Below are 57,671 nucleotides of genomic sequence, written 5' to 3' on the forward strand. Positions count from 1 at the left end.
ACAGCGGAAGCCCTAAGCGGAGAACAGCGACTGACAAACACCACCGGCACAGTGCTCGATCCAATATTCTCGCTGCGCTATTGTCTCAAGATCGCTCCCGGAAACGTCGCTCATATCGCTTTCTGGACCGTCGTGGCAGCATCGCGTGAGGCGTTGCTGGACCTGATCGACAAGCATCACGACAGCAGCGCCTATGATCGGGCCAAGACACTGGCCTGGACCCAAGCGCAGGTTCAACTTCGCTACTTGAGCGTAACACCCGAGGAAGCAGCAGACTTCCAGCGCCTAGCCGCCCCCATTCTGTATGCCGATCCCCGCTTCAGAGCCTCGCGGGATACCATCGCGCGCGGCGCGGGCCCTCAGTCGGCACTATGGCCACACACCCTCTCCGGCGACCTTCCGATCGTTTTGCTGCGTATCGGCTCGACCGAGGACATGGCTCAAGTGCGCCAGTTGCTACGCGCCCATGAATACTGGCATATGAAGCGTCTCGGCGTCGATCTGGTGATTCTCAACGAACATGCCTCTTCCTATATACAGGATCTCCAGCAGGCGATTGATACCGCGGTGCACAGCAGTCAGTCCCGGCCACGCATTCACGAAGGACTTACCCAGGGCTCGGTCATTACCCTGCGGGCAGATCTATTGAGCCTTGAGGTTCGTCTCTTATTGCAGTCCGTGGCCCGAGTGGTATTGATGGCTCAGCGCGGGTCAATTGCCGAGCAACTCGCGCTGATACCGCCCTCGGTTCATTACCCGCCACCAGCACCACTTCCAGAACAGGTGGCACAACACGATTCGGTAACAGAGGCACGAGGCGATGAGGTTCCGCCGACTCTCGAATTCTTCAATGGGCTGGGAGGCTTCGACAAGCAGGGGAAGGAATACGTAACCATACTCAAGGCCGGGCGCTCTACACCGGCCCCATGGATCAACGTGATTGCCAACGCAGGGTTCGGTTTTCAAGTGTCAGCAGAGGGCTCCGGTTATCTATGGGCCGATAACAGCCGTGAAAACCCACTCACTCCTTGGTCTAACGACCCCGTCATGGACCCCAGCAGCGACGCAATCTACGTGCGCGACGAAGAAACCTTGGCAGTCTGGACGGCGACCGCACTGCCAATCCGTGACAAGGGACGCTATGTGGCGCGGCACGGCTTCGGTTATAGCCGCTTCGAGCACGAGGCTCACGGCATCGCACTTGACTTGCTGCACTTCGTGCCGCTCGACGCCCCTATCCGTATCTCGCGCCTGACCCTCAGAAATCGTTCAGGTCGCCCTCGCCGTCTATCCATCACCGCCTATGTGGAGTGGTCGCTAGGCCTGTCACGAAGCGCATCTGGCCCATTCATTATCTCGCACAAGGATGAAACCTGTGGGGCTATTCTGGTAAGCAACCCTTGGAACATTGATTTCCCCGGGCGCGTTGCCTTCGCCGACCTAGGCGGCCTGCAGACAGCTTGGACAGCGAATCGAAGTGAATTCCTTGGTCACGGCGGCAACCATGTCACTCCTGCGAGCCTTGCTGGTCGCGCCCCCCTTTCCGGAGCCACCGGTGCCGGGTGGGACCCCTGTACGGCCCTGCAGTGCACTCTTGAGTTGGCAGTGGGTGAGACAGTCGAGATTGCTGCTTTCATTGGCCAGGGCCAATCCCCTGAGGACGCCAGAGAGCTTATCGCTCGCTATCGGCAGGCCGACCTCGACGCCGAGCTTACCGCGGTCACTGCCTACTGGCAGCAACGACTTGGTGCAGTGCAGGTCTGCACGCCCGACCGCGCCATGGACATCATGCTCAATGGCTGGCTGCTCTACCAGACCTTAGCCTGCCGGATCACGGCCCGTTCCGCCTTCTATCAGGCCAGCGGTGCCTACGGTTTCCGCGACCAACTGCAGGATGGCATGGCCCTGACCTTTGCCAGTCCCGAGACAACCCGACATCACCTTCTGCGTGCCGCGTCGCGTCAGTTCGTCGAAGGCGATGTGCAGCACTGGTGGCTGCCCCATTCCGGCCAAGGCGTGCGAACTCGCATTTCCGACGACCGAGTCTGGCTGGCCTATGCCAGCGCCCTGTATGTCCTCACCTCGGGAGACGCCAGCATTCTGGACGAGCCGGTGAAATTTCTGGAAGGCCCACTGCTAGGCGACGATGAACATGATGCCTTCTTCCAACCCGTGATTGCCGATGAAATCGCCTCACTGTACGAACACTGTGCCCGCGGCCTCGACCAGTGCCTTGCGTTGACCGGCGAACATGGTCTTCCATTGATCGGCGGCGGTGATTGGAACGACGGCATGAACCGGGTCGGTGAATCCGGGAAAGGAGAAAGCGTGTGGCTGGGCTGGCTGCTGATACGCACCCTGAATCTGTTCATACCGTTCGCCGAACAGCGGAGCTCCGAAAGTGCCCGCGCAAGACACTGGAGCAGTCATGCAATCTCGCTACGCGAGTCACTTGAACAACACGCTTGGGATGGCCAGTGGTACCGGCGAGCGACCTTCGATGATGGAAGCTGGCTCGGTACCCAGGTTAGCGAAGAGTGTCGTATCGACTCGATTGCTCAATCCTGGGCGGTATTATCCGGTGCAGCAAATCCACAGCGAGCCACCCTCGCCATGCGCTCGCTAGAGCGGGAATTGATCCGCAAGGATCCCGGTTTGGCCTTGCTGTTCTGGCCTCCCTTTGACAAGCCCACGCGCGATGCTGGCTATATTGCCGGCTATCCCCCTGGGCTTCGAGAAAACGGTGGCCAGTATAGTCATGCGGCAATGTGGTGCATCCTCGCGTATACACAACTGGGCGAGGGGAAAAAAGCCACCGACCTGTTCTCGCTGCTCAATCCCATCAACCATGCCCGCACTCAGGAAGAGACATCGCGCTATAAAGTCGAGCCCTATGTCGTGGCTGCCGATGTGTACTCCGTCGCCCCACACGCCGGCCGAGGCGGCTGGACCTGGTATACGGGATCTTCTGGCTGGATGTATCGGGCAGGTCTCGAAGGTATTCTTGGTATTCGCCGCGAGGGGGCTTTCCTCGTCATCGCCCCTTGCCTGCCCCCCGCCTGGGCAGGTTTCGAGGCGACAGTGGCGGTGGCCTCATCCCATTACACCATTCAGGTGGACCACTCTCCCGCACCTCACCTGGTCACCTTGCAAGCCCACCTGGATGGAAAAGCCATCGCTTGCGACGCAGGAAATGTCCGTGTGCCGCTGGATGGCGCCAAGCACCGCCTGACACTTGCAATACCCACTCCTCATTCCTCGACGATAGAGCAGGCGTATCCGTAAGTACTGGGTTGCGAATGACGGAACTGCTGCACTCAGCATATGCACTCTTGGATGGCGGCGGCGAAGACATCGCTCGCCAGGCAGAACCCCCAGAATGGCTCATGCCAGTTCAAGCCAGGGCAATCGATTGCAACACCGATGACATGGCCGGTAACAGCGCTCTGGTGATCCACAGAGCGCTACCTCATCAACGCCCGGCGTAGCCAACGCCTCAGGGTACGATACCTGCCATGTCTTTATGCGTTATCTGATTCAAAACATGGTGTTGTCATTGGCGGCATTTTCGGGCACTGACTGGATAACGTCCCAGTGCTCGACGATCTTTCCCTGTTTGACACGAAAGATATCCACCACTGCCTCGCCCCGATCGTCATCACCGTTGGTGGAGTGGACATGCAGCCAGACCAGGTCACCATCGGCAGCGCTACGCACTATCTCGCTTTTGTAGTTCGGGTTTTCCTTGAAGTAGCCTTCAAAGTAATCCACGAAGGGAGCCTTGCCGTCAGGCACTTCGGGGTTATGCTGAATATAATCCTGTGCCAACACGCGCGAGCTTTGTTCGGTCTCATGCTCGTTGAAGAACTGATCATAGAACTCGGTGACCAGTGCCCGATTGGCTTCTTCGGTCTCGACATCGCGCTCAGGCTGAGCCAAGGATACGACAGGCACAGCCAGCAGCAATGCCACCGAGGCACCACCCAGGGATTTTAGAATCGACATGCAGGAACTCCGGTAACAAGTTGATTGGTCAATAGCCCACAGTAGATAAACTTATGGAAGTTCTCGTGACGGCACAAGAAGTCACCTTCACCTGACATGGTCACGGCAGTGTGACCACTGAACAACTATTCATGGAGAGATAATGGCTACGCCTCCTGGCAGTGAAGAAGTGGTTTTCGAACAACCCTGCCCCATTCGCGACGTGCTCAACCGCATTGGTGATCAGTGGAGCCTGCTGATTCTGGAAGCTCTTGCCCCAGGCACCTTGCGCTTCAATGCCCTGATGCGCGAGATCGGTGATATCTCGAAGCAAATGCTCTCACGCACTCTCAAGCAGCTGGAGCAGGATGGTTTCATCACGCGAACGCTGTACCCAGAGATCCCCCGCGAGTGGAATATTCCCTGACGCCGTTGGGTCAGTCCTTTCTAGAGCCGATGCAGCAGCTTGTGGCCTGGGCAGATGCGCATCACCATACTATTGTGGCTGCTCGCAACCGATATCAGGCCATGCAGGAGCAGCCTTGATACCAGGAGCAGCTGCCTAAGCAAAGACACTGGACGTATAGCCTCTGAGCGTTAACCCAGCGGCTTAATGTCTACCAAGTCAGACGGTAAATCAGGAAGGCTCGCTGGTTCCAGGCGCTGCCAAATCGTTACTGCCCTCCTCCCAGTTCCACTCACTGCGAGCGACCGCATCATGGGCATGCAGACTTTCGGCGTGCACCACACGCAGTTGGAAGCCGCGTACCTCCGCCTGCTCACGCAGGGAATGGTGCAAGCGCCGCGCCGCATCCTCACAAAACATCAGATTCTGCCCATTGGCCAAGGCAAAGGCCTGCTCGTCGACCCGCTTGACTGCCGTTTGCAAGGCAGTACCCAAGGCTCGCTCAAGACGATCTATCAACGCGACCAGTGGCAATTCATCAAGATCTTCCGACAAGCGCACCGATATATGGGCCTGGCTACGCTGGCTGTGGGGCGTGGCCAGGATACTCTGCTCGCTTCCCAGCCATGCCTTGACGCCTTCACGCGTCACGGGCATATCAATGAAATCCTCGTCGAACGCCTGCTGGATCAGTTGACGAGCCAAGGCAGCTGAACAGGGACATGTCGAGGAGTAGCCGACCGTCAGGTCGAGAACCACCTGCAGACCTCGGTCATCCTGACGACAGCGCAGCGCAAAAGGATACGCCTTCCATCCTGCATGGGGGCTGATCAGTGCTGGGCGCTTGAGCAGGGCTTCGCCGCTCAGGTCCAGGAAGGCGGTATCGGATAGCCCTTCATGGCTATCCAGGAATGATCTCAGCACTGACGCGGCACGCGATAACGATAGCTCCTGACCTTCCAGTTCAGCCAACGCCAGGTAGAGTCGTGACATATGGATCCCGCGTGCGGACGGGTCCTGCAGGTTCACCCCTGCCGACACCTTCCCGGCAACACTTTCCCCTGCCACACGAAACGGCAATGCAATCTGCTCCATCCCAACCCATTGCAAGGCACCGCGGCGGGAAGCCGAGTCAGTTGTGACATCGACAAGTACTTGTTGATTCATGATAAATCACTCTCAGAAAATGGCTGTAGTCACGTGGCACCGTCCGATACCATCGAGTGGGTCCGACACCTATGAGGGTCCTTACATGTCTGGTGAAGGCCTGTACGGTGTGGCGCCATGAAATGCCAATGGCTGGCCTTGTGGGGAGGACTCCTCCAGCGCTTCATCACGGACCACCAGGTGGCCACGCACGACGGTGTGTATCGGCCACCCCGTTACATGCACGCCGTCGTATGGCGTCCAGCCTGCCACGCTGGCAATCCATCGGTTGGTGATTTGCCGACGCGCCTTGAGGTCGACCAGAGTCAGGTCGGCGTCATAGCCTACGGCGATGCGTCCCTTGCCCTGGATGCCAAACAGGCGCGCCGGCCCAGCACTGGTCAGATCAACCAGCCGTTGCAGACTCAAACGCCCGTGATGGACATGATCCAGCATGATGGGAAGCAGCGTCTGCACACCGGTCATGCCACTAGGCGACTGTGGATAGGGTCGTGCCTTTTCCTCCAGGGTATGTGGCGCATGGTCGCTGCCCAGTACGTCGACTACCCCGTTGTTGATGGCCTGCCATAATGCTGCCTGATGATGTGCCTCACGCACCGGAGGATTCATCTGTGCCAGGCTACCCAAGCGTTCATAGCACTCGGGGGCACTCAGGGTGAGGTGATGGGGTGTCACTTCCACGCTGACACGTTGCTTATGCCGGGCCAGGTACGCCATCTCCTCGGCTGTGGATACATGCAGGATGTGCAGTCGCCGCCCCGCTTCCTCTGCCATCCGCACAATACGCTGCGTGGCAATCAGGGCGCTTTGCGCATCCCGCCAGACCGGGTGGTTGCGTACATCGCTGTTGTCCTCTACCAGTGCTTTCCGCTGTCCCAGACGTGCCTCATCTTCTGCATGCACTGCCATGCGGCGGTGTCCGTGGCTCACGATACGGCGCAGCACGGCATCATCATCAGCCAGCAGATCGCCGAAGGAACTGCCCATGAAGACCTTGATACCCGCGCAGCCAGGCAGCTTCTCCAGGGTACTCAAGGACTCTGCATTGACCGCCGAGCCACCAAGATAGAAGGCATGGTCACACCAGGCACGCCCCCTGGCACAGTCCAGCTTGGCTTCCAGGTCCTGCTGCCACAGCGTCAACGGCTGTGTGTTGGGCATCTCGAACACGGCGGTCACGCCGCCCAGCACCGCACCGCGAGTCCCGGCTTCCAGCGTCTCCTTGTGAGTCAGCCCGGGCTCGCGAAAGTGCACCTGGGTATCCATGACACCAGGCAACACATGAAGCCCGCTCGCATCCAATGTTGTCTCTGCACTCCAGCGCCCTGCCAGATCACCCAGTTCAACAACACGGCCACCGACACAGGCGATGTCCAGGCACTCCGCCCCACCCGGTGTGAGCACGATGCCGCCACACACCAACAGATCGGCGTGGCGGTTGGCCATATATCGAGACAGATCTTGAGCGTCGCTCATCGAGAGGGCTCCGGTTCAATGACGGATGTCAACGAGCCGGACAGTGTCATGCGACGAAGCCGAGCAGCCTGTGCCAACTGGCGTGGCATTCTGTCGGGGGCCTGAGTACGCTCGCTCAACAAGGCCATTGCCGCGCGGATATCCAGCACTCCCATATCTCCGTCGCCCCGGCTGCGAATGGCTACACTGCTGGCGGACACTTCCTTGTCGCCGACCACCACCAGGTAGGGAATGCGCTGCAGACTCTGCTCGCGGATCTTGTAGCCGATCTTCTCGTTGCGGACATCAAGCTCGACGCGTAGACCAGCACCTCTCAGCGTCTCCATGACCTCTCGAGCGTAATCGGCATGCGCTTCGGTAATCGACAGCACCACGGCTTGTACGGGGGTTAACCAGGCAGGCAACCTGCCAGCATGATGCTCAAGCAGAATGCCGATGAAACGCTCCAATGAGCCGAACAGCGCGCGGTGCAGCATGACCGGGGGCTTGCGTTGCCCATCTTCGTCCACGTACTCGATGCCGAAGCGTTCGGGCAGGTTCATGTCCACCTGCAGGGTGCCACACTGCCAGTCGCGGCCGATGGCGTCGCGCAGCACGAACTCCAGTTTGGGGCCATAGAATGCCCCCTCACCGGGGTTGAGCCGATAATCGAGGGCCAGGTCACCCAGTGCCTGGATCAAAGCGCCTTCCAGCAGGTCCCAGGTGGCGTCATCCCCCATGCGGCTGCCTGGCCGAGTGGAGAGCTTGATGAAGACATCGTCGAAACCGAACTGGCGGTAGATATCCAGCACCAGTTCCACCACACGCCGACACTCTGCTCCCATCTGCTGCGGCGTACAGTAGATATGGGCATCGTCCTGAGTAAAATGACGCACTCGCAACAAGCCATGCAGCGCGCCAGACGGCTCGTAACGATGCACCTTGCCGAATTCGCCCATGCGAATGGGTAGGTCGCGATAGCTCTTGAGACCGTTACGGTACAGCAGTACGCTGCCGGGACAGTTCATTGGCTTGAGCGCCAGCGAACGACCGTCCTCGGTCTCCGTGGAAAACATGTGCTCACGATAATTCTGCCAGTGGCCCGAGACCTCCCATAGCCCGCGGTCCATCACGTCCGGCGTATTCACCTCCACGTATCCGGCTTCTGCCTGGCGTCGACGCATGTAGTCGACAAGCACCTGAAATACCGTCCAGCCGCGGGGATGCCAGAAGACGGCTCCTGGTGCTTCTTCCTGGAAATGAAACAGGTCCAGTTCGCGTCCCAGGCGACGGTGATCACGCCTTTCCGCCTCCTGAACACGTTCCAGATAGGCTTCCAGATCCTGCTTGCTGACCCAGGCCGTACCGTAGATTCTCTGGAGCTGTGCACTGCTCGCATCACCACGCCAGTAGGCTCCCGCCAGTTTCGTGAGCTTGACGTGTTTCAGGAAGCGGGTATTGGGCACATGAGGGCCCCGACACATGTCGACATACTCTTCGTGGAAGTACAGCCCCAGGGTCTGGATATCCGGCATATCGTCGATCAGGCGAAGCTTGTAATCCTCTCCACGTTCATGAAAGAGCCGAATGGCCTCATCACGCGGCATCATGCGCTTGGCGATGTCGTACTCCGTTGCAATCAACGCCTTCATGCGCTGCTCGATGGCATGCATGTCTTCCAGCGTAAAAGGCCGCTCATAGGCGATGTCGTAATAGAAGCCGTCGTCGATCACCGGCCCAATCACCATCTGCGCCGAGGGGTAGAGCTGTTTGACGGCATGTCCCAGCAGATGAGCACAGGAATGGCGGATGATCTCGAGCCCTTCCTTATCACGGGGCGTAATGATCTCGACCCGCGCATCCGAGGTGATCGGATCGCTCAAGTCGACGAGCGATCCATCGACCCTGGCCGCCACAGCAGCCCTGGCCAACCCCGAACCGATACTGCGTGCCACTTGTGCCGCCGTGACGGGAGTGTCGAAATCGCGTTGCGAGTTGTCCGGCAGGGAAATTCGACACCTGTGATCGAGCATGGGCATATCAAAACTCGTTCTGGATACGTTTGTAGCCTTCCACCAGGCTGTTATTGGTACGCGCCACATCTTCGGAAAATGCCGAATCCTGGACCGACACCTTGGACAGGGCATTGAGATCGGTCCGCGGACCAATCCGCTCGGTGGAAGGGACGTAGAAATTGGCAGGGAGATCGCAACCGTCTACTACAGCGTTGTGTCGTACCACTGCACCTTGTCCAATGGCGCAGTTGAACAGCACGCTGTTGAAGCCGATAAAAGCGCCATCCCCGATGGTGCAAGGACCGTGCACGATGGCGCGGTGCGCGATGGAGGTACGCTCGCCGATGGTGACCTCCGCCCCTGACTTCGAATGGATGACGACACCGTCCTGGATGTTCGAGTGAGCACCGATGATGATCGGCTCCATCTGCCCCTCGGCATCCACTTCATCGGCACGAATGACCGCATAGGGGCCGATGAAGACGTTCTCCTCGACAATCACTCGTCCGCAGAGGATGGCCGTCGGGTCGACAAAGGCACTGGGGTGAATCTGTGGCAGGTCGCCATTGGGGTTCTTGCGAATCATATGCAGTCAGGTCCTCGCTAAAGATATTGGAATCAAGCTTCATCTATTGGTGAAGCTCATTCGGGATCAGGCTCTTGCCCGCTGAAGAGTGGTGCTGCTTGCGACGAATGCGACAGAATTCAGCGCCATGCCGATTCCGGCAGCGCCTGCGCCAACGATCACGACCTCGAGCAGCTCTTCCATCAAAGAAAGACCTCTCGTGCCTTCACGTCTCGAGCTTATGAACCTGTGGCAGGACATGGTGGAATGCGTGAAAGGTGTCTTCGATGAGCTTTCGGTCAACGTCCTGCGTGATGAACACCAGTCGCGAGCGTCGATCCTCATCCGGCCAACGGGGCAATGTCACAGGCGGATAGAAGATGTGTTGAACACCATGAACCACAAGCGGCTGCTCGCGTCCGGCAATATTCAAGATCCCCTTGACGCGCAAGATGTTGCTGCCGACAAAACTCATCAACACCTCCAGCCAGTCCTCCAGCACCCCCTCCGGGATAGGATCATCGACGACAAAGCAGAACGCTCTAATATGGTCGTCGTGGCGGTTGACATCGCTATGGTCGTGGTCGTGGTCGTGGTCGTGGTGAGAATGTGACGCCTGTGAGGCATACGCTTCCTCTTTCAGCCACCGTGCCACATCCGGTGCTTTTCCCGTGGTCGAAAACAGACCAAGATCCAGAACATTCGACGCGGCCAACTCGCCATGATGGATGTCCCATCGCTGAGCTGCGGGATTGATGCTGTCAAGCTTCTGCTTCAAGGCAGTCCGTTGCTCGTCCGTCACCAGATCCGCCTTGGTCAATAACAGACAGTCGGCCATGGCGACCTGCTTGACGGCTTCGACATGATGCATGAGCGTATGGGCCCCTGCCGCCAGGTCGAGGGTAGCGACGACACCATCCAGGCGATAGCGATTGGCGACACGCGGATGAGTCATCAAGGTGTGTAGAATCGGAGCCGGATCCGCCAGCCCCGTGGTTTCTATGATGACTCGGCGAAACTGGCGTAGCCCGTTGCGTGAAAAGCGCCAGGCAATGTCATCTAGGGTGGTGGCGAGATCTCCCCGGATGGTGCAGCACAGACAGCCGCTGCTCATCTCCATCACCACATTCTCGGTACTGTGGGCAACCAGCATGTGATCGAGCGGCGTCTCCCCGAACTCATTGATGATGACCATGGCATCAGCCATTTCTGGCTGCCGAACGAGGTGATTGAGAAGTGTTGTCTTGCCACTCCCCAGAAAACCGGTCAGCAGAGTGACGGGGATCAGTTCCCGTGGTGCGGAACGGCTCATTCGCTGGCTCCTTTGACAGGTTGATGCGCATATAAAGCAGAAGAACCAACGCTATTGCACTCTGCCGGGGTCGTGGCGTTGGTCACTACATCACTGCAGGTTGCACAGGTGCCTCGGACCTCTATCGTGATGCTCTCGCAAGAGAAGTGCCGGCGCTGCGCCAATCGATCCAGGCAGCCACTCAAGTCCTGGTCCAGCAGTTCATCGGTACGACCACAATGGTTGCAGATGGCGAATACGGTGCACTCATGGCGGTGCTCCAGCCTGCAGGCGATATACGCATTCAGGGTTTCCAATCGATGCACTGCCCCTGCCTTGATCAACACTTCCAGGGCACGGTAGACCTGTGTCGGAGCACTGAAACCATGCGGACGAAGCAAATCAAGTAGCGCATATGCGCTGAGAGGCTCCTGCGCTTGTCGCAGTGCTTCGAGCGCGCGTCGCTGTTTGCTGTTCAACGGCACAATGAGGTCGTCCTTTTGTCCATCCTCTTCCCAAGCACAGGAGCCCACCGGGGCATGCTGGTGAGGCCTTCGGGAAAACCACACCAACTCACCCGCCAGGGCATCAGGCAAGTACGGGCGCTTTTCGCGTTTCTCCGACAATCTCCCCCGCCAGGTCGCCCACCATGGTGTCCTGGGTCTGGAAGTGAATCACCGAACGAATCGACTCGCCGCGCCGTAACAGATCGAAAGCCGTGTTGATCTGATCGTGCGCCATATTGTGAGTAATGTAAGGGTCGACATCGAAGCGCCCGGACAGCCACTCGTCGACCATACCGGGGAGTTCAGAGCGTCCCAGTACCCCGCCGAAGGCACTACCGCGCCAGACCCGACCGGTCACCAGCTGGAATGGGCGTGTCGCAATCTCCTCGCCGGCACCGGCGACACCAATGATGATGCTCTCACCCCATCCCTTGTGGCAGCACTCCAGTGCCGCTCGCATCAGGCGAACATTGCCCACGGCCTCGAACGAGAAATCGACGCCACCATTGGTCATGTCGATGATCACCTCATGCAGCGGTTCAGGATGATCATCAGGGTTGACGCACTCGGTGGCACCCAGCGATTCGGCGAGAGCAAACTTGGCGGGGTTGACGTCAATGCCGATGATCCGACTGGCGCCCTGCAGCTTGGCCCCCTGGATCACTGCCATCCCCACGGCACCCAGACCAAACACGGCTACCGTGTCACCGGGTTTGACCTTGGCGGTATTGCGCACTGCGCCAATGCCGGTTGGCACTGCGCACCCCATGACACAAGCCTTGGCCAACGGTGCCTCACGGCTGATTCTGGCGACGGCGATCTCGGGCAGCACCGTGTATTCACTGAAGGTGCTGGTACCCATGTAGTGGTGAATCATCTTTCCCTTGTAGGAAAAGCGACTGGTACCATCCGGCATCAAACCCTGCCCCTGCGTCTTGCGAATGGTCTGACACAGGTTGGTTTTCCCGGATTGGATATAGGGACAGTTCGGATCTTCCGGAGTGTAGAGCGGAATGACGTGATCACCGGGAGCCACTGACGTCACGCCCTTGCCCACCTCCTCGACAATACCGACTCCCTCATGCCCCAGGACACAGGGGAAAATCCCTTCGGGATCACGACCGGAAAGCGTAAACATATCGGTATGGCACAGACTGGTGGTCACAATCCGGATCAGCACTTCCCCCTGCTTCGGTCCTTCCAGATCGATTTCCTCAATCTCCAGCGGACGGTTAGGCTCCCAGGCGATGGCTGCGCGCGTTTTCATAGAGACCTTCTCCTTGCTGAAGGCAAGCAAAGCTGAACGCCCTGCCTGCCTGGTACATTCAAAACGGTGATGGATTCCGCCCAGTGATGCTGCGAAAGTGCCTCTATCTGCGCACCTTGGCGTAATGATGTTCCCTCTGTTCCTGGCGCTGCTTGGCTTCAAGACACAAACGTGCGGTTGGCCGGAACAACAACCGGGCAATCCCGATGGGCTCACCCGTCTCCTCGCAATAACCGAACTCCCCCACTTCGATACGCTTCAAGGCGGCAGCAATGTTGGCCAGCAACCGGGTCTCTCGATCGGCCTGGCGAAGCTGCAGACGGAGCTCTTCCTCGTATGAGGCTTGATCAAGCTCATCCCCTCCCCGCTCATATGCCACCATGGCATGACGGACTTCATGCAAACGCTCCTCGACCTGCGGTTGCTCCTGTAGCAACCGTTGTCGAAAGAAGGCCAGTTGCTCATTGTTCATGTAGTCGTCATCCGGCATCCCCAGAAGGTGCGCCTCCTCATCAACCACTGCTGGCATCCAATCGATCCTCCAGACATGGGGTATCAAACATGTTCTTCATCGGCTATCGCTCAGCCCGGACTAGATATGTTATAACATAACAATATTGTCACGTGAAAGACTCTCTTTTCCTACTAATGTCTTGAATATGATGATTCCACCGGACGACACCCAGAAGAAAAATACTGTGTAATTTCATTAGGTTAACGAAGGAAGATTCGAGAACCGATGCGTACCACGGGATAAAAGGTGAATACAACATACTTGACATAATAGGATACGTTATAACATAACTAACTGGTCATCCAAGACCCCATTCATCCAGGAAGGCATTATTACCTTGCGACCCACCATCTCCAGAAAACCCTTCTTCATGACATCTACGGTTGCCATGGCAGACGTGCCATCTGTCGCAATAGTCCCCTCTGCGGAATCGGGACAAAACGACTTCTTGGCAGCGAGGAGCTGTATTCGCAGCTTCTGCGACAACTCACCAAAGGGGTGCTCAATGTAGTGCGTCTTCATGACATACCCCTTCTTCAGACAACTTTCGACATCACCCCACCGACTCGGGTACCGAAAGAGTGTCCCAGTCATCCCGTGCAACAAGGAGAACCAACAGTGCGCACCCCATACCCCAGAACTCTGAGCATTATCGTCACTGCCCTACTGTCAATGTCAGCCAGCCAGTTGGCAGCCGCACACGAAAACCACCAACATACCGGGCACGAGCACGAGCACGAGCACGAGCACGAGCACGAGCATGAGCATGAGCATGATAATGATATCTACTCTGGGTATTTTGAAGACAACCAGGTTGAAGATCGCTTACTTTCCGACTGGGAGGGAGACTGGCAGTCCGTATATCCATACTTGAAAGATGGCACGCTGGATGAGGTATTTTCCCATAAGGCCGAGCATAGTGGGGAAAAGACAGCAGAGGAATACAAACAGTACTACGAGAAGGGATATCAGACCGCCGTGGACCGAATTGTCATAAGCGGTAATACCGTGACCTTCCACGAAGACGGGCAGGCATCCTCGGGAGAGTACTCCTACGATGGATATGAAATCTTGACTTACGAAGCCGGGAATAGAGGTGTCAGGTATATCTTCAAACTGGAAGAGGGAGAACAACTCCCTGAGTACATTCAGTTCAGCGACCACAGTATCTATCCTACCGACTCGGATCATTTTCACCTGTATTGGGGAGACGATAGAGCGGCCTTGCTGGAAGAAGTGAGCAATTGGCCGACCTACTACCCATCGGCAATGGATGGCACTGAGGTAGCCCATGAGATGATGGCACACTAGACAACTAGCGGCAGGCAGGTTCCTGCAAGGGAACCTGCCCATAGCCGACAGACCTTCAACCTCATCGAGCCAAGCAAGGTGCATAATGATCCTGTGGATGCTTGCTCAGATAATCCTGATATATTGATACCCATTAATCACATATTGAATATACCAGAACTCCCCATATGAAAAATTTAACTTACTGACCGGTATAGCATGATCGCTACCTGCGACTTTTTCTGGTACTTGACCTGAGCGAACGAATCTACTATATCGAGTCGCTGTATCGGCAGTGACAGAACAATCAGACTCTCCCCCACCGATGGCTACCAAGCAGCTGCAGCAAGATTTATACAGCGCTTCCCTCGAACTCAAGAAATACTCCTCGATCCCCCCTGAATCTATTGTAAAAAATATCCAGGAAACAATATAAAACAAAAATACACGGAAATTTTATTCATCTTATGCCAAGAATGAAAGCTCCATAAATTTAATCATAAATAAAAACAATCCATACCTGTGATGGGAAAAAATATCCTCATGAATAGTAATCCCACTATCCATGAGGACGTTTATAATTCAAAAAAACCAATGGAAACAATCACATCATGGAAGAAAAAATTATCCTCATCGATAATGATGACAACCCCATAGGGGCAGAAGAAAAGCTCAAGGTTCATCAATTAGGGCTATTGCATAGAGCTTTCTCCATTTTCATCTTTGATAGCAATGGAAGGCTCATGCTACAACGCCGAGCACTTCATAAATACCACTCGGCTGGATTATGGACTAACACTTGCTGCAGCCACCCTCGCTGGGGAGAAGCAACCGATGATGCTGCCACTCGTCGACTACGGGAAGAGATGGGATTCATCACCAATCTACTGAGAGTAGACAGCATCCTCTATCACGCAAAAGTTCCCGGTGGGCTAATAGAACATGAGTTCGACCATATCTACATCGGCTTATTTGATGGTAGCCCCAAGCTAAACCCTGATGAAGCAGATACCTGGAAGTGGATTTCAATTTCTGAGTTATTCCATGAGGAATCCACAAATCCAGACCAATTCACTGCCTGGCTCACGATAATAGTAAGAAAGATTGGCAAAGATAAAATGGAACAATGGAGCAGGCTTGCTCACAGCATGAAGGCCTAAGGGATAATTATCTAGCCCAGGAAATCCACCAAGGAAAGGAAAATTCTCATGCGCGACATGACAGAAGCTTTACATAAAAATAGCATCTCCCTTGATACTTTTCCATATCAAATCATAGAAACCAAGAATCCCGATAGCTACGAAAAAAAAGTCGTACAGACTTACCAAGAAGATCCCGAACACTGGCGCAAGGTCATTGGCGACACATTACTGTTTCAGTTTGGGGTATATGATAATACTTTTTCATCCCAAACATTCACCCCACCGTCCGGCTCAAACCGAACCTCCAAGCTGGATGAGTCCGGCATTCGCTATTTTGAGCAGCAATTATTCCTGGCAGGTGTCACCGGCAGCGACAGGCCAACGATGAAACGCATTCTCGACATTGGCTGTGGATGGGGCTATGCACTTAAGTACCTGGCGGAGCAGTATCCTGAATGCCAACGGCTGGATGGTATTAACGTAAGCGGCCAGCAACTCAGTCACTGCTCAAAATTCCACACGGAAAAAGGGCTTCAAGATCGAATCAATCTTTTCCAGTGTAATGCAAAAGATATAGACCTTTTACCTGATATTGATGATCCTTACGATTTGGTTGTCATGCGTGGCGTCATTTCCCATTTCTCTTATGACCTCTTTGAAACGGTCATGGAGAAGTTATGGAAACGAATGTCGACTGGTGGCAGTGTTATCATTTCGGACAACCTCTACAACATCGATCTCAACGCGTATAAATCTGATACTCCAGACGAGGTCGACAGGTTAGCCTGCAAGTACCGAAAAACTCCTGAATATTTTCACACCATCATGCAGAAAAGCGGGTTTTTCATTCAAGACAAAAGAGTGCTTCCCAGTAATGCAGACGCTGTAAAGTGGTTGCTGGAAATCCAAAACAACATAGAGAAACATTTCCCAAGAGGCGCTGGTGGCGCATTAGATGAATTGCATGTGATGTGTGAAAACATGGCAGTTGCGATAGTGAAAAACAAAATATCAATCTATAGCACCGTCTTGAAGAAACCATGATAGTTTGTTTTTCCGTTCGTTTTTAATTTTTATTTGAATTCAATTTGAAAACTATGCCGAGGAATTTAGCATGTCAAAGGCACCAAATTTTGTTCACGAGATGAAAGGAAGACCAATACCAGGGGATAAAATATATCACCCGGACTTTCATCTGACACTGCAGCCACTATGGCACCCTGACCATGATGAGACTGAGAAAAAAGTCGCGCTTACAGATAGCCCTTACATCCTGGCTTATTATGGCAGTCAAAAGGCCGTTGACCATTATCTTTCGATGAGCATGCCATCTTTTGGAGGATTGTGTTATCCGCATGCAAAAAAAGATCGTATCTACTATACAGAGCGCATGATGAGCATAACGACTCTGATAGATGATACCACCACCAACCCCGATGTGCTTTCCAATAAACAGAAGCAATCCGAGCTTCGACAACATTACCGTGATGCCATAGATGGCATTCTACCACCCGATACGGTTCCTATCGCACAATTGCTATATGAAGGTTTACAGCCAATAAAGGAACAACTTGCATCGAAGCCGCGCGTTTGGGAGCGCATGAAAATGTCGATGTATGAAATGATTGATAGGCAAACGGAATCACTTGCCTTGCAGATGGATAATCTGACTTTCGAGCGTTATCTTGAGCTGCGGCGTATCGATAATTATGGTGACTGGGCGGCCATGATGACAGAGTATGCCATCGATGTTGATATGACCGATGTGCTGGAAGCTGATGAGTCACTAGTAGCCACGAGAACCGCGGCTATCGACTCAATCACATTGGTGAACGATCCTTATTCATTTAGAAAGGAAATACATATTGAGGACTCAGTCAATTCAGTTTGGCTATTGATGCGCCTGGAAGGTCTTACCCTTCAGCAATCGCTCGATAAGCTGGCAGGCATCGTCCTGGAAAATGAAAAGAAACTCATTGATGCCCGCAACAGAGTTCTTTCAGGTCCATTCGGAAAACGAAGCGACGTAAGGGAATATCTTACGGAACTAGAACATCTGGCGTCGGGGAATGCTGAGTTTCATGCCATAAGCACGCGTTATTTTGGCAAGGAGTTTAAAGGACAACGATTCATATCAGGAGAGGTGACGATAAAACCATTGCCTACAACGGATGAGGTCGCTGCAGCAGATATTGCTGAAAGGCAAGCAACAGATTCTGAGACACACAGCAACAGCTCCTGACCAGGCTGACGAGACACGAAGTGCAGGAGTTCAGACTTGATCAGTAGTGTTCGCCATTCTATGTCACCACCACGCACGGCCCGAAGCTGACCCACTCAGCGACATAGTGGCTTTGCCAATACCCAGCGAGCGACTGGCTCCTGATACGGAACCCCCTTGATCCAATCCAAGCTGGTCGCCTCCAGCTTGGGTTTAGGGGGAAGGAACGACCTTTGTCTTCTGAAAATGATCGTGATGCCAGTGGTGATCTTCACCTTGATCGTTGGCGCCACCAGCATCCCACTCTCGACCATGTTTGATGGAAATTGTTCGGTAAGAAATCGTTCGGTGCGAAATTTCAATACCGCCCTGAAGTGCCCCCCTCATCAGCCCGACCTCAGAACTCGTGCAGGTTCCGGCACTAGTAGCAAAAGTGGCGACCTCCGCGAGCCTGGAGCAAGAACAATCATTCGGAGCGATGGCCATCACCATCGACGCCATCGGTATCCATACGCCGACTGGCGATAGCCGATGGGGCACCGGGTGGCTATGCCGATCAACGATCAGTCGATGGTAGATGCAAATCTTTGATCATTTGCATCTACCATCGAACAATTGATCATTTTCAACGTTGAAGCTATGCTCGCATATCGTGCATACGGCCAAGAGGGCACGAAGCATGAAAGCTCAAGTTCAACTCTCATCCTACGAGAACCAACCGAAGAGTATTACTGGTTGCAATACTACCCGACCAGATTTTTTTACAGTGGATCATAAAGCCCAAAAATCAACAGGATGTCATCCAGGCACTCGCATGGAAAATATTTCTGGAATGGAAGACAGAAAAGATGAAGCCTTCATATTTGGAGACTTCACACTTTACCCACAGCGACGTCTTCTACTGAAAAAAGGAAAAAAAATCCCGATTCGCAATAGAACACTTGGGCTTCTTATTATTTTAGTTGAGCGTGCTGGAGAGATAGTCAACCAGGATGAGTTAATGCTGCTTGGCTGGCCAAGGGTTGTAGTTGATAGGGTAAATCTTCGTGTGCAAATTCATGCTCTTCGAAAAATCATTGAAAGTAAGGACAGTATCATCACAGTATCTGGATATGGCTACTATTTTGCAAAAGACGTAGCACGTCACGAAGTGACTGACGATTTTTCGGACGCTAAAATATCATACGAAGAGCTTTCTTTTAGTCTAAATGAGATAGTGGGAAGAGAGGAAGAGTTAAAGAAGGTCATGAGCCGTTTCGAAGATCATAGGCTGATATCTTTAGTTGGCCCAGGAGGAGTAGGAAAGTCCTGTGTTGCCTCTGCAATAACCAAGACCATGATGACCCTACCCTTCTTTCATAGTGTATTCATCGACGTCCCGTCACTGATGAAAGGAGAAAAGATTGCTGAGTCCATCGCCAGCCAATTAACGAAAAACGAGACGTATACATCCCCTTTTGAAATTATTGTAGAAAGCATGTCAAAGCATGCATTCTTCTTGGTTTTGGATGGCTGTGAGTATCGGCTGGAGGAAGCCTCAAAACTAGTTGATTTCCTACTTAACCGAGTTCCTCAATGCCATATACTGGTAACGAGTAGAGAACCTCTGTTTGTAGATGGAGAAGTGCTTCACCAGTTATCTCCACTTTCTGTACCAAGCGAGCACCTTGATTCAGAAGAAATTCTCACATATCCTGCTGTGCGTCTTTTTATAGAACGTGCAAGTACTTACCTGACCGAGCTAGAGTTACACTCCAGGGATATTCTTAAAGTAGGTGCCATTACAAGAAAACTAGATGGCCTTCCCTTGGCGATAGAAATCGTGGCATCCAAAATAGCAATATTTGGACTGAATGAGCTGGAAACTCTCATTGATGGTGTTTTCCTGCTGCGTATGAGTGGACGGCGCACAGCACAACCTCGACACTACACTCTTGGAAATATGCTTGAATGGTCATACAATATGTTAACTGCCAATGAAAAATGGCTACTTGGTCAGTTGGCATCATTTAAAAAATTTACTTCTCTAGATGATATTATACAATCTGTAGATACACAAGACATTGAGATTGCAGAACTTCATTTCTTAGTAGAAAGCCTTGCAAGCAAATCGATGCTGAGCATAAAAAGAGACAATCTAAAAAGATATTATTATATGCTTGAAGCAACAAAAATATTCATGCACGAAAAGCTGAGTCACAAAAAACAAATTCTCAAGTGAATATATTTTCAAGGCAGGCTTAACTTGGTGCACCTCTAAATGTCAACTCATATAATGAGTTACCTCTCCCTGAACAAAGATAACTTACCACCATCTCAAGCGGTAGCCAGAGGTCTTGTCATTCATATCATCGCCGACATTCGCCGTATCGCCCGTGATGTCAAGACTATCTCCTGATAGCTCAACGTTACCATCATCGTCATGTCCAACGTCGTCAAAGAGCTCCACTTCCATTCCATCGGATATGCGTACACTGCTGACCCTGTCATTCCAGTCAGGCTGTTGATTGACATCGCTACCGAAACCTATAACCCATGCATCTCCACCATTCTTTTCGTTGTAACTCGTGTTCTGGTAGAAGACTGCCCCACGGCCATTCTTGTCGACGATCTCATCCTCCTTGGCAGCCGCCTTCTCCTCATCCGATTGGTTACCTTCAAGGGTAAAGGAGTGCAGTAATGGCCGATGGTCGTAGAAGTCCCCATTGTCCGGGTGATCGCGGTTGTCGGCTTCCCCCGCTGTTATCTCACCACCGTTTTCGCCATCGACGATGATATGATCGGCCGCGCTGTCCGAGGGGTTGTTGTGGATGTCAGCACCGTCGTCAAGTCGTCCACTGTCACGCTGATTGAAATCTCCCAGGTTCACGGTAGCCTGAATGCCAGAGAATTCTTCCATCAACTCATCCTGGCGATTGGCCAGCTGTTCCAATTGCGCATCCCGGCTCGGCCCGAGATCCTTGCCGTCATAGTTGTTGTCTGTGTGGGCATTGGTCACCAGAATCTCATTCCCTGTCTCCTTGTCGCGCAGGATGACAATGGTACTGGTTCGCGTCTGATCGGTGGTGGCCTCGTCATCCTTCACTCCGGGACCACGTTCATCTGGCTCGTGAAAGACAAGGGTTTCCGAGTACACCAGGTCAAACTTGTCCTTATCCCAATAAATAGGGTTTTCTCCAGGAACGTAACCGTTCATGCCCGACTCGATCATGGCGCCGGTGACTTTTGCACCATCACTGCCCCCGGTTTCCTGAAAGCCGACGATGTCCGTATCGCTCACAAGTTCCTTTAAATATTCAAGTCCGGAGTTCTTTTCGCCATCAATATTACTGGCCCCATAGGTGTTGAACGAACCGACTGAATAGCTGGTACTGTCCTTGGGCTCATCCGGGATGGGGAGATCGTCAGGAGACGGGAACGGCAAGGGGTTCCCCCGGGGTGGAAGCATCGGTGGAAGCATGGGGCCAAGCGAAGGCGGTGAACTCTTGTCATTCAGTTTGTCGCCAAGTCTCGACTTGGCGTTCTCGAGCGCCCTGAGAAAATCAGACTCCCCCTTATTCAAGTCGCCAGAATAGCGCCCCATATCTGCATTATTCACTCTCATGGCAGGTCTCCATTACTCGAGCGACTCACTCTGGTGATCGGAACAGGTAAGCAGCTACAAAACTTAAGTACCTACAAAACTTAAGTACCTACAAAACTGGCTCCAACCTCTATTCAGTACACGACTGCACTCGTTACAGAATTTTGAGGCCGCCATACATCAGTAATCTTAAATGATTAGCCTTTTAAATAATCCTCGAATCCACCTTCCCCCACAGATTCCAACCAGCTATCCAAGTCATTCGTGCTGATTTTTTCATCAGCATCAACCTTGTGCTTTGCAGTATCCAATGTCTCAAAGAACTTCATTTCATCTATCAAAAACTGTGCTGCCTCTTGCTCTGCCTTGGTTCTATCACCATCTTGTACAAAGCCCTCTAGATCATCCATGCTGACAATGGAGTCTTTTCCATTCCAGTCGTCCCAATATTCAACAATGGTATTGATATACTCTCTATTGTCTTCAATGAACTCTTTCCCAAAACCAGATAGTTCTTCTTCTGACTCGACATAAGAGCGAATATCATCCAGACTATTAAAATCGTCCGTTCTGCCAAAAACTTCATTCAACATGTCCGCACGGTCTTGACTGAACTTTCCGTCAGGGCGGGCCAAGTCGTGTATACCTTCCAGATACTCTATGATCTGCTCTCGTATTTTTCTATCTGACTTATTATCACCGGCCAAAGGATCAATGATCTGTTTGACACCATCTTTGACAAAGATAACTCTTCCATTATCTACCAACTCAATCGACGCTACATCAACTCTATCAATGTCCGTTCTAAACTCTCCAAAATCCCCTGGCCTCCCGTCGTCACCGAATCGAGGTAATCCTGATGGATCGTCTTTTTTCTTTGCGTCCATATCGGTGTCTCCCCATGGACGCCAGTTATCCTTATGACCGAGGCCATCTCTCCGCTGGAAGGTTGTCTCTCCATTCTGGGCTTTCTCCCAAAGGTTTTTACTGTCTGGATCTCCATCAACATGAAGATATGGTGCCAAGCGATTTAGCGAACTTCCATTTTCTGCTTCAGTGTCCTGGAAGTGTTCCCATTCTTGCGACTGGAAATCAAAAATGGATTCATCTTCTGGTGCATCTCTACCACCATACATATACGCCGCATAGCGTGCATACTCGAGTTTATCCCCCCAGTCTGGTTTAGTGACCCCATGGCCTGCCAGATCCTTGAAGAATTCCCCTTGTGAATCGGTAAGCTTCTGCAGTTTCTTATGGTTTATCGCTTCAGCAATCACCGTACCCGCTATTCCTAACACTGCACCCACGATCCCCAGGATAGGCCCGGCGACACGAGCCCCCATAAAGATCCCCTGCATGACTTTGGTACCGATATTGCCTATCGCGGAGGCCAAGTTGCTACCTTTCGGCGCAAACATGGAAATCGTATTGGCAATGGCCATGCCAGTGCCGGAAGAACCAAGGCCTACCTGTAAACCAGCCCCTGCCTTCTCGAGTTCGCTGTCAGCATTCTTAAGCTTGTTGATGCCGGTGACGAGATCCATGACACCACCGGTAATATCCAGACCAGCCCCTCCCATAAAGCGAAGAAAGGATCGCCCTAGGTTCTTGGCAATATCCTTTCCGCTACGCGGAGCATCGCCCCCCATCATTTCCTTGCCTAAATCATCAACTACATCATTGAACTCTTTAAGCCCCTCGTCACTAAGCTTGCTCAGGTCTATTCCCTTGTTATCCAGTGCCTCAGAAGCCATATCGATTTTATTATTGATATTGTCAGATATGGCATTAGACAGTTTTCTAGCCTTGGCATCAGAACTCGGCTTCCAGATATCGGGGAAATTATCACCAAGCAGACCCAGCCAATCCGTAGCCTTGACACGAGGCTTGCCATCAGGGCCATTTGGCACACCATCCTTGCCGGAAAGCTGCTCTTTTATATTGGAGCCAAATTTGAGGAAATCATTGCTGAAACTTAAGCCGCCAACCAAATCACGCACTGCAGCTACTCGCTCGTCCGATGACATGTCGTCCCAGCCACCGTTAGCCAGTTGCATACCTCCACTGATGAAACTCATGGTTCCGCTGAGTGCCCCCAAGGTCCCCGTAGAAGACGCGGATTCGAGCAACTTCATGAATGAACCTTTTTCGGGACCTGCCAGCGACTTCAAGTTGTCGTCTATAATGGCCTTGAATGCTTTGTTTCTTTCAGCCTGACTGACTCCCTTATCCATGGTGACATGGTTTGCCAATTGCATCGATAAGTATAGTTTTTTTGATTCTTCCGGCGAGAGGTCTTTAAGCCCTTCCTTGAATGTCTTCAGGTCATTGTTTAATTTATTATATTCATCATAACTTTTACTCGATTTATCCAACGTCTGAAGAACACCATTAACTCCTGCCTGAACAATATCGATCGTATCACGCAGACCTACTTCAGCATTCTCTGCATCTATAGATTCTGGATTTTCCATATAAGAATCCAGCTGATGCGTCATCATGTTCTGATTGAAGGCTTGCTTTCTTTCTGAATAACTATCCGGATCAAGTGCCTGAAGCGCGTCAAAATAATTATCTACTTCTTTTTGAATATCATCTGCCAGTTTTTCATCACCGTCCTTCTCAGCCTTTTCTTTTACAGCGATGATATATTCCTCGAATTCAAGATTCGGTTTCTTTGTATCGCCCTCAAACAAGGCTTTATCAATCTTATCCGATATTGATTCAAGTTTATCCTTGGGAATCTTGTCGATCGCTCCGTCCAGAGCTTTATCATACCTTTCAGCGATCCCCTCTTTCTGCATTAGATCAGATATTTTTTCGGCAAGCTTTTCTTCATCGATCATATCTTTGACATCATCCCCAGTGAGATGAGTCGGATCATCCTGGGTTTCTCGATAGGTCGTTTTGCTGGATTCTATAGTTTCAGCATAGCCATAAAGGTCATATCCATTATCGATGGCCGCCTGTGCATCCATAAAATCTATCAGTTTAGCCTCGTCGGAATTCTCTTTCAGCTTTCCGCTATCAATGTCGTCCCGAATACCTTGTATAAAATCCTCTGCAGCTTTTTGCCCTACCGTCTTGTCTCCATCCACCTTGACGCTCATCAAGCCATCTTTTGTGAAATCAGGAATATCGTATTTTTCACGTATCTCTTTCAAGCTCAACTTACTGACTCCTGATGCATCGTCAGACGACGTGTCACCAGTGTCTTCAGCAGTATTCTTCAATGCTTTTTTTACTGCCTCGAACCATTTTTCGCTTCCAACCGCATACTTGGAATCAATAGAATCAACTGGATCAATATTGCTATCAGAGTTGATGGGAACAGGCATAGCTAGCCTCCAAAATTATTGTTAATTTATTAAAAAAATCCAATAGACAAGTGAAGATAAATTCTGACATCCACACTCTCAAACAACCTTTTCAAGTACCGATAAGCTGAGCTATGCTAATTTTTACATTGTTATCTTTATATTTATTAATTTATAGGAAGATATAAAAAAGCTATAAATAATCACTGGATTCTGAATTATAAAATCTAGTACAACACCAGATGAAAATCACCATGCCAATGAAAATATGGCGTTATTTTTATGTTAATCGTTGTTGTTTGTAAAACTGATAGAATTAACATTTTTTAACGACGAATTTAAGCCTTTTCCACCTAGCTTCAATCAAGTCGCACAGGCTAATCGTCTTTGGCGGCCGAGGTTTTTCTCGACCAACGGAACCATTCACTTGAGGACTAGGAATAATGGCAATGTTTTCCCTGAAACATCAAAAGCAACAACAAGTTGAAGGTGCTGGAGACTCTGGCGGCGGCATCGATGTCGGCCAGCTCAAGCAGGTCTTTGAAGAAGCTGCAAAAAAATCCATGGAAGTGAGCAAGGCCAAGACGGAAGGAAACACCGAGGTCGATACTGCCAGGTCCTCGCGTCCCAATAACTGATGCCATCGACATCGATGGTTGCCAGCACAATGATCGATGTCAGCCACCGGCTATTACCGGTGGCCCCCAGACATAGTTTCATTTCCCTTGCCGGCGGCTGTTGAGGAGTAACAACCGTCGGCAAGGGAGGTGTTTGGTCAGGTACACGTCCATGCCTTCTCCCTTCACGACATCCCTACGATCATTGTTCGCTCCGGTGACCAACGTGTACTCGACATTGGAGGTGACGGATGGCTTCCATCGGGGTGTGACGATTCCAATAGAACAACCCGTCTGCCGGATCGGATCCTCTTCCCAGGCGGATGTGATGCTCAGTGATACGGACATTGGTGCTGAGCATGTCACTCTACGCTTTCATGCCCGCATGGTCGCCATCGAGGCGACGGGAGGTAATGTCTCCATCGGAGGCAAGGTACTCGCCCAAGGCACCGGATGGCGTACCAGCCTGCCAGTCACTTTCGAGATGGGCGATGCCAAACTGCAGCTCTCTCCATCTGAACTTTCGTTACCTCCCTTCATGCGCCTGGCGTGGAATACCATTGAATTTGCTAGTCGAACCACGCGCGCGCCCATTCTCGCCTTGTTATCCAGATGCCGTGAAACAGGCGGATGCGACACTCAGGAATGACGATGTTGCTGACGAATGGACATCCTATGACTTCAGGCTCTCATGGTAGTGCACAAGGCCTTGGTGCATATGAGTATCACACTTTCACGAAATTAGCGGTCAAGGCCTTGAGTGAATAATTTATGTATGTATTTACATGGAGAGTGTTCGATGGGTACTGAGCCAATTAGCCGTTCTCACATGAACATGAAATTCGATAGCGTGTTAAATTTATCCTCATGGAACAAGGCCGTATCAAGAAGCAAGGATGACCAAGACAGTCTCGACACTACGAAAGAGCTGGGTACTCATGAGAGCGGTAACGATAATCCTGCCACCGACCACCATAAAGATATCATCGATGCACTGGACGATATCCGCGAAGGAGGCCTTGGCCGTGAAACTGGTTTAGACAATAATGATCAGATTGAATTCGAGCGTGATGTACGCCGAAACGAAGAAGATGAAAGCTCTGATAAACCTGAAGATCAGAATGTCATTCAGAGAACTGTAGAAGATCTTTTAGAGAGCGACCCAGAGTTTGAAGAAGCCTTTAATGATGCGCTGGATAAAGGTATTCGCCTCCAGTTTCGCTTCAATGCCGATGAGAATCGCACCACGTTAATCAATGGCGACGTGCTCCAGATCGACATCCGCAATGACGCTGATGTGAAAGATGAACTGAAGAATGTATTCAACGAGGATTCCAACTGGGAGCCAGAGAAGCCTGGCGAAGGCCCTTCCTTCGAGGAGGTCATGGCGGATTCAGACATGTCAGGCGAGGATTTCGTCGCCCACCTGGAACGACTGAACATCTTCTCCTTCTCGGGCCAGCATGGTGACAAGATCCGCAAGGACGTCATCTACATGTACGACCACAGCGACTTCATGAAGGAGACCATTCGCTCCACGCTGGAAAACACGGACGGCCAGAAGAAGTTCAATTTCTCCGCCATTGGACATGGTGGCGGTACCATCACGAACCCCTTCGATGACTTTGCCACCAGCGTAAATGCCCCCACTGCCTACGACGACATCAGCACGAAAGACTACAAGTCAGAGGACAACCTCAATAATGTCTCGCTGATGGCGCACGAGATGGTGCACTCCTTCCTTGGGATCGGTGACACTCCAACGATGGACATCGCCGAGGAAATCTTTGCCAACGAACTGGGCGCCCCTGATGCTGGCTTGGGTCCCGCTGGCGGGCTTGGTGGTGTGACACGAATCGGTTACGACGAGGATCGGCTAGGCGCAACGATCGATCTTGATGATGACTTCGATGTAGAAGACTTCATGGAGCAAGCCAGGGGCGGAGATCTCGACCAAATGACGCATGAAGAGATCATGGATGAATTCGGCGGTGGCGAAATCGGACTGCCTGCGATCGAGGATGACGAAGAGCTCGATGACAAGTTGAATGGATTGGTAGAAACCATCCGCAGCGGGGTCGATGTCAAGGATCGCCACACACTCTATATGGAGGGTGGCCTCGCTGACCGCTACCAGCAGCTCCTGGACTACAACCTTCGCCATGGTGACTTTGATAGCCCTCAAGAATTAAGCAAATTCACAAAGGACCAGTTCATGGATCGCCTCGGTAATTTCGAGGATGAGGCTGATGTTTTTGCCGGCTACTTGGAACGTCATGGAGGAAACGAGCAGCTCGATAATCTCGCTTATCAGACATGGGGTTCCGGCAAAGACCTGGATGTTACACCAGAGCAGGATTTGTTTGAGGATGCGACGGATTTCGACAACCACCTGAACGGCATCGTCTCAACGATTGTCGACGGCGTTGACGTCGAGGGTCGCAAGACGCTCTATATGGAGGGCAACCTCGCCGACCGTTACAAGCAGCTGCTGGAGTACAACCTCATCCATGGCGACTTCGCCAGTTATGAGGAACTCAGCCATCATACCGGTAAACAGCTCATGGATCGTCTTGGGAACTTCTCCGATGAAGCCGATGTTTTTAATGGTTATCTGGTGCGTCACGGTGGTATCGAGCAGTTGACCGACCTGGCAAGACAAGTTTGGGTTGATGCCGGCCTTGATCCAAAAGCCAGTTAGCACTGGTAGCTGGCCTGGGGGGGGGGGGAATGCTGATATCTTGGATGCTGGTTTGCTTACCCTCTTCTGGTAATGCCTCTAGCTTGATTGACATGGACTGTTCGAGACCAACAGCCAGCTTGTCACCCTTGAGCACATACCCGGCCTCACCGCTGTAGACAGGACACCCAGTCGATGAACCAATAAAAAGCCCCCGCTGACCAATATCAGCGGGGGCTGGGTGATTCACATCTCAAGGTGAGATGCTTGATACATACAGCTTACTGCTTCAGCTTGTATGCCATGACATAGTCACCGATGGTCGTACCAATGGAGCCATGGCCACCTGCAACCAACACGACCATCTGCTCGCCTTTGCTGTTGAGGTATGTCATCGGTGTAGCCTGGCCACCGGCAGGCAGGCGTGCCTGCCACAGCTGCTCACCAGAGGTCAGATCATAGGCACGCAGATAGTTATCCACGGCCGCGGCCAGGAAAGCGACGCCTCCGTCAGTAATAATGGGACCACCGATCCCCGGAACCCCCATCTTCAAGGGCAGCGGCAACGGACTCATGTCACGCACGGTGCCATTCTTGTGCTTCCAGACGATCTCGCCTGTACGCAGATCGGCTCCCGCAACATAACCCCACGGCGGTTGCTGACACGGCACACCGAGAGGTGACAGGAAGGGTTTCATTTCAACCGCGTAGGGCGCGCCGGCATTTTCATTCAGGCCTTGCTCCCCCTGATTGGTTTCCCCCAAATCAGCGCCCTCTTTCGACACCAGTGTCGAGGTGAACGCCAGATACAGCGGCATGCCAAACATCACTTGACGCTTGGGATCTATCGCCAGGCTACCCCAGTTGAATACGCCGAAATTGCCAGGGAATACAATAGTGCCCTGCTCGGACGGCGGTGTGTACTGGCCTTCATAACGCAACGAACGGAACTGAATGCGGCACATCAGCTGGTCGAAGGGCGTGGCCCCCCACATATCAGCTTCGCGCAGTGTCGGCGGCCGGAACGTCAGGCTAGAGATCGGCTGTGTCGGAGATGCATGATCGCCTTCAATGGTCCCCTGTGGCGCGGCTTGTTCCGAAACCGGCAGAATGGCCTCGCCGGTCTGGCGGTTCAGTACATAGACATCCCCTTGCTTGGTCGGAATCACCAGAGCGGGCTGCTTGCCTTGCTCGGTGTCCAGATCCACCAGCGTCGGCTGTGCAGGTGTATCCATATCCCACAGGTCATGATGCACAAATTGATGCACCCACTCGACCTGGCCAGTCTCGAGGCTCAACGCTACAACCGAGGAGGCATACTTCTCTTCGGCTGGCGAACGGTACATGCCCAACTGATCCGGCGTGCGGTTCCCCATCGGGAAGTAGATCAGCCCCAGTTCTTCATCCGCACTGGCCACCGACCAGCTATTGGGGGAACTGGTCGTGTAGACGTCATCCCCACCGATTGGCGCCGTCTCATCGGGGTTGCCAGAATCCCAGTTCCATACCAGCTCACCGGTCTTGGCATCATATGCACGAATAACACCAGAAGGTGACTCGAGGGCATAGTTGTCGTTAACGGAACCTGCCACAACAACAAGGCCATTCGCCACAACAGGCGGTGATGTGGAGTAGTAGAAACCTGCCTGTTTGAAAGGCATGTTATGCATCAGGTCCAGTTCACCGTTGTCAGCGAAGTTGCTGCAACGCGCACCGGTTTCAGGATCCAATGCCAACAGACGCGCATCGGATGTCGGCATGAACAACTGAGCGTCGCACTGCTTGCTTTCCAGTGCTTCAGCCGGGCCATCTGCCACTTTTACGTCAAGCGCATCAGGGCCATCGGAAGACGGCGGAAGATAGGAAACACCACGACAGGTTTGATGCTGACGCTGGCTTTCTGCAGGAATCTTGGCCTTGTAGACCCACTGCTCTTCGCCAGAGTCAGCGTCCAGCGCGATCAACCAGTTGTGCGGTGTGCACAGAAACAACGAATTGCTTATCTTCAGCGGTGTCGCTTCGTAAGTAGTTTCCGTGACGTCATCCGGCCCTTTCAGATCACCTGTCTGGTATTGCCAGGCAAGCTCCAGATTTTCCACGTTCTCCGGGGTAATCTGTGTCAGCGGCGAAAAGCGCTGCCCAAGATTATTGCGACCATACGCATGCCAGCTACCTTCCGGTGTATCACCAATGCTGGGGTTTTCTGCCACGACATCCGTGTTCAGTTCACCCTTGATCTTATGAGCATCGACCAGCGCACTGCCTAGTGTGCCAACACCAATGATCACCCAGATCGGGAGCAGCACTTTCAACCCCAGGTGACGCTCGCCCGCCTTGCCCACGAAGAAAAGCGGAATCGCCAACAGCAGGAATACACCCAGACGTGTGGCCAGCGGCCACCAGTCATAGCCTGATTCCCACAACGCCCATATGGCTGTCGCGATCAGAAACAGTGCATAAAGCCCGCGTGCAGCTGCCAGACGCGGCTTCATCAATACACCAACACCTATCAGTGCCGCGCCCGCTAGCGCATAGTACCAACTTCCTCCCAGAGTCATGAGCCAAGCGCCACCACCAAGTAGCGCAAGACCCACTATCCAGAAGATCAGGGAAAGGATGAACATTGCCCTTGCTCCTATTAGTGAGTTATAGCGTCCATGTTTTTATTATAAGTTTCAGTTGCGTAGCATCCGCTTGTACCCGAAAGCACTGCAAGATGCTCCCCCTCTCATAAGCGTAGCCAGAAACTGGCAAACCAATATGCGGTTTGCACCATGAAGAGTGACTTCATAGCCTGTGCATCACATCAACGGCTTCTGGTCTTGACAGGAGGCAATAGAGGTTTCCCAGGGATGACGACCTGAGGAAGGCTTGACTGGAAAGCCAGAGCATTCACCCAACAGCCTTGCATTGCTGAGGCCTACGTCAGATATATATAGTAAGCTAATTAATTTTAAATCGACAGCATCAGCTGCCTTGCAGCCTGAATTCAACTACAACATTCCCGAACCGATCGATTGCAAAGGCGTTTCTCCCAACAGTGGACAAACCACCAGAGATCAGTGAGTTACCGGCTTACCTGGCAAGGCGGACCATGCAAGCCACTTCCCATCAGTTACGGCTCTAGGGCGCGGGCTAGCAACCCTCTCCTTCGCTCATACAGACATGAACCTACCCCATGGCATCGTATGAGCGATTGAGACTTACCGGAGTCATTGACATGGTCGAGAGCCTGGTCCCGAATCGAGAAAGATTGGCCATTGTGATCGATACGCTTGGAGAGCCCTTCTTTCACGATGCCATGATCGAGTATCTCTCAGAACTATTCGGCGGGCTCAAGGGCCTTTCGCTGCTGTACCACAAGAGTGCTCAGCCAGAAATTCTGGTGAATCAGGTGCTCGACGAGAACGTTCAGGAGATTTATCTCAGTGGTCTCTACATCCTTGACCCACTCAACAACGTCACTCGCGATAACTTATCTGCCTGAATATACAGTTTTAACGAAAGCTTCGAGATTGATATTGACAAGATTCGCTATCAAGAAGAGGTTTTCAAGAGAGCACGTATAAGCGACGAGCTCGCTTGGCTTATCAAAATGCCTGATGCAAGCATGCTGGCTTTCTGCCTCGACAAACCGGATGCGCAGTTCACAGCCGATGAGATCCAGTTGGCGAAGTCTGAATTGCCGGTGGTTAAGTCGCTATCTGAAAAGCATTTTGAACAGGAGTTTCTCAGCAAGCTCAAGGAGCGGCCGGGAACCTTTACACAAATTGAGCGTATTCAGCACCTGCAGAGCAATCGGGTGATCGAATCTTCCGTTGGCGTCCTGACCGTGCGTCGAGAGGTTGGGTATCATGAAGCTGCGTTCGAGAGCGAGGCTATTCTGACCAGCAGCATTGTCTCACTGGGCGACGAGCACTACCTTGAACAAAGAATTCGCCCACGAAACAGTGTCAGCGTCAAACACTACCAGGGAATTATCAACCGAGCACTGGCTGAATACCCTTTGTCGAAACGTGAACAGCCCCATGCTAACTACATCTAATAAAAACAATATACTAACAAAGGGTACGTTCTCAGGCGATATAGCTTGAGTCCGCATTCTCACGTTTGTCATTGACAGTTTTTCTCTTTGATTCACATCGTTCCAAAACACCTGGATTGAAAATTTTTATGTCAATATGCACTCCAAGATCATCCTTCAAAGACTTTCTAAGTCTTTCTGAAATATCGTATATCTGTGATCTTTCAAAATTGTATTTCCCACGTGACAATTCCACATTAAGTATGACATGATCTGAAAACCCGTGCTTCTCGATTTCCAATAAGTAATATGGCGATAGTTCTGGAAAATCACACAATACCGTCTCCACTTGACTTGGAAACATATTAACCCCTTTGACAATCAACATGTCATCAGATCGAGAAGCTATACGTTCCACCCATACACCACTAAGACCTTTTCTCTTTACAATACGAGTAATATCACCAGTTCTATATCTTATAAGTGGAAGCGCTTCTTTCAAAAAGCTCGTTATAACTAACTCCCCATAACATCCGTCAGGTACCAATTCACCTTCTTCGTTCACAATTTCCACATAAAAATGATCGCTCCACAATATAATACTGTCACTATCATTCGGGTCTTCAACCCCAACTCCTGGTCCCATTATTTCTGACAAACCATATATATTCACAGCTTTTATGCCAAGTGCCTTTTCTATTTGCTGCTTCATATTGACTGGCCATGGCTCAGCCCCCATAAAACCTAGCCTCAAGGGACTACGGGAAATGTCAAAATTTAATTTTTCTGATTGTTCAGAAAGATGCATTGCAAATGAAGGAGTACTCAAAAGCACAGTGGCTTTAAGATCACGCAATAGATCAATCTGTTTTCTTGTATTCCCAGATGAAGCAGGTACCAATGTTGCGCCACTAGCTTCAACTCCAAGCTGAAGACCTAGGCCACCGGTAAACATCCCGTATCCAAACGAATTATGTACAATGTCATCTTTTGATAACCCGTGCATCATTAGGCAACGAAGAACAAGTGTTTCCCAGTTCCTAATGTCATTCTTGGTATACCCAACAATCTTTGGTCTGTTCTTTGTACCACTTGAAGAATGAAGTCTTACAACTTCAGAAAGCGGTACGGCGAATAACCCATAAGGGTAATTTTCTTGAAAATCTTTTTTTGTAGTAAATGGAAGAGAATTTATATCACGCAAAGAATTAACATCATGATTAGAGACGCCGAAGTCCAAAAGCTTTGATTGATAGTCTGAACCACCAACACGAATCCTCTTCAGCGCATTCGCAATGCAGTTCACATAATACTCCTCTAGATCTTGGCATAAATTTTCTTTCCCATCGATAACTGAATTATCAAACATTACCGACACTCCCCAAGGTCAGAACAATGATACTTGAAATAGAAAACACAATACCTAACACTTTAATACTGCTAACTCTTTCCTTAAGATGTACCACACCAAGAACCACAGGAACTAGAGGGTACATTGAAACAATCAGAACACTAATTATAAGCAACTGGCCTTCTTTGGCTATCGTGTAGAGAACAAGACCAAGAGCACTTATTGAACCTGCAAACATAGCAATTCTTGCCTGTCTCCTAGTAGCCTCAAAAATACTAGGATTTGCATAAGGGAAAATTACTATAGAGGCAACAAACATACTAACTGCCACAGCGGCCAAGGCTCCTGAAGGAGAGACTTCCCCTAATGTTACTAGTTGACATGCAAACCCAAATCCAGAGAAAACAGCTTGGCCTACTCCACTTCTTTTTTCCTCATTTTCATGGCCATGTTTAGCATGCTCAGTACTCCAAGTCATAAGCATAATTGCCGGGATTGAAAAAACAAGCCCTAGACTACTTAACAGACCAATACGCTCGCCGAGAAACAGGATGGATATAATTAGAGAGAAAACCACCATCGAAACGCCACTAAGCGGCACAACTACACTAACAGCACCAGTACTCATGCCTCGATATAGAAAAATCGCGCCCAATGCTGAAGCAATACCTGATAGAGCCCCCCAATAAAGAGAGTTTAAGGTAAAATCCGAATAGGCAAGCGCTGCTATTAATGCTATTAAAAAACCACCTATGTGCGTAAAGAAGCTTATCTTCTTCACATCATAATGCCTAGACAACATACCATTTATAAAATGGGTAATTCCTAGACATATCATCGCTATAAGTGAAATAAAAATAGACAACTCGCCTACTCCACCAAGTCATTTATTGCAGGGTACCCCCCTGTATCATCATGTACCTCATCGCCTCTTGTCGGTGGTGTGAAAACACAGATACCCCGAAGATCTGTAATAGCATGCAACTCATGCTCATCCCCGATACTCAAGTAATAGCACACCCCCGGAGATAGCTCGTGCCTAACCCCACTAAAACAGTCATAAACATACCCAGTGCCAGAAACCATATAAACAAACTCTTCTTGATGCTTATAACAAATATTTAAAGTTTCACCAGAGCGTATGACCGTATCATGTACCGAGTATTGAGCCCCGTCATCACTAACAAGAAGCCTATAACTATCAAAATTATGATTATCTACATGCTGAAAGGAATTCCTTAGCTCACTCTTGCTCCACACCTTCATTCACCAACTCCTTTTTCCTCTCAAGTCGTATCAAAGTTTCTTTATGATGACTGCTAATAAAATCGCTCTCTAAAAATAAATCTTTTTGAGACACATTAGTCTCATACTGTTTGGCAAGTGACGTCAGCGTGTTGTATGCTGCGTCATTACAAACATCAATCGTAGCTTCAAATGCACTAACATCTTCGCCTACACTATCGATCAATTTTTTGACTAACGAAAAGCCTAATCCAGAACTTCTTACACTAGGATCAACAGCTATCTGCCACAAAAACAGCGTTCTATTATCATCAGGCCTGATATATGCAAGAATATAACCAAGCAATCTATCCCCAGACTTGGCCACCAGAGATGTCTTCCTGAAATCTCGTGCCCAAACAAGATAAAAATACTCAGGATATAAATCCAAATTGTCATTGCAAGCTGCCAGTCGAAACAAGCTTTTTGCATCAACTACCGACGGATGCTCAAATCTAATTTCACTTTGGATCATTACAATACCTGTACGAGATTCATTTGATTCAGGATACTGCAAAGATTAGGATATATGAAATCAATTCATGTCATCTTTAATATGAGGTGATTCGATGAGCAACAAACATGAAATAACACTGACTCAGCTTCGTGCCTTCAAGAGTGTAGCGGACTCACAATCTTACACTAAAGCTGCTTCATGTACTGGTGTAAGCCAATCCGGTATCAGCCATTCCTTAACAAGACTTGAGGATTTCTTTGAAACTCCACTTTTTTCCTACAACGGTAGAAACATTTCTGGCCTTACTCCCGTGGGGAGTAAACTATACACTTTCACTACAAACATCATAACAGAACTAAATAATATTAACTCCCTCGCAGACTTTTCAAGAAGCACACCCAAGGAACGACTTAACATCGCTTCGATCAATAGCGTTGCCACATCATATCTAAACAACATACAGAACAACAAAATTGAAAGCTGCATTAGGAACGTACTCACGGGGTTTGAGCATGAAGTGGAAAGATGGGTCATGGATGGAATAGCTGACATCGGATTTACAACGGATATCTCAAACACTATCTCACAAAAGTGGAAAGGAAAATTTCATTGGAAGGTTGCATTTCAAGACGAGCTGGTTGTAATTGTTCCCAAGGCACACCCTCTAGCCAACAACCTTGAAGTTTCTCTTGATCAAGCTAGTGACTTCCCACTAATTATTTCTTCAGGTGGGTGCGAGGATTTAGTATATAATTTTTTTGAAGAATCAGGAATTTCACGCAGTGAACTTGTGATACGACTATGGGTTAATAACTTTAGCACTTTGATCCAAATGGCTAGAAATGACGTTGGCGTTTCTATTGTTCCTAGACTTGCCCTTCGCAAGGAAGACACTAGAGGCATTGAGACACTAAGCTTAAATCCTATTTTATACAGATCCATCTTAGTTTTCGGACTGACGGATAATATGAGTCGCCCTGAGATAAAGTACTTCTTCGAAAACTTCAAGAACGAAAAAAACAATTTTAATTATTAATAGCGGAAGACAAAAACAATCTATTTAAAACACCTAAATTGATGATACTCTTGAAACTCTCATCTGCGGAAGAGTACGCAAAAAAACCTCTCCAAGTGGAAATAATCCATATATTAACATCGAGAAATCTGTAACAAATAGAGCAGGAGATTAAAGTGCGTTGCGAATTGAGTAGCTGTCAAGAACTTATCGCTACACTCGTCAATAGTCTCAACCCTAGCAAGTGGGGTATACCCTAAGCACAACAATAAAAAACCCCTCTGAGGGGACTGAGGTTCAAGCAACCAGTTGTCTGGCCAGTTCCATCTCGACCGACTCGCCATTGCTATTGAGTGCAGCCAGGCCCGACTCGGGCATGTCCCGGAGGTGCATTGCGCCACGGCGATCTTTCTCGCCAGCAGCCGCAGACATGTGAGCGGACTCATGCCGAACATGGATGACGAGATCCTTTACCGATCGAGCATGCTCAATGACTTTGGCTGCATTCGTTGCTGCTGTTTCAATACTCTCCAGCGGCAGCTTGCCACCGGGGAAATATTCATTCTGGATATCTACAACAATGATGGCGCGGTTACTCATGTGACCAACCCTCTTTCAGTGGTATTTACCAGGTGTCCTGGCGCCATCCCCCCAGTGTCAACCTGTTCATGCTCTGGCAAGGACTGCGCTGGGTAGACCAGCTCCCTTCAACACGCGGGTCGCGAGCAACGGGCCGCCATGAAGGTGGCGGCCCATGGGATCAAAAAGAGATGACCTCGCCGTCGGCGGGAATCAAGACGTGATCCTGGATGCCTTCTGCCTGCACATAATCGGCCAATTCGTCCCGGCTCAGCGTCATATGGTTCACCGCGTCCATATGCACCGCGATAATGGTGGCATTTGGAACCGCCTGATGGGTACGCAGCGTATCTTCCTTGCCCATGATGATGGGGTCGCCTTCGAAGCCGGTCACCTCGGCGGCGCCGGTATTCAGCACGATCACCTCAGGGTTGTAGCGCTCCAGTGCCTGCTCGACCTCATCGCGCCAGACGCTATCACCAACCACATAGGTGGTCTTCTGTCCCGGCGCCTCGAAGACCACGCCCATGACATCGCCTAATGATTGTGCCAGCTCGGGGACGGCATAGAGCGTATCAGAGCCGTGCTGGCCACCTGTCTTGTGGAGCTGCACCCCGCCGAACTCGGCATCACCATCGAGAATGCGCACATCACTGAAGCCCTGGGAGCGAATCAGCTCAGCATCGGCGGCATTCTGGGTGAACAGGGGAATATCCTTCGGTAGCAACTCCTGAGCGGCAGCGTCCCAGTGGTCGAGATGAGTGTGGGTAACGATCACGGCGTCCGTGTCGGCGATCACATCCTCTGCCGGCATTGGCAGCCCAACCAACGGATTGCGCAATTCGCTGCGATAGGTGTTTTCGAAGCCCGGATAGGCGCCCTGCTCAGCCAGCATTGGGTCGATCAGGAAAGTGGTATCGCCATAGGTGATCTTCAGCGTGGCATTGCGGATCTGCTGCACCTGCGGCGTTGTCTCCTGAGAAGTCGAGTCCGCGGATGCACTGCCGGCGATGAGGGCCGTGGTCAGGGTCAAGGAACTTGCGAATGTCTTGATCAGCATATGGATGCTCCTCCATTACATTGCTGGGGTAATGGCAAGCAGTCTAGAGTGACCCGACTGAGCAAAAAATTGGCCTGCAAGGCAATATTCGAAACTTTCGGGCCACAATGCCATAATCGACAAGAATGAATGTCAGGAGTCGAACCTTGTCACTGCCCCGCGTCGGGCTGATCCTTCACCCGAATATCAGTCCTTTTCATTTCTCGGTGCCCTACACGGTGTTCGGTATGGCCTTGCCCGACCGCCTACTGTTCGATCTATTCATCGTGGCACCAGAGGGAACGCCGCTGCAGGCCGAGCGAGTAATGACACTGCAGCCCGACGGCGGCCTGGAACTGCTGGACAGGGTAGATATCGCAGTGGTACCTGGCTGGCATGACCTGAATGAAGCGCCAGCGCCAGAGTTGGCCGAGGCGCTCACCCGTTGTCATGAGCGAGGCGCCCATGTGGTAGGACTCTGTTACGGCACCTATGCCCTCGCTTATGCCGGGCTGCTGGACGGTAGACGGGCATCGACTCACTGGATGGCCGAGCAGGACTTCAGTGATCGCTTTCCCAGAGTCAAGCTGGACACCAATGCGCTCTATGTGGAGGAAGATCGTCTGGTGACATCTGCCGGTACCGCAGCCGGCCTGGATTGTTGCTTGTTCCTGGTACGCGAATATTACGGCGCGCAGATTGCCAACAAGGTGGCCCGTGTCATGGTAGTCCCACCACATCGGGAGGGAGGACAGGCGCAGTTCATAGAGCAGCCGGTTGCCACCTCTACCCAGGACGCCCATATCAACCACCTGCTCGACTATCTGCGGGAACACCTGGCGGAATCACACACCATTGACGAACTCGCTGACCATACGGCCATGAGCCGGCGTACCTTCACGCGCCATTTCCACAAGGCCACCGGCATGACGGTAGTGGAATGGCTAGTGAGCGAGCGGTTACGGCGTGGCCGCGAGCTATTGGAAAACACATCATTGTCGGTAGAAGCCATTGCGGAAAGGGCCGGTTTTCGCACAGCAACATCTTTTCGGCAACATTTCAGACAGCGCCATCAGGTCAGTCCCCGCGACTGGCGCAAGACATTCGGCGAGCCAAAAGACTGACCATTATCGGGCCCACGCCTTGATGAGTTGATCATCTTCCCGTGCCTGTTGATTGAGATTTCGCCCGATATTGGTGATCAGCCGCGACAGCTTTAATCCGATCAGCACAAGAAGGAGCCTTGCGCCCCGAAGGTTTGCGGGGCTCAACACGATGTATCAGCGTCGCCGATCGATAGGTAGATTGACCAACGGCTCGTCGGGCACACCGATGCCGTGATCTTCGATATCGGCATATATGAAGCTAATACTCCTGTTTACCTGTAGCAGTCTCGTCTTGTCGGATACCGTATACAACTATGAAGCTCTACCTCGTCACTACAAATCATGAGTTAGCATCAGCAGCCTCGTACACAGCTCCAATCAAGGCTCGCCCCACTCCCTCAGAAAACCTTGTTATTCCGTACGCCTCCACATACTGGACAAGGAAACTGCCAGTACCGACATCAGCACAAGTGCCAGCGCTGGCAACAGTACTGCCCACGGTGCACGCTCCAGATAAGGCATGCTCTCCGAGAGCAAAAGCCCCCACTCTGGCGCAGGAGGGCGAGGCCCCAACCCGAGAAAACCCAGTGACGCTAATGCCAGAGCCGTTCCCGGCAGCCTCAGCATTGCGTGCCGAAATACCGGCCCGATGACGGAAGGTATGAGATACCGGATCAATAGGCGAAAGCTGCCCACCCCCAGAATTGGCGTAATCCTAATATGTGCTTGCCCCATCACTTCGGTTACCAGCGCCGCCGTGTGGGCAGCCAACGGCGCCCAGGTCACAGCAGTCACCGCAATGACCGCCCCGCTTGCACTAGGCCCCATGACCCCGGCGACGATCAATCCGGCAATCACAGGAGGTGTAGCATTGGTAATCTCTATGGGTCCTGCCGCCAACCGCGGCATGAGCCCAATCAGGACACCGATCACGAAGGTAATGAAAACCGTGACCAGCGCCATACCCATAGTGGAAAGTGCACCATGGCTAACACGTGCCAGAATATCGCGACCGGTACCGTCGGCACCTAATGGTAGAGCCAAACTCGGAGGCTGCAACCGCAGATAGGCGGAAGCCATAGGGTCACGCCCCAGGCCTGCAAGGATGATCACAGCGAGTATCACCACCGCCCCTACCGGGACAACCCAGCGTCCTCGCCCTGCATGACGAGCATGGGCAGCTACAGGAATGGCACCGGTACGGAGTGCAGGCCCCAGCAGTGCAGAACGACCGAGATTGATGGCGGCTCCCAGCACAACAGCAATGAGGAGCAAGATCAGAATGCCTGCCTGAAGCGCCGGCAAGTCCTGAGCCGAGGCAGCACCTAATGTCGCGCGCCCGAGCCCGGGGATAGAAAACACCTGCTCTACAGCGATGGCACCTCCGGTTAACCCTATGACGACCAGCCCAACCTGAGGCATCAAGCTTGGCAAGGTACGCTGCAAGACCGCCAATACGATGCGACGCCGTTCAAAGCCTGCCACATGCCAGGTCGCAAGCCAGCGTTCGGAGAATGCTACCGTCAATGCATCACTGAACAGCCGCCCTATCAGTCCTCCTCCCGGCAGTCCCAGCGCCAACGCTGGCAATACAAGATGGCGAGGTTCTCCCCAGCCATAAGGCGGAAACCACTTCAACCAGGCTGCAAAGACCACCAATAGAAGCGATGCCAGCAGAAATTCAGGCAAAGCCGTAAGCGTAGCGCCAACGGCACCCGATGTTGATGTTGGATTACCAGCAAGTCCACGCCGCATGGTCGGCAGGCAAATCAACACGGCAGTCACTACTGCCACCAGCAGTGCAGCTAACATCAACGTCAGCGAGACCTGGGTCGCCTGTAGCATCCCTGGTAGCACTGGGGCGCCGGAAATCCATGAGTTACCTGCATCCCCATGGAGGAGCCCCGTTACCCAAGTCGACAGTTTCTCCACTGGCCCGAGATCAAGCCCCAACTGCATGCGAATAGCATCCAAGGCTTCCTGAGTCGGATTCTGCTCTCCGGCCCGGGCACGCAAAATGCTGAGCGCAGGGTCCCGACCAGACAACCATGGCAACAGCCCCACCAGTAACACAACGCCTGACAACGTGATGAGTCGTGATAGGAACGGAATGAGCCAGCGCCCATGCATACGGCGACGATGCGCCCCAGCCGAAAGGTTAAAGTCTGTCATGCTGCTGCTTTCACTCGTCACTCTCACCCGCGAGTCGTGTATGTTCGGTGACCAGTCTACGCTCCCGCGGATCTCGCTCTGCCGCTACCACATGAGGTGACTCCCCCTGAATGACACGCTCATGAAGCATTGGTACTGCAGCATCGGTTGCCAGAATCGTGGCCTCGGCATCAATAATGGCCTGGCGGCGCTCTGGCCCCTGGGGCAGGTCAGCCGCTCTCTTCAGCGCCGCGTCAATGTCGGGGTCACAAAGCTGGGCGATGTTGAAGGAGCCTTCACAGGCGAAATCGCTGTACAGGTAGGCCACTGGATCACCAGAGTCGAGCATGGTCGCTCGCGATAATATGAAAGCGTCGAACTCACCTGACAGCATGTCCGCTTCAATATGGGCATACTGGCGGACTTCCTGCTGAACAGTGAACCCTGCTGTCGTCAACTGCTGCTCAAGCAGTACCGCGACTTCCGGCAGTTCTGCCCGATCAGTGAAGGTGGCAAGCGTGATCTTGGCACCTTCTGGGTCCGCTGCGGGTGTTCTGCCCTCAATGGGCGAACGCAATTCATCGGCCCACGGTAGTGCAGGCCCCAGGAGTCCCTTGGCAACATCAGCCCGCCCCTCGTATACCGTCCTGACGATGGCGTCACGATCAATTGCCTGGCGGGCTGCCGCCCGCAGGCCAGGATTCTGAAAAGGGCCTGTTTCAGTGTTGAGGTAGAGCGTGTTAGTCCGCGGCATCGGCACTTCATGAACCAGCTCGGGGTCAATCAGCGCCACTTGAGAAACCGGCACGGCCTCGACGACATCTGCGGTACCAGTGCGCAAAGCCGCGCCTCGCGCCGTACCATCGGGCACGTAGTCTGCATCAATGCCTGCCAGCTCAGCCTTTTCCCCCCAGTACCCCTCGTAGCGATCAAGCCTGGCACTTTGGGTACCGTTGATCTCCTTGAGCACGAATGGGCCGGTACCGGCTTCGATGGGATTGACACGTCCATCCTCGCCATAGGCACTTGCCGCTAGAATCGCCAGCTGCGGACTGGAGAGACGATTGGGTACCAAGGGATCAGCCTCTGCGGTGCGCACGATGACAGCGTGATCATCTTCGGCCTCGATCGTCATCGAGACGCCATCCAGGATACGCGGCTTGGGCGAAGCCTTCGTGGCCGCAGATAATGCCTTGACCACCTGCTCTGCCGTCAGGTGGCTACCATCATGAAAGGTAACACCCTCACGAATCTCGAAGCGCCAGGTTCTAGGGTCCAGTTGCTCCCACTCTGTCGCCAGGAACGGCTGCGGATCACCATCATCATTGAGGCGTACCAACGTCTCCGCCGTACTCCAGCGCGAGAGCTTGAAGGCATCGTCAGTCAGCGGGTTCAAACCAGAACGGGGTGGCTGCAGCATGGCAACTCGAATGCGCTGCTCTCCACTGGCAGCAGTATCAGCCCCCTTGGGGTCTTCTTGCTGACAGCCCGCGAGCATGGCCAATGAAAGTGCAGCGATAGAGAAAGATAATGGGGCACGTGACGTCAAGATACGGACTCCTGGAAGCAGGTCGAGGCCGAAGTAGTGGAAAAGAGTGGAAAGCGAAGCAGGACGAACAGCGCAATGGCACTGATCGCCGGGAAGGCAGCCGACACCAGCCAAGGAGCAGTGGCCGCATATGAAGGAAAAAGTGCATCATCCAGCAGGTCAACGACGAGAACGTTACCCACGAGGACTACCACGCCACCGACTGCCGCACCCGCCAAAACAAGATTGTCACGCAGATGCGTCGCCAGAAATGGCAACACCATATAAAAGCCGACATTGAAGATAAGCTGGCTTATCCGCAGAACCGGATGCGTCATGGGCTCACCCTATCTCGTGTTGAACCGCGAATCGACAGGGTCATGGCCGCTTGAAGCAGAGCCTCGGTTCGCGCATGCACGGGGGCACGGAACAGCTCTAGCGTAGGACGGTCTTCAATAATGGCGCCGTTATCCAGAATGATGGTTCGCTGGCAAAGTCGGGAGATCACCGAAAGGTCGTGAGAGATGATGAGCAGTCCGATACCGGCAGACTGATTCAACGACTCCAGCACTCGGGTCACGCGGGTCTGGGCCGGGAGGTCGAGACCACTCAAGGGCTCATCGGCCAGTAACAGTTTCGGGCGTACAGCGATCGCGCGCGCGATCGCAACACGCTGAGCTTGCCCTCCAGAGAGTTGTCCAGGGCGGCGTGTCAAAAGCCGGCTCTCCAGCCCAACTTGCTCTAGAGACTCCTCCACGCGCCGATCGTGATTGCAGTCGACACGCAGCCTCGCGAGTGGCTCTCTGACAAGATCACGGACACTCATCCGCGGATCCAATGAAGATGCAGGGTCCTGGGGAACATACTGAACTGTTCGCCGATACCAGCGCAGCGAACTCACCGATGCGGGGGCAATGGGCTTGCCGAGACACGAGATGCCCCCTGCGTCGGCACTCTCCAATGCGAGAATCAGATTCAGCAGTGTTGTCTTGCCCGCTCCGGATACGCCAGCCAGTCCGATGCATTCACCAGGAAACAGCTGGAAACTCACGTTCTTCAATATCTGCCGTCTGGTGCCCCTTCTCCAGAAACCGGCGATTCCTGCAAACTTGTTGAGCCCTGTGACGCTAAGCAGAGAACCGTCTTCGTTGAACCGGTCTATGCTCTGCATGGCCACCTCACCTCAGCACTTGCATCGACAACTGATCGATCGTCTACCTCTGCTCGATGAGGAAATGCCCTGTCTCCGATGGCTGCTACCAGTTCCTGCGAAAAACGGTGTTGTGGATTGGACATGACCGTGTCTAGCGCAGCGCTTTCCACCAGCCGTCCTTCGTCAATGATCACCACACGCTCACACAACTGTGCCGCAGCAGTCATATCATGTGAGATAAACAAGAGTGCGGGCGTATCCGCTGTACCGGTGCACTCCTTGAGCAAGTGAAGTACCTCCATCTGCGTGAGAACGTCGAGAGCGGTAGTGGGCTCGTCAGCCACGATAAGTGACGGCTTGCAGGCCAGAGCCAGCGCCAAGCAGATACGCTGGCGCTGACCGCCGGACAGTTCAGCAGAAGAGCGACAAACAACCTTATCCGGCTCTGCGATCATCAACCTTGCCAGCAGATCAATGGCTGCTTGATGCGCGTCTCGTTTGGACAATCCATGGAAGCGCATGAACGGCTCGCGCAGCTGCATGCCAACGGTGACCAAAGGATTCAGAGCGGCATGAGTATCCTGAAAGACCATACCAGCACGAGCTGCAACAGGACGCTGAGCCGCCTTGATATGACTGACATCCATACCATTGATGCGAATCTCACCCTTCAAGCTGACGGATGGCGGCGAGATTCCCAGAATAGCGCTCGCAGTCATCGACTTTCCCGACCCGGACGGTCCAAGCAGGCACACCCGCTCTCCGGCATTGAGCTGAAATGAAAGATCATCGACGATGAGCTGCCTGCCCACATGAAGTCGTAGATGACTCACCGTCAATACAGAGTGGCCCGGTGACCTCATGTGGCGTGCCTCAAAAGCTTGATATAGTGGAATCTTTTTATGTTATATCATAACACTAATGAGTGTGACCACCTCCCCAATGCCAATATCCGGCTTGCTATTGGACAAGATGGCGTCATGACATCAGCAAAACGACGGATCAAATAAAAACGGCCAATGGAGGCGCTGAGCAATAGCGGCTGCAGTTGATTCCGAAGTCGTTGATTCCGATAGTCGTTGCTTCCGCTAGTCGCTGGAAACGACGACATCGAAACTGAGAATACTGATAAGAAAATCAAGAAGATACACGCAGTTGCCTGCATATCATTCTCAGGAAAGGATCAGCAACGAGATAGATGAACGACAGGAAAGAAAGCAGATGCACTGGCTCCCCGAGTAGGACTCGAACCTACGACCCAATGATTAACAGTCATTTGCTCTACCAACTGAGCTATCGGGGAACGACGATGTGCAAACAAGGGCGACAATATCAGGTAGAGGGATGGCTCCTCGAGCAGGACTCGAACCTGCGACCCAATGATTAACAGTCATTTGCTCTACCAACTGAGCTATCGAGGAATGACCCTGAATTGTCGGTGCTACTTCGTGATTGCCTGAAAAGGACATCATCACAAAGCTTTTTTGGCGCTGGCTCCCCGAGTAGGACTCGAACCTACGACCCAATGATTAACAGTCATTTGCTCTACCAACTGAGCTATCGGGGAATCGCCTCAAGCACGGGGCGTAGTATACGGATTGCTTTCGATACGTCAAGCCCATCAATGACTTTCATGCACTTGCCAGCCCGGCTGGCCAGCCACATTTCATGCAATCCATCGGCGCAAAACATCGGAAAACGAAAGCGCCCACCGATTCCAGGAACCGGTGGGCGCTTTCTGTATTTTGGTGGCTACACCCTGACTCGAACAGGGGACCCCATCATTATGAGTGATGTGCTCTAACCAACTGAGCTATGTAGCCTTTTTGATCTTTCTGTTGTCTATCGGCGAACCACCGCCGCATCGACGGGGCTGAATTATGCACATCGAGCGAGTCATTGGCAAGCCCCATGGCGACAATGTTTTTTAATTGAACGGGCAATCAACAAAAGGCATACTGCTTCTACGTCCATACTTCCCAAAGGATGGGAACAGCCACCAAGGACATGTTCCGTCATGGACAGTGAAGGAGTATGCAATGCCAAAAGTGGGAATGGAGCCGATCCGTCGCCAGCAACTGATCCAGGCCACCATGACAGCTATCAGTGATGTCGGTCTGGCCGATGCAACTGTCGTGCGCATCGCCCGCCACGCGGGTGTATCCGCAGGCATCATCAGTCACTACTTTGGCGGCAAGGATGGTTTGCTCGAAGCCACCATGCGCCAGATCCTCAAGGATCTTAACAAGGCAGTGGCGGCACGCCGCAAGGCACTGGACGATGACAGTCCACGCGCTCACCTGCTCGCCATCGTCGACGGTAACTTCGACTCTTCGCAGACCAATGAGCGAGCCGCCGTCACGTGGCTGGCCTTCTGGGCCAATTCCGTACACAAGCCAGACCTGCAACGCCTGCAGAGAGCCAATGACCGCCGCCTGTACGCCAACCTGTGCCATCAGTACCGGCGCTTGATGCCCCGTCAGGAGGCGCAGGACGCCGCTCGAGGAACTGCCGCCATGATCGATGGCTTATGGTTGCGCGGCGCACTGAGCCCAGAGGGCCTGGACCCGCTGGAAGCTCGCCAGTTGGCTCGGGAGTATGTTGACCGTCTTGTCGAACACCACACTGGTCACGACAAAAACTAATCTTTTCAAGAGGGTGCCATGCCATTACTCGACATCCAGACACTGTACATTGACGGACGCCGCCAACAAGCGACTTCCGGCGAATCCTTCTCGGTCATCAATCCCTATGATGGCAGTCATCTGGCCGATGTTCAGGTTGCCAGTCAAGCCGACCTGAATGCTGCCGTGGCTTCAAGCCAGCGCGGCCAGAAAGTCTGGGCAGCCATGTCAGGCATGGAACGAGGCCGCGTCATGCAGCGTGCCGTCGCCATTCTGCGTGAACGCAATGATGACATCGCCAGGCTCGAAACCCTCAATACCGGCAAGCCATATAGCGAAACGTCCAGCGTCGATATCGTTACCGGTGCAGATGTCATCGAATATTACGCTGGTCTTGCAGCGGCCATCGAAGGCAGCCAGATCCCCCTGCGCGAAGACAGCTTTGTCTATACCCGCCGCGAGCCCCTGGGCGTGATCGGTTCCATCGGTGCCTGGAACTATCCCATCCAGATCGCTTGCTGGAAGGCAGCCCCTGCTCTGGCAGCAGGCAATGCCGTAGTGTTCAAGCCCAGCGAAGTCACGCCCCTGACCACCATGATCCTGGCCGAGATCTTTACCGAAGCCGGCCTGCCTGATGGCGTCTTCAATGTCGTCCATGGTGCCGCAAGCGTCGGCCAGGCCATCACCGCGCATCCGGATATCGCCAAGGTCTCCTTCACCGGAGAAGTCGGCACTGGCAAGAAGGTCATGTCTGCGGCAGCCGCGTCCACTCTCAAGGATGTGACCATGGAGCTGGGCGGCAAGTCTCCCCTGATCGTCTGCCGTGATGCCGATCTGGTGCGAGCCGCCGACGCTGCCATGATGGCCAACTACTACTCCAGTGGCCAAGTCTGCACCAATGGCACTCGTGTGTTCGTCGACAATGCCGTCAAGGCAGAATTCGAAGCACTGATTGCAGAGCGTGTCCTGCGTATCAAGGCTGGGGATCCTCTCGATCCTGAGGTCAACTTCGGCCCTCTGGTCAGCTTCGAGCATCAGCAGAAGGTGCTGTCCTATATCGAACTGGGCAAGCAGGAAGGCGCTCGCCTCCTGGCCGGTGGCGACACCTGGGACCAAGGCGATTGGGCCAAGGGTGCCTGGGCAGCTCCCACCGTATTCAGCGACTGCACCGATGACATGCGTATCGTGCGCGAGGAGATCTTCGGCCCGGTGATGGCGATCCTTGGCTTCGACAGTGAAGAAGAAGTCCTCGAGCGGGCCAATGACACCACCTACGGCCTCGCTGCCGGGGTTTTCACTGAAAGCCTCAACCAGGCCCACCGCATGATCCACCGTCTCGAGGCAGGCATCTGCTGGATCAACACCTGGGGTGAGTCCCCTGCCGAAATGCCGGTAGGTGGCTACAAGCAATCCGGCGTTGGCCGCGAGAACGGCATCGAAACACTGGCTCACTACACCCAGACCAAGTCCATCCAGATCGAGATGGGACCGTTCGCTTCGGTTTTTTAAGCGTCCAGGTTTGAGTGCCAAGTTTGGGCGCTCAGGTGTTCAGCGTTCTGGTGTTTCACGCATCAAAGAGGTAGTCATGACCCAAGTTCGCCAATTCGACTATGTCATCATTGGTGCCGGCTCAGCCGGCAATGTGCTCGCGACGCGTCTGACAGAAGATGAAAATGTCAGCGTGCTGCTGCTGGAGGCTGGTGGTCCTGACTACCGGCTCGACTTCCGTACCCAGATGCCTGCAGCCCTGGCGTACCCTCTTCAAGGCAAGCGCTATAACTGGGCCTACGAAACAGACCCTGAGCCCCATATGAGCGGACGACGCATGGAATGTGGTCGTGGCAAGGGACTTGGTGGCTCTTCGCTGATCAACGGCATGTGCTACATCCGTGGCAATGCACTGGATTACGACAACTGGGCCAAGCGTTCGGGACTGGAGGACTGGCATTACCTTAACTGCCTGCCCTACTTCCGCAAGGCGGAGACCCGTGATATCGGTCCCAATGACTACCACGGCGGTGATGGTCCAGTCAGCGTGACGACGCCCAAGGCAGATAACAACCCGCTGTACCACGCCTTTATCGAGGCGGGCCAGCAAGCGGGCTATCCCGCCACCGAGGATGTCAACGGCTACCAGCAGGAAGGCTTCGGGCCAATGGACCGCTTTGTCACGCCGAATGGTCGGCGCTCCAGCACAGCACGTGGCTATCTTGACCAGGCCAAGGGTCGCGCCAACCTGACCATCGAGACGCATGCCACCACTGACGTCATCATGTTCGAGGGCAAGCGTGCCGTTGGTGTACGTTACGAGCGCAAAGGCCAGGTGCAGGAAGTCCGTGCCCAACGTGAAGTACTGCTGTGCGCCGGCGCCATCGCCTCCCCCCAAATCCTGCAGCGCTCCGGCATTGGTCCCCAGGATGTGCTCGACGAGTTCGGCATTGAGGCCGTACATGTCAACGACAACGTCGGCAAGCATCTACAGGACCATCTGGAGATGTATATCCAGTTTGAATGCAAGAAGCCCATTTCCCTGTACCCGGCGCTGAAGTGGTACAACCAGCCCAAGATCGGGGCTGAATGGCTGTTCATGGGCAGCGGACTGGGCGCCAGCAACCATTTCGAGGCAGCCGGTTTCATCCGTACCAACGATGCGGAAGAGTGGCCGAACCTGCAGTACCACTTCCTGCCCATCGCCATCAGCTACAACGGCAAGAGTGCTGTCCAGGCGCACGGCTTCCAGGCACATGTCGGTTCCATGCGTTCAGAAAGCGAGGGTCGGGTACGCCTGACCTCGCGTGATCCCAAGGCAGCGCCGTCGATCCTGTTCAATTACATGTCGACCGACAAGGATTGGCAGGAATTTCGCGATGCCATCCGCCTCACCCGGGAAATCATGGCCCAGCCGGCTCTGGACGAGTACCGTGGTCGTGAAATCTCACCGGGGGCGCATATCCAGAGCGATGATGAACTGGATGCCTTCGTGCGTGAACACGCCGAAACCGCCTACCACCCTTGCGGCAGCTGTCGCATGGGTGAAGGAGATGACTGTGTCGTCGACGGCGCAGGCCACGTGCATGGTGTTGAAAATCTGCGCGTGGTGGATGCCTCGCTGTTCCCGGTCATCCCTACCGGCAACCTCAATGCACCGACGATCATGCTGGCCGAGCGCATGGCCGACAAGATCCGCGGTCGCGAAATGGCGCCTCCCAGCACTGCACCCTACTACATCGCCAACGGTGCGCCGGCACAGCAGGAGCCCATGCGCAACATCCAGCCAGAGCATGATTCCATCGGCTGACATTACACCACCATCCTGCCTATTCGGTGTTCCCTTCCAACCCCGGCTTCATGCCGGGGTTGCTGCGTGAGCCCGCCATCATTCCTTCATGTAAGGAATTCGCACCTGACTCGACTTTCCATCAAGGCCTTTTCACATCAACGGCGACAGTCGCTTCAAGGCAGCACAACCAACCGGACCTGAACATCCATTCGTTGCTGCTGCAAATGCTACAAGCGATACATGGCCTCTTTCGCCACAAAAATCTTTCCGCCCCAAGACATTATTGAGCGCATGAGAGCTCGCCATATGCATAACAACATATACACAACAAGGAGCCTTCATGAGCCAGGCCTTTCCACGACCTCTGGACTACCGCATTCTCGGCATAAGTGAATTGGCTCCTGTCATGGCCAAGGTGGCGAATGTAGCGGCAATCCTTGGTGGCAATGCCGATCACTGGCAAGCCAATGAAATCAGCGACGGCAACATGAATGCCGTCTATCGCCTGAGCGGCCCGAATGGCTCCGTCATCATCAAGCAGGCATTGCCCTATATTCGCGTCATCGGTGAAGACTGGCCATTTCCTGTCTCTCGTATCGACTACGAAGCTGAGGCCCTGGGCTGGTACAACCGATTGACGCCACATCAATCACCTCGGATGCTACATCACGACCATCAACTCGGCGTGATGGTCATGGAAGACCTCAGGCATCACAGCGTCGCTCGTCTGGCATTCATCCGGGGCCAGCAGTTTCCTGACCTGGGCGTGCAGCTGGGTGATTTTCTTGCCCACAGCCTGTTCTTCACCTCTGACTATCATCTCTCCACCCCGCAGAAGAAATCCCTGGCGGCGACCTTTTGCGGTAACGCCGTACTGTGTGAAACCAGTGAAGATGTCATTTTCACCAGCCCCTATCACCACCACCCCATGAACCGGGTGACACCCGGCACGGCATACATGGCCAGGCAGCTACGCGCCGACATCCCGTTGAAACTGGCTGCCACCCAGATGAAACAGGTCTTTCGCACACGTTCGGAGGCCCTGATACATGGCGACCTTCACACTGGATCCATCATGCTCAGGGGCAGTGACAACCGGGTCATTGATGCTGAGTGGGCATTTCATGGCCCAATGGGGTTTGATTCAGGCGTCCTGATCGGCAACTTGTTGATGGCCGCCATCAGTCAAGCGGGGCACCGCCAATCACTTCGCGAGCAAGAGGATATGAGCCATTGGCTGCTGTCCTGTATCCATCAGCTATGGCAACGTTTTACGCGACGCTTTCGCGCATTGGCCCACACGCATGCTGGCGACTTCATCACCGCAATGCATCTCGATGCGGAAAGCCTCGACATGCTGCTCGACCGACACCTGCACACAGTGCTTGCCGACAGCCTCGGTTTCGCCGGTGCCGAGATCATTCGTCGCATCATCGGCATAGCCCATGTAGAGGACTTCGAGCATATCACCAACCCATCGCTACGCGCGGAGCTCGAACAGCAAGCCCTTCAGATCGCTCGCCAATGGCTATTGAAGCGTCATGAATTTCACACGCTCGGCGATGCCCTACTCTGTGCCGAACGGCTCCTTTGCCGTCCCATCCAGGCCAGAATAAAGCAGACCTGACAATCACAAGCCCCAGCCTGATGACACGAGCCTGATGACACGAGCCCAAGGACACTACTCGTCCAATTGCAATCCTGTCGCGACCGGGGCTGCCCCAACTGACAAGGCACCGGAGGTATCTTCGCCATCGGTGCCTTGTCTCACACGTCTTTCAAATTCACTCTTGACGCACAGTCACGGCAGGCAGCGACGCCTGTGCAGACCCAGTCTGCCACAGCTTCGGCAGGAAAAACCCAACGCAGCATACCAATAGCCCCCAAGCATTTGCCCCCAGCAGCAGAGCATATTTTCCCTCTCCAATGGCCATCCATTCAGGCAGCGCGGCAAAAGCATGCAGCAGGCCAAAGGCCATGCCGGGCCAGAAGGCCAGATGGAAGCTCGCCGCTCCAGGAGAATAGCGAGCAAGGATAAATACTGGCGCCAATCCCATGACCATAGTGCCGGAAATGGTCGTTGCCTTGAGAATATCCGTGCCAGCCAGCATCGGCAGGTTACCCAGTACCGCAAATACCACCATGACAATGGCACCATTACGCCACTGCCGGGCACTGGGCAGGCGCTCGGCCAAGGCTGGAATATCACGGGCCAACGATGCTGACAGCGAGGCAAAGGTGGAATCCAGAGTCGAGCCTGCCGCAGCGATCATCAGCATCGACATCAGCAGCAATGTACCGCTTCCCAGTAACGCCGCTACAGCCGCAGGCGCATTACCATGGGTCTCGATACCCTCTACATACGCCTGGACGCCCACCAGACTGAACAGGGCAATCGCCAGGAACCCGGCCACGCCTGCGATGATAAATGCTCGCAGCATATCGCGTTCGCGATTGAGAAAGCCTCGATCCGTCAGTACGGGATCATGAAAGGGATAACTGAACACCTGCAGCATCGCTACCAGCATGAGATCGACGCCCCCCGCCAGCGTCCACTCACCGGCATGCAACAAGGGCGTTTCATTGGTGCTTGTCTGCGGCAATACCCAGAACATGACCAGTCCAAGCAGAACGACAAACAGCGCACTCTGGATAGCATCCGTGAACAGCGAACCACGCATGCCTCCCTTGAGGCTGTAAACCAGGGTAAAGCCCGTAAAGGCCAATGCTGCTGCAATGAAGCTTGTCGAACCAGGCGCACCAAAGTAGCCGCCCACCACTGCGGTATTACTCCATATCTCGTTGTATAGCCGCACCAGGATCGCCAGCGAGAAGGCCAATGCAGCAGCACGGCCATAGCGTTGCATCAGAAATGCTACAAGCCCGGTGGCGGCGAAACGGCGACGAAGATAAAGGATGACCACGCCAGCAACCGGAATCGATAACCACCAGGTCGCATAGGCCAGCCCTCCCACCAGTCCGTAGGAGGCACCGAGGTTAGCGGCATTGGTAATTGATTTGGCAAAGATCCAGGAGATGAATACCGACAGCGTCAACATCGGCATGGATACTGCTCGCCCATTCACCATCCCGTTGAAGAAGCCTTCTGCACTAGAGGCACGCGGCGTCAGCCACACCAGCAGTACGCCATAGACACACAGAAAACCCCAGAAGGCCATGAGGAATACTGTACTCATGCCAGCGCGCCTCCACAGCTTGAGCCTTGCCCTGCCGTGCAGCCGTAGCAGTGGCTCGCCACCTGAATCGGCTGATGGGAAAAGTCGTGTTCCAGCAGATCCCGCAGGTGCAAGGCACCTTGCTTGCCACCCAGTGGCATATCAAGCATTTGATTGAAATCGCAGTCGTAGGTATAGCCGCGATAATCCACTGACAAGGTATCTCGACACATCACGTGCTCAAGATTGGCATCACAATGGCTGTCCTTGAGTAGTGCCATGTAGTCATTGAACCCGCCTTTGGAGATCAACTGGCTGCCAAAACGTGCAATCGGCATATTGGTGATGGTGAACAAGCCGTCGAACTGAATGCCGAACTGCTCTGCCAGTTCACGCTTGTAGGCTTGTTCCAGTTGCTGTTGTGGTGGAGGCAAGCTGGGGCCACCCGGATTGAACACCAGGTGCAACTCAGGTGCACCTGGTTCACCGCTGCCATAGCCCGCCGCATTGAGCCTGCGCAGGCCTTCAATACTGGCGTTGAACACTCCCTTGCCGCGCTGCGCGTCAACATTGTCCTCGGTATAGCAAGGCAGGGATGCCACGACTTCAACCTGATGTGCGGCCAGAAATGCCACCAGATCTTCGTGACCAGGCTCCACCAGAATGGTCAAGTTGCTGCGATCGATGACATGCACACCACGTTCGTACGCCGCTTTCACCAGAGGACGGAACGCCGGCATCATTTCCGGGGCGCCTCCCGTCAGATCGAGCGTCTTGATGTCATGCCGATCAATGAATTCCAGCACCAATGCCTGCGTCTCTTCATCCATCATCTCGGTGCGGCGCGGACTGGCAGCAACGTGACAATGCGTGCAAGACAGGTTGCATAGATAGCCGATATTCACTTGCAGCGTGCGCAGTGTACGGCGCCTGATCGGAGGAAACCCGCCGGCGATAAGATATTCTCTGGTATCAAGCATGAATCACCTGTGCTCCGACATCATACATTTGAGCTTTTGCCGCGTTTTACGGTCAGCAACGTGTCGTGGTCACGCATCACATACAGCGTCCAGCACGCCGCCAGCATGGGGAACGCAGCAAAGAACAACAGGTTGCCGAATGGGTCTGTCACCATCGAAGGGATAGTCACCAACGTTGTGATCCCATGTAGCATCAGTACCAAACCATAGCTGATGCGTTTGAAGCTGCCGCTGACAAACGCCAGCACCAGAATCAACTCAAGACCCCCCAATGCATGGATTGCGATATTCCCTATGCCCTCGATGCCAAAGAAAGTGTCGAAGACACGGCTGCCGTGAGCAGGATCGAGAAACTTGTCCAGCGTCCAGACGAACAACACGACAAACACACCTAGACGTAACGACAATAAACTGGTCTTAAGTCCTTCCATTGCATGGGCTCCATTGCCTGTTTCCATATTCGCCCACCACTTCGAACCTACAGCATGACCGCCATGGATCGAACGCATGGAAGGGCTTCCACTCGGCAGTCACGCAAGCCAACTGCCGCGTAGACATGTCGATGTAGAATCACGAACCTTACACTTGGCAGGAAAGTATGAGATGCACGCCTTTTGCCCTGCCCATTCCAGCGCCATACTCGACATTGGTCCAAGGGCCTTGCTTTCGCCTCCTCCTTCCCTTGCTGAAACAGCGGGGCTCTGCCAGTATTCAAACAAGTGTTTAATTATTCCTGACTGGAGAGCCTCATGCTCAGCCTGCTCCTGCTGTTGCTCACCCTTGTTGGTCTGATTCTTGTCGCCCGGCGCGAAGCCGGTGCTCTTCCTGCTCTGGCAGTGCCCGGAATCTTCGGGTTGATTGGTCTGATAAGCGGGGCAAGCCTGGCTGCCGTCGTACTGCTGGCCTGCGCTGCGATCATTGCTGCCTGTGGCCTCCCCGCCTTGCGCAACAAGTGGCTGACAGCCCGCCTGTTCGCGATGTTCAAGAAAGTAGCCCCGAAGGTCTCCGAAACCGAGCGCACGGCCCTGGAAGCAGGCAGCGTCGCCTGGGATGGAGAACTGTTTTCCGGAAAGCCGGACTGGCAGCGATTGTTGTCATTTCATGATGATGGCCTGAGCGAAGAAGAGCGTGCCTTTATCGACCACCAGTGCAGCGTGGCCGCCGGCATGTGCAATTCCTGGGACATTGCCAAGGAACGTGCAGACCTGCCCGAGGAACTGTGGAACTACATCAAGAAGGAACGTTTCTTCGGCATGATCATTCCGAAGGAATACGGCGGCCTGGGTTTCTCCGCCAAGGCACAGTCTGCCGTGCTGCAGAAACTTGCCGTCAATGAGACATTGATGGTCACCGTTGGCGTTCCCAACTCGCTTGGCCCTGGAGAGCTGCTGCTCAAGTACGGCACCCAGGAACAGAAGGACCACTACCTGCCACGCCTGGCAGATGGCCGCGAAATCCCCTGCTTCGGCCTGACGGGACCACGTGCCGGCTCCGATGCCACCTCCCTGCCGGATGTCGGCATCGTGTGCAAGAAGGTCATCGACGGAGAGGAAGTGCTGGGTCTCTCTCTGACCTTCAACAAGCGCTGGATCACTCTCGCGCCCATTGCCACCGTAGTCGGCCTGGCCTTCCGCATGTTCGACCCGGATCACCTGCTGGGTGACGAAGAGGACCTGGGTATCACCTGCGCCCTGGTGCCACGCGATACCGAAGGCATGGAGATCGGCCGTCGTCACCACCCCATCGGCAGCCCCTTCATGAATGGCCCGATTCGCGGCCAGGATGTCTTCGTCCCGCTGGATACCATCATCGGTGGCCCGAAAATGGCTGGCGAAGGATGGCGCATGCTGGTCGAATGCCTGTCCGTGGGCCGCTGTATCACCCTGCCCTCCGGCGCCACGGGCACCAGCCGTTATGCCATCGGTTGGGCGGGAGGCTTCGCCCGCATTCGTCGTCAGTTCAACGTTCCTGTCGCGGAGATGGAAGGTGTTCAAGAGCCTCTGGCACGCATGGCAGCCAAGGGCTATATCGCCAATGCCGTGGTCTACCAGACCGCCAACACCATCGACCATGGGGAAGCGCCTTCTGTACCTTCAGCCATTCTCAAGAGCCACCTGACCGAATTTCAGCGTGAAGTGCTGGCCGATGCCATGGACATCCATGGTGGCAAGGCAGTCACCCTTGGTCCGCGCAACTATATCGGTATCGGCTACAGCGCCAACCCGGTGGCCATCACCGTGGAAGGCGCCAATATCATGACCCGCAACCTGATGATCTTCGGCCAGGGTGCCATTCGCTGCCACCCTTATGTGCTCGAAGAACTGGCCGCCAAGGATACGGAAGACCAGGCCCGCTTCGACAAGGCCTTCTTCGCGCATGCCGGGTTGATTTTCGGCAATGCAGCCCGAGCCTTCAGCATGGGCCTGACACAGGGGCTGGGGTTCGGCCAACCCTCGACGCCCTTCGACCAGGTTGCCACCCCCTTCGCTCAGGATGTGGCGCGTCTATCCGCAGGCTTCGGACTATGCGCCGATGCCGCCATGGCCAGCCTCGGCTCGGCCCTCAAGCAACGAGAGATGCTCTCCGCGCGTCTCGGCGACATCCTGGCCAACCTCTATCTCACCAGCATGGTGATCAAGCACTGGCATGAAGGCGACAAGGTCGAAGGTGAGAAAGCGCTGTTCCAGTACGCCTGTACTTTCCTGCTCTACCGTGCTGAACAAGCCTTCGTTGAAGTGTTCGATAACCTGCCCAACCGGGCATTGGGGCGCGTTCTGAAGCTCGTCGTGATGCCGCGTGGTCGGCGTTGGTCCAAGCCCCATGACGACCTTGCACGCAACATTGCCGCCCAGGTCTCTCGCCACACCCCTCTACGCAGCAAACTGCTGGCAGGCAGCTGGGATCAGCAGGATGGTACCGAGGACAACCCTCTGGCTCACTACAACGCGCTGCTCGCCACCCAGGACCGTGCCGAGGCCCTGTACCGCACCATCAACAAGGCCCATGCCAAGGGCGAGTTACCCGCCCAGGCACTGCATCCTGAACAGCGTCTTGAAGCCGCTCTTGAGGCAGGCGTGATCAACCAGGAGGATGCACAGTTCATGAGAGAGCGTGAGGCAGAAGTGCTGGAAATGCTCAGCGTGGATGACTTCGCCTTCGATGCCTTTGTCAGCGACAAGGAAAAGCTGGTACGTCACGCCGACGCCGCCTAATCCTCACTCCTGCAGAAGAACCCAATGATGCAATACGCCCGGCTAGATAGCCGGGCGTATTGCATTTCTGATCAACGACTCTCGTCCGATCCCTTTGACACTGCACACATGCTCAACCAAGTTTGCGCAAGGCCGATTTCAAGCGCATGACTGCGGGCCCGGCTTGCTCCGGCGTGATGCCCGAATATGAAAGCCGCATTTGATTAGCTCCCTCGTAGCGGGCTTCAGCAGGATAGAACTCCGCACCGGGGACAAATGCCACTCCTTCTTCAAGGGCCAGTTGCAGCAAGGTGGAAGCCTCCACATCTTGCTCAAGCGTGCCCCACAGGAACATTCCGCCTTCGGGACGTGTGAAGCTGATGCTGCCCGCAAGCTCTGAGTTCAGTGCGTCCGCCAGTGCATGCATGCGTTGCCGGTAACCCTGCATTGCCTTGTCTAGATTCGCTTCCAATCGCCCCGACGCCAGATAGTGGGAGACGATGTTTTGCGACATGGTGCTGGTGTGCAGGTCCTTGGACTGCTTCATGATCACCATGTCCCTGAGCAGGCTTGGCTCTGCCGTCACCCAGCCAACACGCAATCCAGGAGAGATGAACTTCGAAAAGGACGCCACATGTATGCAGTTATGGCTACCCATCGAGCGCGCAAGCTGATGAATGGTGGGGAGCTCCTGTCCTGAAAAACGCAATTTC

At 53.3% G+C, this 57,671-nt stretch carries 46 protein-coding genes, 4 tRNA genes and 1 pseudogene (2 of these 51 running past the window's edge); 19 read left to right on the forward strand and 32 right to left on the reverse strand.

Translation table 11 applies throughout. The features are described 5' to 3' along the window. Nucleotides 1-3,285: the 3' end of a glycoside hydrolase family 94 protein gene (locus E4T21_RS12390; RefSeq protein WP_149285297.1), read on the forward strand. 5,271 nt of this gene lie to the left of the window's left edge; only the last 3,285 of its 8,556 coding nucleotides appear in the window; its start codon lies beyond the left edge, outside the window; it ends in the stop codon at nucleotides 3,283-3,285. Between the two features lie 252 nt (nucleotides 3,286-3,537). On the opposite strand, the gene E4T21_RS12395 is transcribed toward E4T21_RS12390, so the two are convergent. Beyond that, entirely contained in the window at nucleotides 3,538-4,005 is a 468-nt protein-coding gene (locus E4T21_RS12395; RefSeq protein WP_149285299.1) for a nuclear transport factor 2 family protein, read from the reverse strand. Between the two features lie 142 nt (nucleotides 4,006-4,147). Between E4T21_RS12395 and E4T21_RS12400 the strand changes: the two are divergent. Next, nucleotides 4,148-4,530, forward strand: a pseudogene (locus E4T21_RS12400) (winged helix-turn-helix transcriptional regulator). Between the two features lie 91 nt (nucleotides 4,531-4,621). Here the strand turns inward: E4T21_RS12400 and folE2 are convergent. The 9 genes from folE2 to E4T21_RS12445 all read right to left on the reverse strand — a co-directional run bounded on the left by folE2 (nucleotide 4,622) and on the right by E4T21_RS12445 (nucleotide 13,692). Continuing rightward, complete coding sequence (folE2, locus tag E4T21_RS12405; RefSeq protein ID WP_149285302.1) at nucleotides 4,622-5,557, reverse strand: GTP cyclohydrolase FolE2; 936 nt, start codon at nucleotides 5,555-5,557, stop codon at nucleotides 4,622-4,624. 81 nt (nucleotides 5,558-5,638) lie between these two features. Continuing rightward, a complete protein-coding gene (locus E4T21_RS12410) occupies nucleotides 5,639-7,033 on the reverse strand; it encodes a dihydroorotase (RefSeq protein ID WP_149285304.1) in 1,395 nt (464 codons plus the stop codon). Beyond that, nucleotides 7,030-9,045 (reverse strand): threonine--tRNA ligase, encoded by a 2,016-nt coding sequence (thrS, locus tag E4T21_RS12415; protein WP_205423385.1) that lies wholly within the window; start codon nucleotides 9,043-9,045, stop codon nucleotides 7,030-7,032. The genes E4T21_RS12410 and thrS overlap by 4 nt, the downstream gene beginning before the upstream one ends. Nucleotides 9,046-9,052: 7 nt before the next feature. Beyond that, a complete protein-coding gene (locus E4T21_RS12420) occupies nucleotides 9,053-9,613 on the reverse strand; it encodes a gamma carbonic anhydrase family protein (protein WP_149285308.1) in 561 nt (186 codons plus the stop codon). Between the two features lie 205 nt (nucleotides 9,614-9,818). After that, the gene (locus E4T21_RS12425; RefSeq protein ID WP_149285310.1) at nucleotides 9,819-10,904 is read right to left on the reverse strand and encodes a CobW family GTP-binding protein; all 1,086 of its coding nucleotides are present in this window, start codon (nucleotides 10,902-10,904) and stop codon (nucleotides 9,819-9,821) included. Next, nucleotides 10,901-11,509, reverse strand: a complete 609-nt coding sequence (locus tag E4T21_RS12430) for a Fur family transcriptional regulator (protein ID WP_275898200.1) — start codon at nucleotides 11,507-11,509, stop codon at nucleotides 10,901-10,903. Before E4T21_RS12430 ends, E4T21_RS12425 begins: the two co-directional genes overlap by 4 nt. Next, on the reverse strand, nucleotides 11,472-12,656 hold the full coding sequence (locus E4T21_RS12435) for an S-(hydroxymethyl)glutathione dehydrogenase/class III alcohol dehydrogenase (RefSeq protein ID WP_149285312.1): 1,185 nt from the start codon (nucleotides 12,654-12,656) through the stop codon (nucleotides 11,472-11,474). Before E4T21_RS12435 ends, E4T21_RS12430 begins: the two co-directional genes overlap by 38 nt. A gap of 103 nt (nucleotides 12,657-12,759) precedes the next feature. Beyond that, complete coding sequence (locus E4T21_RS12440; RefSeq protein WP_149285314.1) at nucleotides 12,760-13,185, reverse strand: TraR/DksA family transcriptional regulator; 426 nt, start codon at nucleotides 13,183-13,185, stop codon at nucleotides 12,760-12,762. Nucleotides 13,186-13,449: 264 nt separating this feature from the next. After that, nucleotides 13,450-13,692: a hypothetical protein gene (locus tag E4T21_RS12445; RefSeq protein WP_149285316.1), complete on the reverse strand. Its 243-nt coding sequence runs from the start codon at nucleotides 13,690-13,692 to the stop codon at nucleotides 13,450-13,452. Between the two features lie 96 nt (nucleotides 13,693-13,788). On the opposite strand from E4T21_RS12445, the gene E4T21_RS12450 reads away from it, so the two are divergent. From E4T21_RS12450 to E4T21_RS12470, 5 genes are all read left to right on the forward strand, one after another. Then, complete coding sequence (locus tag E4T21_RS12450) at nucleotides 13,789-14,481, forward strand: metal-binding protein ZinT (RefSeq protein WP_420827707.1); 693 nt, start codon at nucleotides 13,789-13,791, stop codon at nucleotides 14,479-14,481. A 590-nt stretch (nucleotides 14,482-15,071) separates the two neighbouring features. Beyond that, nucleotides 15,072-15,620, forward strand: a complete 549-nt coding sequence (gene idi / locus E4T21_RS12455; protein ID WP_149285317.1) for an isopentenyl-diphosphate Delta-isomerase — start codon at nucleotides 15,072-15,074, stop codon at nucleotides 15,618-15,620. A gap of 48 nt (nucleotides 15,621-15,668) precedes the next feature. Next, nucleotides 15,669-16,646 carry a class I SAM-dependent methyltransferase gene (locus E4T21_RS12460; protein WP_149285319.1) on the forward strand — a complete coding sequence of 326 codons (978 nt, stop codon included), beginning with the start codon at nucleotides 15,669-15,671 and terminating at the stop codon, nucleotides 16,644-16,646. 70 nt (nucleotides 16,647-16,716) lie between these two features. After that, the gene (locus E4T21_RS12465) at nucleotides 16,717-17,844 is read left to right on the forward strand and encodes a terpene synthase family protein (RefSeq protein WP_149285321.1); all 1,128 of its coding nucleotides are present in this window, start codon (nucleotides 16,717-16,719) and stop codon (nucleotides 17,842-17,844) included. 658 nt (nucleotides 17,845-18,502) lie between these two features. Further along, nucleotides 18,503-20,044, forward strand: coding sequence for an ATP-binding protein (locus E4T21_RS12470; protein ID WP_149285323.1), 1,542 nt, complete (start codon nucleotides 18,503-18,505; stop codon nucleotides 20,042-20,044). An 84-nt stretch (nucleotides 20,045-20,128) separates the two neighbouring features. Here E4T21_RS12470 and E4T21_RS12475 read toward each other — a convergent pair whose 3' ends face one another. Both E4T21_RS12475 and E4T21_RS12480 read right to left on the reverse strand, forming a co-directional pair. Next, nucleotides 20,129-21,427 (reverse strand): exonuclease/endonuclease/phosphatase family protein, encoded by a 1,299-nt coding sequence (locus tag E4T21_RS12475; RefSeq protein ID WP_149285325.1) that lies wholly within the window; start codon nucleotides 21,425-21,427, stop codon nucleotides 20,129-20,131. Between the two features lie 176 nt (nucleotides 21,428-21,603). After that, complete coding sequence (locus E4T21_RS12480) at nucleotides 21,604-24,744, reverse strand: hypothetical protein (RefSeq protein ID WP_149285327.1); 3,141 nt, start codon at nucleotides 24,742-24,744, stop codon at nucleotides 21,604-21,606. A gap of 422 nt (nucleotides 24,745-25,166) precedes the next feature. Here E4T21_RS12480 and E4T21_RS12485 point away from each other — a divergent pair, with 422 nt between their 5' ends. The 3 genes from E4T21_RS12485 to E4T21_RS12495 all read left to right on the forward strand — a co-directional run bounded on the left by E4T21_RS12485 (nucleotide 25,167) and on the right by E4T21_RS12495 (nucleotide 28,041). Then, on the forward strand, nucleotides 25,167-25,361 hold the full coding sequence (locus tag E4T21_RS12485) for a hypothetical protein (RefSeq protein WP_149285330.1): 195 nt from the start codon (nucleotides 25,167-25,169) through the stop codon (nucleotides 25,359-25,361). 151 nt (nucleotides 25,362-25,512) lie between these two features. After that, on the forward strand, nucleotides 25,513-25,989 hold the full coding sequence (locus tag E4T21_RS12490) for an FHA domain-containing protein (protein ID WP_149285332.1): 477 nt from the start codon (nucleotides 25,513-25,515) through the stop codon (nucleotides 25,987-25,989). Nucleotides 25,990-26,139: 150 nt separating this feature from the next. After that, on the forward strand, nucleotides 26,140-28,041 hold the full coding sequence (locus tag E4T21_RS12495; RefSeq protein ID WP_149285334.1) for a hypothetical protein: 1,902 nt from the start codon (nucleotides 26,140-26,142) through the stop codon (nucleotides 28,039-28,041). Nucleotides 28,042-28,301: 260 nt separating this feature from the next. Here the strand turns inward: E4T21_RS12495 and E4T21_RS12500 are convergent, their stop codons facing one another. After that, nucleotides 28,302-30,644 (reverse strand): glucose/quinate/shikimate family membrane-bound PQQ-dependent dehydrogenase, encoded by a 2,343-nt coding sequence (locus tag E4T21_RS12500; RefSeq protein ID WP_149285335.1) that lies wholly within the window; start codon nucleotides 30,642-30,644, stop codon nucleotides 28,302-28,304. Nucleotides 30,645-31,240: 596 nt separating this feature from the next. Between E4T21_RS12500 and E4T21_RS12505 the strand changes: the two genes are divergently transcribed. Together E4T21_RS12505 and E4T21_RS12510 are read left to right on the forward strand one after the other, a co-directional pair. Next, nucleotides 31,241-31,507, forward strand: a complete 267-nt coding sequence (locus tag E4T21_RS12505; RefSeq protein WP_149285337.1) for a hypothetical protein — start codon at nucleotides 31,241-31,243, stop codon at nucleotides 31,505-31,507. A 108-nt stretch (nucleotides 31,508-31,615) separates the two neighbouring features. Next, on the forward strand, nucleotides 31,616-32,065 hold the full coding sequence (locus E4T21_RS12510) for a hypothetical protein (protein WP_149285339.1): 450 nt from the start codon (nucleotides 31,616-31,618) through the stop codon (nucleotides 32,063-32,065). Nucleotides 32,066-32,096: 31 nt separating this feature from the next. On the opposite strand, the gene E4T21_RS12515 is transcribed toward E4T21_RS12510, so the two are convergent. From E4T21_RS12515 to E4T21_RS12530, 4 genes are read right to left on the reverse strand one after another with little or no spacing between them, the layout of a single operon-like run. Then, entirely contained in the window at nucleotides 32,097-33,413 is a 1,317-nt protein-coding gene (locus E4T21_RS12515; protein ID WP_149285341.1) for a phenylacetate--CoA ligase family protein, read from the reverse strand. Further along, nucleotides 33,406-34,260: an EamA family transporter gene (locus E4T21_RS12520; RefSeq protein WP_149285342.1), complete on the reverse strand. Its 855-nt coding sequence runs from the start codon at nucleotides 34,258-34,260 to the stop codon at nucleotides 33,406-33,408. The genes E4T21_RS12515 and E4T21_RS12520 overlap by 8 nt, the downstream gene beginning before the upstream one ends. 5 nt (nucleotides 34,261-34,265) lie before the next feature. After that, nucleotides 34,266-34,661, reverse strand: a complete 396-nt coding sequence (locus tag E4T21_RS21675) for an ectoine synthase (RefSeq protein WP_149285344.1) — start codon at nucleotides 34,659-34,661, stop codon at nucleotides 34,266-34,268. Then, nucleotides 34,639-35,154 (reverse strand): GNAT family N-acetyltransferase, encoded by a 516-nt coding sequence (locus tag E4T21_RS12530; RefSeq protein ID WP_149285346.1) that lies wholly within the window; start codon nucleotides 35,152-35,154, stop codon nucleotides 34,639-34,641. Before E4T21_RS12530 ends, E4T21_RS21675 begins: the two co-directional genes overlap by 23 nt. A 94-nt stretch (nucleotides 35,155-35,248) precedes the next feature. Between E4T21_RS12530 and E4T21_RS12535 the strand changes: the two genes are divergently transcribed. After that, nucleotides 35,249-36,172, forward strand: a complete 924-nt coding sequence (locus tag E4T21_RS12535; RefSeq protein WP_149285348.1) for a LysR family transcriptional regulator — start codon at nucleotides 35,249-35,251, stop codon at nucleotides 36,170-36,172. A 276-nt stretch (nucleotides 36,173-36,448) separates the two neighbouring features. On the opposite strand, the gene E4T21_RS21680 is transcribed toward E4T21_RS12535, so the two are convergent. Continuing rightward, nucleotides 36,449-36,751, reverse strand: a complete 303-nt coding sequence (locus tag E4T21_RS21680) for an isochorismatase family protein (protein WP_149285350.1) — start codon at nucleotides 36,749-36,751, stop codon at nucleotides 36,449-36,451. A gap of 160 nt (nucleotides 36,752-36,911) precedes the next feature. After that, nucleotides 36,912-37,790 carry an MBL fold metallo-hydrolase gene (locus tag E4T21_RS12545; RefSeq protein WP_149285352.1) on the reverse strand — a complete coding sequence of 293 codons (879 nt, stop codon included), beginning with the start codon at nucleotides 37,788-37,790 and terminating at the stop codon, nucleotides 36,912-36,914. A 146-nt stretch (nucleotides 37,791-37,936) separates the two neighbouring features. On the opposite strand from E4T21_RS12545, the gene E4T21_RS12550 reads away from it, so the two are divergent. Beyond that, a complete protein-coding gene (locus E4T21_RS12550) occupies nucleotides 37,937-38,893 on the forward strand; it encodes a GlxA family transcriptional regulator (protein WP_149285353.1) in 957 nt (318 codons plus the stop codon). A gap of 393 nt (nucleotides 38,894-39,286) precedes the next feature. Here E4T21_RS12550 and E4T21_RS12555 read toward each other — a convergent pair whose 3' ends face one another. From E4T21_RS12555 to E4T21_RS12595, 9 genes are all read right to left on the reverse strand, one after another. After that, complete coding sequence (locus tag E4T21_RS12555) at nucleotides 39,287-41,047, reverse strand: ABC transporter permease subunit (protein WP_149285355.1); 1,761 nt, start codon at nucleotides 41,045-41,047, stop codon at nucleotides 39,287-39,289. A 10-nt stretch (nucleotides 41,048-41,057) separates the two neighbouring features. Then, nucleotides 41,058-42,575: an ABC transporter substrate-binding protein gene (locus tag E4T21_RS12560; RefSeq protein ID WP_240349127.1), complete on the reverse strand. Its 1,518-nt coding sequence runs from the start codon at nucleotides 42,573-42,575 to the stop codon at nucleotides 41,058-41,060. Beyond that, nucleotides 42,572-42,892, reverse strand: coding sequence for a hypothetical protein (locus E4T21_RS12565; protein ID WP_149285357.1), 321 nt, complete (start codon nucleotides 42,890-42,892; stop codon nucleotides 42,572-42,574). The genes E4T21_RS12560 and E4T21_RS12565 overlap by 4 nt, the downstream gene beginning before the upstream one ends. Then, nucleotides 42,889-43,725: an ABC transporter ATP-binding protein gene (locus E4T21_RS12570; protein WP_149285359.1), complete on the reverse strand. Its 837-nt coding sequence runs from the start codon at nucleotides 43,723-43,725 to the stop codon at nucleotides 42,889-42,891. Before E4T21_RS12570 ends, E4T21_RS12565 begins: the two co-directional genes overlap by 4 nt. After that, a complete protein-coding gene (locus E4T21_RS12575; protein WP_187774991.1) occupies nucleotides 43,713-44,570 on the reverse strand; it encodes an ATP-binding cassette domain-containing protein in 858 nt (285 codons plus the stop codon). The genes E4T21_RS12570 and E4T21_RS12575 overlap by 13 nt, the downstream gene beginning before the upstream one ends. Nucleotides 44,571-44,934: 364 nt before the next feature. Further along, a tRNA-Asn gene (locus tag E4T21_RS12580) sits at nucleotides 44,935-45,010 on the reverse strand. A gap of 42 nt (nucleotides 45,011-45,052) precedes the next feature. Continuing rightward, nucleotides 45,053-45,128 (reverse strand) — tRNA-Asn (locus E4T21_RS12585). 70 nt (nucleotides 45,129-45,198) lie between these two features. Next, nucleotides 45,199-45,274, reverse strand: a tRNA-Asn gene (locus E4T21_RS12590). Between the two features lie 179 nt (nucleotides 45,275-45,453). Beyond that, nucleotides 45,454-45,530, reverse strand: a tRNA-Met gene (locus E4T21_RS12595). 216 nt (nucleotides 45,531-45,746) lie between these two features. Here E4T21_RS12595 and betI point away from each other — a divergent pair. The 4 genes from betI (at nucleotide 45,747) to mtnK (ending at nucleotide 51,238) form a co-directional block, all read left to right on the forward strand. Further along, the gene (gene betI, locus E4T21_RS12600) at nucleotides 45,747-46,352 is read left to right on the forward strand and encodes a transcriptional regulator BetI (protein WP_187774992.1); all 606 of its coding nucleotides are present in this window, start codon (nucleotides 45,747-45,749) and stop codon (nucleotides 46,350-46,352) included. 18 nt (nucleotides 46,353-46,370) lie between these two features. Next, on the forward strand, nucleotides 46,371-47,840 hold the full coding sequence (betB, locus tag E4T21_RS12605; protein WP_149285361.1) for a betaine-aldehyde dehydrogenase: 1,470 nt from the start codon (nucleotides 46,371-46,373) through the stop codon (nucleotides 47,838-47,840). A gap of 76 nt (nucleotides 47,841-47,916) precedes the next feature. Then, the gene (betA, locus tag E4T21_RS12610) at nucleotides 47,917-49,629 is read left to right on the forward strand and encodes a choline dehydrogenase (protein WP_149285363.1); all 1,713 of its coding nucleotides are present in this window, start codon (nucleotides 47,917-47,919) and stop codon (nucleotides 49,627-49,629) included. Nucleotides 49,630-49,951: 322 nt separating this feature from the next. Then, nucleotides 49,952-51,238: an S-methyl-5-thioribose kinase gene (gene mtnK / locus E4T21_RS12615; RefSeq protein ID WP_149285365.1), complete on the forward strand. Its 1,287-nt coding sequence runs from the start codon at nucleotides 49,952-49,954 to the stop codon at nucleotides 51,236-51,238. Between the two features lie 157 nt (nucleotides 51,239-51,395). On the opposite strand, the gene E4T21_RS12620 is transcribed toward mtnK, so the two are convergent. Genes E4T21_RS12620 through E4T21_RS12630 form a run of 3 tightly spaced genes read right to left on the reverse strand, consistent with a single transcriptional unit; the run spans nucleotide 51,396 to nucleotide 54,276 of the window. Continuing rightward, nucleotides 51,396-52,808: an SLC5/6 family protein gene (locus tag E4T21_RS12620; protein WP_149285367.1), complete on the reverse strand. Its 1,413-nt coding sequence runs from the start codon at nucleotides 52,806-52,808 to the stop codon at nucleotides 51,396-51,398. Continuing rightward, nucleotides 52,805-53,767, reverse strand: a complete 963-nt coding sequence (arsS, locus tag E4T21_RS12625) for an arsenosugar biosynthesis radical SAM (seleno)protein ArsS (RefSeq protein ID WP_149285369.1) — start codon at nucleotides 53,765-53,767, stop codon at nucleotides 52,805-52,807. Before arsS ends, E4T21_RS12620 begins: the two co-directional genes overlap by 4 nt. Before the next feature lie 20 nt (nucleotides 53,768-53,787). After that, on the reverse strand, nucleotides 53,788-54,276 hold the full coding sequence (locus E4T21_RS12630) for a hypothetical protein (protein ID WP_240349128.1): 489 nt from the start codon (nucleotides 54,274-54,276) through the stop codon (nucleotides 53,788-53,790). A gap of 240 nt (nucleotides 54,277-54,516) precedes the next feature. On the opposite strand from E4T21_RS12630, the gene E4T21_RS12635 reads away from it, so the two are divergent. Further along, on the forward strand, nucleotides 54,517-56,979 hold the full coding sequence (locus tag E4T21_RS12635) for an acyl-CoA dehydrogenase (RefSeq protein ID WP_149285371.1): 2,463 nt from the start codon (nucleotides 54,517-54,519) through the stop codon (nucleotides 56,977-56,979). Between the two features lie 112 nt (nucleotides 56,980-57,091). Here E4T21_RS12635 and E4T21_RS12640 read toward each other — a convergent pair whose 3' ends face one another. Beyond that, on the reverse strand, nucleotides 57,092-57,671 hold the 3' portion of the coding sequence (locus E4T21_RS12640; protein WP_187774993.1) for an aminotransferase-like domain-containing protein. Its footprint extends 536 nt past the window's final position; only the last 580 of its 1,116 coding nucleotides appear in the window; its start codon lies off the right edge, out of view; it ends in the stop codon at nucleotides 57,092-57,094.

The sequence above is a fragment of the Halomonas binhaiensis genome, assembly GCF_008329985.2.
In the GTDB taxonomy this organism is placed as follows: domain Bacteria; phylum Pseudomonadota; class Gammaproteobacteria; order Pseudomonadales; family Halomonadaceae; genus Halomonas; species Halomonas binhaiensis.

Excerpts from the sequence above, each read along its gene's own strand:
- mtnK (WP_149285365.1), top strand. The coding sequence starts at position 49,952 with ATGAGCCAGGCCTTTCCACGACCTCTGGACTACCGCATTCTCGGCATA.
- E4T21_RS12410 (WP_149285304.1), bottom strand. The coding sequence starts at position 7,033 with ATGAGCGACGCTCAAGATCTGTCTCGATATATGGCCAACCGCCACGCC.
- E4T21_RS12445 (WP_149285316.1), bottom strand. The coding sequence starts at position 13,692 with ATGAAGACGCACTACATTGAGCACCCCTTTGGTGAGTTGTCGCAGAAG.
- E4T21_RS12465 (WP_149285321.1), top strand. The coding sequence starts at position 16,717 with ATGTCAAAGGCACCAAATTTTGTTCACGAGATGAAAGGAAGACCAATA.
- E4T21_RS12505 (WP_149285337.1), top strand. The coding sequence starts at position 31,241 with ATGGTCGAGAGCCTGGTCCCGAATCGAGAAAGATTGGCCATTGTGATC.
- arsS (WP_149285369.1), bottom strand. The coding sequence starts at position 53,767 with ATGCTTGATACCAGAGAATATCTTATCGCCGGCGGGTTTCCTCCGATC.
- E4T21_RS12475 (WP_149285325.1), bottom strand. The coding sequence starts at position 21,427 with ATGAGAGTGAATAATGCAGATATGGGGCGCTATTCTGGCGACTTGAAT.
- E4T21_RS12470 (WP_149285323.1), top strand. The coding sequence starts at position 18,503 with ATGAAAGCTCAAGTTCAACTCTCATCCTACGAGAACCAACCGAAGAGT.
- betB (WP_149285361.1), top strand. The coding sequence starts at position 46,371 with ATGCCATTACTCGACATCCAGACACTGTACATTGACGGACGCCGCCAA.
- E4T21_RS12485 (WP_149285330.1), top strand. The coding sequence starts at position 25,167 with ATGGCAATGTTTTCCCTGAAACATCAAAAGCAACAACAAGTTGAAGGT.
- betI (WP_187774992.1), top strand. The coding sequence starts at position 45,747 with ATGCCAAAAGTGGGAATGGAGCCGATCCGTCGCCAGCAACTGATCCAG.
- E4T21_RS12575 (WP_187774991.1), bottom strand. The coding sequence starts at position 44,570 with ATGAGGTCACCGGGCCACTCTGTATTGACGGTGAGTCATCTACGACTT.
- E4T21_RS12440 (WP_149285314.1), bottom strand. The coding sequence starts at position 13,185 with ATGCCAGCAGTGGTTGATGAGGAGGCGCACCTTCTGGGGATGCCGGAT.
- E4T21_RS12570 (WP_149285359.1), bottom strand. The coding sequence starts at position 43,725 with ATGCAGAGCATAGACCGGTTCAACGAAGACGGTTCTCTGCTTAGCGTC.
- E4T21_RS12420 (WP_149285308.1), bottom strand. The coding sequence starts at position 9,613 with ATGATTCGCAAGAACCCCAATGGCGACCTGCCACAGATTCACCCCAGT.
- E4T21_RS12620 (WP_149285367.1), bottom strand. The coding sequence starts at position 52,808 with ATGAGTACAGTATTCCTCATGGCCTTCTGGGGTTTTCTGTGTGTCTAT.
- E4T21_RS12395 (WP_149285299.1), bottom strand. The coding sequence starts at position 4,005 with ATGTCGATTCTAAAATCCCTGGGTGGTGCCTCGGTGGCATTGCTGCTG.
- E4T21_RS12425 (WP_149285310.1), bottom strand. The coding sequence starts at position 10,904 with ATGAGCCGTTCCGCACCACGGGAACTGATCCCCGTCACTCTGCTGACC.
- E4T21_RS12500 (WP_149285335.1), bottom strand. The coding sequence starts at position 30,644 with ATGTTCATCCTTTCCCTGATCTTCTGGATAGTGGGTCTTGCGCTACTT.
- E4T21_RS12530 (WP_149285346.1), bottom strand. The coding sequence starts at position 35,154 with ATGATCCAAAGTGAAATTAGATTTGAGCATCCGTCGGTAGTTGATGCA.
- E4T21_RS12435 (WP_149285312.1), bottom strand. The coding sequence starts at position 12,656 with ATGAAAACGCGCGCAGCCATCGCCTGGGAGCCTAACCGTCCGCTGGAG.
- E4T21_RS12495 (WP_149285334.1), top strand. The coding sequence starts at position 26,140 with ATGGGTACTGAGCCAATTAGCCGTTCTCACATGAACATGAAATTCGAT.
- E4T21_RS12535 (WP_149285348.1), top strand. The coding sequence starts at position 35,249 with ATGAGCAACAAACATGAAATAACACTGACTCAGCTTCGTGCCTTCAAG.
- betA (WP_149285363.1), top strand. The coding sequence starts at position 47,917 with ATGACCCAAGTTCGCCAATTCGACTATGTCATCATTGGTGCCGGCTCA.
- folE2 (WP_149285302.1), bottom strand. The coding sequence starts at position 5,557 with ATGAATCAACAAGTACTTGTCGATGTCACAACTGACTCGGCTTCCCGC.
- E4T21_RS12565 (WP_149285357.1), bottom strand. The coding sequence starts at position 42,892 with ATGACGCATCCGGTTCTGCGGATAAGCCAGCTTATCTTCAATGTCGGC.
- thrS (WP_205423385.1), bottom strand. The coding sequence starts at position 9,045 with ATGCTCGATCACAGGTGTCGAATTTCCCTGCCGGACAACTCGCAACGC.
- E4T21_RS12490 (WP_149285332.1), top strand. The coding sequence starts at position 25,513 with ATGCCTTCTCCCTTCACGACATCCCTACGATCATTGTTCGCTCCGGTG.
- E4T21_RS12460 (WP_149285319.1), top strand. The coding sequence starts at position 15,669 with ATGCGCGACATGACAGAAGCTTTACATAAAAATAGCATCTCCCTTGAT.
- E4T21_RS21675 (WP_149285344.1), bottom strand. The coding sequence starts at position 34,661 with ATGAAGGTGTGGAGCAAGAGTGAGCTAAGGAATTCCTTTCAGCATGTA.
- E4T21_RS21680 (WP_149285350.1), bottom strand. The coding sequence starts at position 36,751 with ATGAGTAACCGCGCCATCATTGTTGTAGATATCCAGAATGAATATTTC.
- E4T21_RS12630 (WP_240349128.1), bottom strand. The coding sequence starts at position 54,276 with ATGCGTTCGATCCATGGCGGTCATGCTGTAGGTTCGAAGTGGTGGGCG.
- E4T21_RS12480 (WP_149285327.1), bottom strand. The coding sequence starts at position 24,744 with ATGCCTGTTCCCATCAACTCTGATAGCAATATTGATCCAGTTGATTCT.
- E4T21_RS12555 (WP_149285355.1), bottom strand. The coding sequence starts at position 41,047 with ATGACAGACTTTAACCTTTCGGCTGGGGCGCATCGTCGCCGTATGCAT.
- E4T21_RS12545 (WP_149285352.1), bottom strand. The coding sequence starts at position 37,790 with ATGCTGATCAAGACATTCGCAAGTTCCTTGACCCTGACCACGGCCCTC.
- E4T21_RS12635 (WP_149285371.1), top strand. The coding sequence starts at position 54,517 with ATGCTCAGCCTGCTCCTGCTGTTGCTCACCCTTGTTGGTCTGATTCTT.
- idi (WP_149285317.1), top strand. The coding sequence starts at position 15,072 with ATGGAAGAAAAAATTATCCTCATCGATAATGATGACAACCCCATAGGG.
- E4T21_RS12510 (WP_149285339.1), top strand. The coding sequence starts at position 31,616 with ATGCCTGATGCAAGCATGCTGGCTTTCTGCCTCGACAAACCGGATGCG.
- E4T21_RS12515 (WP_149285341.1), bottom strand. The coding sequence starts at position 33,413 with ATGTTTGATAATTCAGTTATCGATGGGAAAGAAAATTTATGCCAAGAT.